The organism is Pseudomonas sp. M1 (assembly GCF_022760135.1).
GTDB lineage: Bacteria > Pseudomonadota > Gammaproteobacteria > Pseudomonadales > Pseudomonadaceae > Pseudomonas > Pseudomonas citronellolis.
Map to the genome: position 1 here is coordinate 1526957 of NZ_CP094343.1, position 57024 is coordinate 1583980.

Genomic DNA, 57024 nt, shown 5'->3' on the forward strand with positions numbered 1-57024 from the left:
TCGACGCCATCGTCAACGCCGCCAACAGCTCGCTGCTCGGCGGCGGCGGCGTGGACGGCGCCATCCACCGCGCCGCCGGCCCGGAACTGGCGAACCATTGCCGCAACCTGGGCGGCTGCAGGACCGGCGAGGCCAGGATCACCCCTGGCTTCCGCCTGCCCGCCGCCCACGTCATCCACACGGTAGGCCCGGTCTGGCGCGGCGGCGGCCACGGCGAGCCGGACCTGCTCGCCGCCTGCTACCGCAACAGCCTGGCGTTGGCGGAGGAGCATGAGCTGGAGGGCATCGCCTTCCCCGCCATCAGCTGCGGAATCTACGGTTATCCCCTGGAAGCGGCGGCCAGCATCGCCGTCGCCGAACTGCGCCGCCAGCGCCCCGCCGGCAGCAGCCTGCAACGTCTGTTGCTGGTGCCTTTCGCCGAAGACATGGCCGAACTCTACCGACGCCTGCTGCGGGGTGGCGCGTAGGCGCCGACTGCGCCGTGCTCGCCGGCAATGTAGGAGCGGGCCCTGCCCGCGAAATCGTCCTACATGGGAAGGGTGCGGGTGGGGCAGCGTAGGAGCGGATCTCATCCGCGAATCGCGCCGGTGGTTCCGGCTATCGCGGACAAGGTCCGCTCCTACGGTGGGATAGGTGTCGCACAGTAACCTGTAGGAGCGGGCCCTGCCCGCGAATCGCGCGCAGGGCGCGCTCCTACGATGGGAAAGGTGCGGGTGGGGCGGCGTAGGAGCAACTGTCTTGCGCCGAGGCGCTCTTCGTAGGATGGGTTGAGCTTGCGATACCCATGCTGCCGTGGTGATAGGTATCGCTTCGCTCAACGCCATCCTACGAAAACCCGTGCGTCCTGGAACCGTAGGATCTCATCCGCGAAGCGGGCCGGTGGTTCCGGCTATCGCGGACAAGGTCTGCTCCTACATGGATAGCCGCGTCAGTAATCGCTATTCACCGACGACCGCGGCACCACCGGCTTGGCGTCGTTGGAGATGGTCACTTCCACCCGGCGGTTCTGCGCGCGGCCGGAGGATGTGGCGTTGCTCGCCACCGGGTAGTCCTTGCCGTAGCCGCGGGTGGTCACCCGCGCCGGGTCCACGCCCTGGGCCAGCAGGGCCATGCGCACCGAGTCGGCGCGGCGTTCGGACAGGCCCTGGTTGTAGCCGGCCGAGCCGCTGCTGTCGGTGTAGCCCTCGACCAGCACCTTGCGCTCGGGGTTCTGCTGCAGGTAGCTGGCCAACTGCTGGATGTTGTGGCTGGCCTCGGGCTTGAGGTCGGCGCGGTCGAGGTCGAAGAGCACGTCGCCGAAGGTCACCAGGGTGCCGCGCTGGGTCTGCTTCGCCTGCAGCTCCTTGAGCTGCTGGGTGCGCACGTCCAGGCGGGCCTGGGTGCGCTGCGCCGAGGCGTTCTGCAGCTGCCCTTCGGCGCTCTTCAGGGCGATGGTCTGGTTGGCCAGGTTGATGCGCTGCTGCGTCAGGTAGGCCAACTGGTCCACGTCCTGCTGCTTCTCGCCGTCACGGTAGGCCTTGTCGGCCTTGGCCAGCCAGTCGCCGGCGTCCTTGGTTTCCAGGGCCGCGAGCTGGGTGGCCTGGGGTTGCGCCTGCAGGGCGGAGTAGTCGCTGCGGGCCTTCTCCAGGTTGGCGTTGGGCTCGTGGGCGCAGGCGGCCAGCAGCAGCGCCAGGCTGGAGAGGGCGGGGAGGGCGATGAGTTTACGCATGGCTGTCGTCCTTAATGATCCGGAGGGGGGAATGGGGAAGGGCGCCTACTGCTGTGGCTGCTGGAGCTTCTGCAGCCCTTCCTCGCGGATTTCCATCACGCCCTGCTGGGCGTCCTTGACGGCGTTCTGCGCCTTGACCGCCTGCGACTTGCGCTCGGCCACGCGGGCGTCCCATTCGGCCTGCTGGGCCAGGCGCCTGGCCTGCTCGTATTCCTTGTCGTTGAGGGTGATGCGCGCCTGGGCGAGCTTGTCCTGGGCGGTCTTCATCTCCAGCGGCGCGTATTGCGGGCCGCCGGCGCTGACCGCGGCGTTCACCGCCGATTCGGTGACTGCCATCTGTTCGCTCGGCGGGTTGCCGGCGCAGCCGGCCAGGGCCAGGGCGCCGAGGCCGGCCAGCAGGCCCGTGCGCAGGAAGGCGAGGCGGGGTTGGTGTGTTTTCAGTTCCATTGTTCGAGTCCTCTCGTCTGGGGAACGCGGATTCTCAGCGGGCGGTGCCCGGCCCGGCCGTTCGCAGCCCTGCGCTGCGGCGTTGTCCCGTGATGGCCAGGTACTACTGGGGACTTGAGGACTTGTCCGAGGGTTCAAAAAAATGGCCGCCCGGCGAGGCGGCCATGTCTGCGGCGCGGCTTTCAGAAGCGCAGGCGGAGCAGGCGCAGGCCGTTGAACACCACCAGCAGGCTGGCGCCCATGTCGGCGAACACCGCCATCCACAGCGTGCCCAGGCCGGCCAGGGTGAGGGCCAGGAACACGGCCTTGATGCCCAGCGCCAGGCTGATGTTCTGCACCAGCACGGCGTGGGTGCGGCGCGACAGGCGGATGAACTGCGGCAGCTTGCGCAGGTCGTCGTCCATCAGCGCCACGCCGGCGGTCTCGATGGCCGTGTCGGTGCCCGCCGCGCCCATGGCGAAGCCGATGTCGGCGCGGGCCAGGGCCGGAGCGTCGTTGATGCCGTCGCCGACCATGCCCACCCGCGCGCCGCCGGCCTGGTGCTGCTCGACCTCGCGCAGCTTGTCCTCGGGCAGCAGGTTGCCGCGGGCCTGGTCGATGCCCACCTGGGCGGCGATGGCGGCGGCGGTGTGCGGGTTGTCGCCGGTCAGCATCAGTGTCTTCACGCCCAGGCCGTGCAGCTCGACGAGGGCCTCGCGGCTGGTCTGCTTGACCGCGTCGGCCACGGCGAACAGGGCCAGCGGGCCTTCGTCGTCGAGCAGCACGATGACGGTCTTGCCCTGTTGCTCCAGGGCGTCGAGGCGTGCTTCCAGCGCCGCCGAGCACAGTCCCAGTTCCTCCACCAGGCGATGGTTGCCCAGGTGGTGCAGGCGGCCGTCGACCAGGCCCTTCACGCCGCGGCCGGGGATGGCCTCCAGCGCGTCGACGCCGTACAGCGCCAGGCCATCGGCCTCGGCGGCGCGGGCCACGGCCTGGGATACAGGGTGGTCGGAACGTGCCGCCAGGCTCGCGGCCAGGACCCGGGCGCGCGCCTCGTCGCCGCGCAGGCCGTGGAAATCGGTCTGCGTCGGGCGGCCCTCGGTGAGGGTGCCGGTCTTGTCCAGGGCCAGCCATTGCAGTTGGCGGCCCAGTTCGAGGAACACCCCGCCCTTGATCAGGATGCCGGCGCGCGCCGCCGCCGACAGGCCGCTGACGATGGTCACCGGGGTGGAGATCACCAGCGCGCAGGGGCAGGCGATCACCAGCAGCACCAGGGCGCGGTACACCCAGTCGAGCCAGGCGCCGCCGAAGGCCAGCGGCGGGATGAGCGCGGTGGCGATGGCGATGAGGATCACCACCGGCGTATAGATGCGCGCGAACTGGTCGACGAAGCGCTGCGTCGGCGCCCGCGAGCCCTGGGCTTCTTCCACGGCGTGGATGATCCGCGCCAGGGTGCTGTCGTCGGCGCCGCGGCTCACCGCATACTCCAGCGCGCCCTCGCCGTTGATGCTGCCGGCGAACAGGGGGTCACCGGCCTGCTTTTCCACCGGCAGGCTCTCGCCGGTGATGGGCGCCTGGTTGACGCTGGAGCGGCCCTCGACCACCTCTCCATCGAGGGCGATGCGCTCGCCGGGGCGCACGCGCACGCGCTCGCCCACGGCCACCGACTTGGCCGGCACGTCCTGCCACTGCCCGTCGCGCAGCACCGTGGCCTGTTCCGGGGCCAGTTGCAGCAGGCCGCGGATGGCGCTGCGCGCGCGTTCCAGGGAGCGCGCCTCGATCAGCTCGGCGATGGCGAACAGCACCGCGACCATGGCCGCTTCCGGCCACTGGCCGATGAGCATGGCGCCGGTCACGGCGATGCTCATCAGCGCGTTGATGTTCAGGTCGCGGTTCTTCAGGGCGATCCAGCCCTTGCGGTAGGTCGGCAGGCCGGCGCCGAGGATGGCCGCCAGCGCCAGGCCGGCCACCAGCCACTGCGGGCCGAGGGCGAACCATTCGCAGACTTCCGCGGCCAGCGCCAGCACCCCGGCCAGGGTCAGCGGCCACCAGGGCTTGTGCCTGGCCGGGGCGCTGGCGAGCGGCTGGCCGTCTTCCACGGCCTCGGCCTGCATGCCCAGGGAGGCGACCAGCTTCTGCAGCGGCTCCAGGCTGTCGAAGCGGTGCTGTACCTTGAGCAGGCGCTGCATCAGGTTGAATTCCAGCTGCTCCACCGCCGGCAGCTTGCCCAGGGCGTCGCGCAGCAAGCGCTCCTCGGTGGGGCAGTCCATGGCCTCGATGCGCAGGCTGCTCCAGCGCAGCTCACCGGTGGCGGCGGCCGCGGCGGCGCCCAGCGCCGGTTCGGCGTGGCGCGGGCGCTCGTGGTGGTGGTCATGCCCATGCTCGTGTTCATGGCGATGCACGGCGGCGGGGGCGTGGTCGTGGCAGCAGGGCCCGCATCCAGGCTGGCGGCTGTTGGCGTCGGTCATCAGGTCGTTTCCCATTTGACGGTATGCTTGCGATTGCACACCCTGTAGCAACTACAGAGTCAAGCGGTTCCGGGAGGAAAGGCTGATGAAGATCGGTGAACTGGCGAAACTGACCGGCTGCCCGGTGGAGACCATCCGCTACTACGAGCGCGAGGGCCTGCTGCCGGAGCCGGCGCGCACCGGCGGCAACTACCGGCAGTACGACAACGCCCACGTCGAGCGGCTGTCGTTCATCCGCCACTGCCGCTCGCTGGACATGACCCAGGAGGAAATCCGCATCCTCCTCGGCCTGCGCGACCGCCCCGAGTCCGACTGCGGCACCGCCAACCGGCTGATCGACGAGCACCTGCACCACGTGGAAGTGCGCATCGCCGAGCTGCAGTCGCTGCGCCAGCAACTGCAGGAGCTGCGCGCCCGCTGCAGCGGCAGCGGCAACAGCGAGGACTGCGGCATCCTCCGCGAACTGCAGCTGCCCGCCGAGCCCTCGGCGGTGCCGGAAGCCTGCGCCGAGGCCGGGCACCTGCACGTGCCCGGGGTGCATGGCCGGCATTGAGAGAAGGCGGTAGATGCTCTGCTCTTCGTAGGAGCGAGCTTGCTCGCGAACCAACTCCGCCGCGGAATCCGTTCGCGAGCAAGCTCGCTCCTACGAAAAGCCGGGCTCGCCGTAGGGCTCCGTCCGCGACAGCCGCGTCATATCCCTGTAGGAGCGCGCCCTGCGCGCGAAATCGCGGGCAGGGCCCGCTCCTACGGCAGTCAGGAATGGCTCGGCTCTTCCTTGTGCCCCGTCAGCTCATGCAGGTACTTGCGCGACAGCTGCAGGAAGCGCGGGGTAGGGCCGACGTCCTCGTAGAGCGGGTCGCCCTGTTCGTCCAGCGCCACCACCTTCTGCCCCTTCACGTAGGGGAAGCTCGCCTCCAGCTCCTCTAGGGCCGAGCCGACCAGTTCGCCGAGCAGTTCCTCGACGCTGCGCTTGGGGTACATGTCGTGCAGCGCGGCCAGGCGCGCGGCGGTTTCCACGTCCAGCGGGATGCTGTAGCTGTGGCTGGTCATGCGTCCCCTGGCGTTCTGTTCCCAATGGCGTACCAGATCACGGATCTTCATGTTCACCTCATGGGCCGGCTCGTGGCCGGCGGGGAAGACGGCCCTGTTGGAGCCGCCGGGAAGAATTTCCCGAATCCTTCGGGATCACATCTAGCCTAGACGCTGTCGGAGCAGGATCGCGGGCGTTCGTCGCACGCTTGTCAGCCGGTGTCGCCAGACGGCACTGTAAGAAGACCAGACACGGAGAATCCCCCATGGCGGATATCGACGCGCGCCTGCGCGAGGACGTGCACCTGCTGGGCGAACTGCTCGGGCAGACCATCCGCAACCAGTACGGCCAGGCCTTCCTCGACAAGGTCGAGCTGATCCGCCAGGGCGCCAAGGCGGCGCGGCGCGGTTCGGCCGAAGGCGCGCGGCAGCTGGCGGCGGCCCTCGACGGCCTGGGCGAGGACGAGCTGCTGCCGGTGGCGCGGGCCTTCAACCAGTTCCTCAACCTGGCCAACATCGCCGAGCAGTACCACCGCATCCGTCGCCGCGGGCCGAAGGAGCCGCAGCCCTTCGAGCAGCGCGTGCTCGGCGAGCTGCTGGGGCGCCTGCGCAAGGCCGGCGTGGAGCCGGCGGAGCTGGCGCGCCAGGTGGCGCAGCTGGACATCGAACTGGTGCTCACCGCGCACCCCACCGAAGTGGCGCGGCGCACCCTGATCCAGAAATACGACGCCATGGCCGCGCAACTGGCGGCCAAGGACCACACCGACCTGCTCCCCGAAGAGCGCGAGCAGGTGGACACGCGCCTGCGCCGGCTGGTGGCCGAAGCCTGGCACACCGACGAGATCCGCCGCACCCGGCCAACGCCGGTTGACGAGGCCAAGTGGGGCTTCGCGGTGATCGAGCATTCCCTCTGGCACGCCGTGCCCGACTTCCTCCGCCACGTCGACGAGACCCTGCAAAGCTGCACCGGCCAGCGCCTGCCGCTGCAGGCCGCGCCCATCCGCTTCGCCTCCTGGATGGGCGGCGACCGCGACGGCAACCCCAACGTCACCGCCACCGTCACCCGCGAGGTGCTGCTGCTGGCGCGCTGGATGGCCGCCGACCTCTACCTGCGCGACGTCGACAGCCTGGCCGCCGACCTCTCCATGCAGCAGGCCAGCGAGGAACTGCTGGCGGAAACCGGCGAGGTGGCCGAACCCTACCGCGCCCTGCTCAAGCAACTGCGCGAACGCCTGCGCGCCACGCGGGCCTGGGCCCAGCGCGCGCTGAGCGAAGACGAGGTTGCACCCGAGGCGGTGCTGCAGGACAACCGCGAGCTGCTGGCGCCGCTGGAGCTGTGCCACCGCTCGCTGCACGCCTGCGGCATGGGCGTGATCGCCGACGGCGCGCTGCTCGACAGCCTGCGCCGCGCCGCCACCTTCGGCCTGTTCCTGACGCGCCTGGACATCCGCCAGGACTCCAGCCGCCACGCCGCCGCCCTGAGCGAAATCACCGAGTACCTGGGCCTGGGCCGCTACCAGGAGTGGGACGAGGCGGTGCGCCAGGAATTCCTCCTGGAGGAGCTGGGCAACCATCGCCCGCTGCTGCCGGCGGACTACCAGGCCAGCGCCGACACCGCCGAAGTCCTGGCCACCTGCCGCGTGGCGGCTGCCGCGCCGGCGGCCTCGCTGGGTTCCTACGTCATCTCCATGGCCGGCCAGCCGTCCGACGTGCTGGCGGTGCAACTGCTGCTCAAGGAGTGCGGGTTGCGCCGGCCGCTACGCGTGGTGCCACTCTTCGAAACCCTCGACGACCTGGACAACGCCGGCCCCTGCATCGACCGCCTGCTCGGCCTGGACGCCTACCGCGAGGCCCTGGCCGGGCCGCAGGAAGTGATGATCGGCTACTCCGACTCGGCCAAGGACGCCGGCACCCTGGCCGCCGCCTGGGCACAGTACCGCGCCCAGGAAGCGCTGGTGGACATCTGCCGCGCCCATGGCGTCGAGCTGCTGCTGTTCCATGGCCGCGGCGGCACCGTCGGGCGCGGCGGCGGCCCGGCCCACGCGGCCATCCTCTCGCAGCCGCCGGGCTCGGTGGCCGGGCGCTTCCGCACCACCGAACAGGGCGAGATGATCCGCTTCAAGTTCGGCCTGCCCGGCATCGCCCGGCAGAACCTCGACCTCTACCTGGCCGCGGTGCTGGAGGCCACGCTGCTGCCGCCACCGGCGCCGGAGCCGGCCTGGCGCGAGGAAATGCAGCGCCTGGCCGCCGATTCCCTGGCCGCCTACCGCCAGGTGGTGCGCGAGACGCCGCAGTTCGTCGACTACTTCCGCGAGGCCACGCCGGAACAGGAACTCGGCCGCCTGCCCCTGGGCAGCCGCCCGGCCAAGCGCCGCCAGGGCGGCATCGAGAGCCTGCGGGCCATCCCGTGGATCTTCGCCTGGACGCAGACGCGGCTGATGCTGCCGGCCTGGCTGGGCTGGGAGAGCGCGCTGTTCAACGCCATCGACCGCGGCGAGGGCGCCCTGCTGCAGCGCATGCGCGAGCAGTGGCCGTTCTTCCGCGCGCGCATCGACATGCTGGAGATGGTCCTGGCCAAGGCCGACGGCGAAATCGCCCAGCTCTACGACGAACGTCTGGTGCAATCGGAACTGCGACCATTAGGTGCGCATTTACGCGACCTATTGTCGCAGGCGCTGCGCGTGGTGCTCGGCCTGACCGGCCAGCAGCGCCTGCTGGCGCAGGCCACCGAGACGCGCGAATCGATCGCCGTGCGCAACATCTACCTGGACCCGCTGCACCTGCTCCAGGCGGAGCTGCTGGCCCGTTCCAGACGCTGCGAAGGCGACGCCTGCGGCGGTCTGGAACAGGCCCTGCTGGTGACGGTGGCGGGCATCGCCGCGGGGCTGCGCAACACCGGTTGAGCGGCCCCGGCCACGACTTTCCGGTGGCTTGTGCGCTCAGGGTGCGCTGTGTATCTTGATCAGCCTTTCGGCGTATTCCTGCGCCATTTCAAGCATGTTCAGATAGGCCCCATAAGGCAGATCCGGGATTTCGCTTTCAACAAGACTAAGGAGCATATCGATGCGTGTGATTCTGCTCGGGGCGCCCGGTGCCGGCAAAGGTACTCAGGCTCGCTTCATCACCGAGAAGTTCAGCATTCCGCAGATCTCCACCGGGGACATGCTGCGCGCAGCGGTCAAGGCCGGCACCGAGCTGGGCCTGCAGGCCAAGAGCGTGATGGATGCCGGCGGCCTGGTTTCGGATGACCTGATCATCAACCTGGTCAAGGAGCGCATCGCCCAGCCCGACTGCGCCAACGGCTTCCTGTTCGACGGTTTCCCGCGCACCATTCCCCAGGCCGAGGCCATGAAGGAAGCCGGCGTGAGCATCGACCACGTGATCGAGATCGCCGTCGACGACGAAGAGATCGTCAGCCGCATGGCCGGCCGCCGCGTGCACCCGGCTTCCGGCCGCGTGTACCACGTCGAGCACAACCCGCCGAAAGTCGCCGGCAAGGACGACGTCACCGGCGAAGACCTGATCCAGCGCGAAGACGACCGCGAAGAGACCGTGCGCCACCGCCTGTCGGTCTACCACACCCAGACCAAGCCGCTGGTCGACTTCTACCAGAAGCTGGCCGCCGTCGAAGGCACCCCGAAGTACAGCCGCGTCGAAGGCGTCGGCTCGGTGGACCAGATTACCGCCAAGGTCCTGGCCGCGCTCAGCTGAGTCGCCGCCCGACCTGCACCAGAGGCCCGCTTGCGGGCCTTTGGCGTTTATAATGCCCGCCCTTTTTCAGCTTGCCGGAAGACCCCGATGCCCACCCTGCTGGCCCTGGACACCTCCACCGAAGCCTGCTCCGTCGCCCTGCTGCACGACGGCCGGCGTTTCAGCCGCCACGAGGTGATCCCGCGGCTGCACGCCAAGCGCCTGCTGCCCATGGTGCAGGAACTGCTCGACGAGGCCGGCATCGCCCTGGGCGCGGTGGACGCCATCGCCTTCGGCCGCGGCCCCGGCGCCTTCACCGGCGTGCGCATCGCCATCGGCGTGGTGCAGGGCCTGGCCTTCGCCCTGGACAAGCCGGTGCTGCCGATCTCCGACCTCGCCGTGCTGGCCCAGCGCGCCCACCGCGAGCACGGCGCCAGCCAGGTAGCGGCCGCCATCGACGCGCGCATGGACGAGGTCTACTGGGGTTGCTACCGCCTGGAGCAGGGCGAGATGCGCCTGGCCGGCGCCGAGGCGGTGCTGCCGCCGGAAAAGGTGGCGCTGCCGCGCGACGCCGAGGGCGACTGGTTCGGCGCCGGCACCGGCTGGGGCTACCGCGAGCGCCTGGCGGTTAAGGTCCGGGCCGAGGACGCCAGCCTGCTGCCCAACGCCGAAGACCTGCTGGACCTGGCGTTGTTCGCCTGGGAACGCGGCGATGCCGTGCCGGCGGACCAGGCGCAGCCGGTCTACCTGCGCGACAACGTCGCCACGCCCAAGGCCGGCTGACCGGCGATTGCCAAGCTCCTGGACGCTCGCTAGAGTGAAATCCTTACCCGCTGAGCCCTGAACATGCGCATCGACGGCCTGTCCAGCTACTCCATCACGCCCGACTCCGGCAGCCGCCCCGGCACCGCGGTCACGCCTTATCGCGAGGTCATGCGCGAGGCCGAGGCGCGTCGCGAGCAGCCGGCCTCGGTGGCCGCCAGCCAGGGCCTGGAACAGCAGGCGCAGACGCGCTACGTGGAGCCGGGCAACGCCGGCAGCGGCAGCCTGCCCATCGTCCTCAGCGACGTCCTGGCCTACCAGCGCCCGGTCAGCAACCGCGCCGCCCAGGCCCTGGCCAGCTACAGCAGCACCGCCAACCTGCCGCTGGGCGGCTACGACGCCCCGGAAGTGCTGGGCATCGACCTCTACGCCTGATGGGCCTGCCGTACTACCTGGGCTGCCCGTCGTGGAACGAGCCCGCCTGGCGCGGCAGCTTCTACCCCGCCGACCTGCGCCCGGCCGACACCCTGGGCTTCTACAGCCAGGTGTTCAACGCGGTGGAGGGCAACACCACCTTCTATGCCCGGCCCAGCGCCGACACGTTGCAGCGCTGGGCGCAGACCATGCCGGCGGACTTCCACTTCTGCGCCAAGCTGCCCCGCGACATCAGCCACGAAGGCGATTTGCGCGAGCAGTTCGGCGCCACACGCGACTTCCTCGACCTGCTGGTGCCGCTGGGCAACCGGGTGAGCCCGCTGTGGCTGCAGCTTTCCGCCGGCTTCGGCCCGCAGCGCCTGGGCGAGCTGGCCGCCTGGCTGGACGAGTTCGGCGCCCGGCGCATCGCCGTGGAAGTGCGCCACCCGGCGTTCTTCGACAAAGGCGAGGAGGAGCGGCTGCTCAACCGTCTGCTCCATGAACGCGGCGTGGAACGCATCTGCCTGGATTCGCGGGCGCTGTTCGCCTGCCAGTCCGACGACCCGGCGGTGCGCCATGCGCAGTCGAAGAAACCGAGGATTCCGGTGCGCCCGGCGGCCTTCAGCGATAGCCCGCAGGTGCGCTTCATCGGCGGGCCGGACCTGGACGCCAACCAGGCCTACCTGGCGCCCTGGGTGGACAAGGTGGCCGGCTGGATCGAGGACGGCCTGACGCCCCACGTGTTCCTCCACACCCCGGACAACCACCGCGCCGCCGAGCAGGCGCAGCGCTTCCACGCCCTGCTGGCCGAGCGCCTGCCGGGGCTGCCGGCGTTGCAACTGCCGCAGCCGGAAGTGGAGCAACTGGGCCTGCTATGAGGCCGCGGTTGCGCTAACCTGCAAGCTCCCATTCGCACGGAGAGCGCCCCCATGACCACCCAACACGAACGCGGCCTGGCCTTCCAGGCCCTGCACCGCCGCGACGGCCTGTTCGTCCTGCCCAACCCCTGGGACGCCGGCTCGGCGAAGATGCTCGCCGGGCTGGGCTTCGAGGCCCTGGCCACCACCAGCGCCGGCCTGGCCTTCGCTCTCGGCCGCTGCGACGCCGAAGGCGAGGTGAGCCGCGAGGAAGCCCTGGCCAATGCCCGCGCCATCGTCGAAGCGACGCCGCTGCCGGTGGCCGCCGACCTGGAGAACGGCTACGGCGACGCGCCCGAGGACTGCGTGGCGACTATCCGCCTGGCCGCCAGCATCGGTCTGGTGGGCGGCTCCATCGAGGACGCCACTGGCCGCCCGGACGATCCCATCTATCCCTTCGAACTGGCGGTGGAACGTGTGCGCGCGGCAGTGCAGGCCGCGCACTCGCTGGAATTCCCCTTCACCCTGGCGGCCCGCGCGGAGAACCTGCTGCACGGCCGCGACGACCTGGACGACACCATCCGCCGCCTGGTGGCCTTCGCCGAGGCCGGCGCCGACGTGCTCTACGCGCCTGGGCTGACCACCCGCGAGCAGATTGACGCGGTGGTACGCGCGGTGGCGCCGCGGCCGGTGAACGTGCTGGTCGGCTCGCCGGCTCTGCAACTGTCGCTGAGCGACCTGGCCGAGCTGGGCGTGAAGCGCATCAGCCTGGGTTCGTCGCTGGCGCGGGTGGCCTACGGCGCCTTCTTCCACGCCGCCAGCGAACTGGCCGGCGGGCGCCTGGAGGCGACCCAGGAAGGCATGCCCTTCGCCCGCCTCAACGCGCTGTTCCGGCGCTGAGCCGGGGCCTGCGGTAGAATCGGCGCTTTTGCACCGGATCGACCCGCATGAGCGCCAGCGCAGACACTCCCCGCATCATCGTCCAGGCCCTGGAGCCCCACTACCGCGAAGCCGCCGGCCAGTGGGCTCGGCGCCTGGGCCTGGAACTGGCGGAGGAGGGCGCGGCGGACTTCGCCCTGCAACTGGGCGAGCAGGGCCTGCAACTGCTGCAACTGGGCCCGGACTCGCCGGGCCCGGTGCGCGTGGACTTCCTCGAAGGCGCCGCCGCCCACCGCCGCCAGTTCGGCGGCGGCAGCGGGCAGATGATCGCCAAGGCGGTGGGCGTGCAGCCGGGTGTGCGGCCACATGTGCTCGATGCTACCGCCGGCCTGGGCCGCGACGCCTTCGTCCTCGCCACCCTGGGCTGCGAGATGCAGCTGATCGAGCGCCAACCGCTGATCGCCGCCCTGCTGGAAGATGGCCTGGCCCGCGCGGCGCGAGACCTGGAAGTGGCGCCGATAGTGGCGCGCATGCAACTGCGCCAGGGCAACGCCATCGACCTGATGGGCGCCTGGCAGGGCGAGGCGCCCCAGGTGATCTACCTCGACCCCATGTTCCCGCACCGCGACAAGAGCGCCCTGGTGAAAAAGGAAATGCGCCTGTTCCGCCCCCTGGTGGGCGACGACATGGACGCCCCGGCGCTGCTCCAGGCGGCCCTGGCCCTGGCCAGCCACCGCGTGGTGGTCAAGCGCCCGCGCAAGGCGCCGATCATCGAGGGCGCCAAGCCGAGCTACAGCCTGGAAGGGAAGTCGAGCCGGTATGACATCTATCCGTTGAAGTCGCTCAAGCTCTGAGCGGAGGGGCTTTTCGTAGGAGCGAGGGGGCGCCTAGCTCTTGCTCGCGAACAATGGTGTCAGGCCTTGCTCCAGAGCGAGGTCGAAGTCCGTCCCCTCTCCCCAGCCCTCGGCTGCGCGCCCCGCCCTGAAGGGAGAGGGGGCTTGTCCGTGCCGAGAGAAGGAGTGGTTTCAGCCGGAACCGCTGGAGTTGCCGGCGAACTCCAGAATATCCGTGTCTGCCCAACGGTCCCCTCTCCCTTCAGGGAGAGGGTTAGGGAGAGGGAGCGGAGTAAAGCACTGACATCGAGGTCCCGGGTGAGCACCGTTCGCGAGCAAGCTCGCTCCTACAGGAGAAGCGCCTACGGCATACGCCTCAAGGCCGATAAGCCCGCAAAAACAACTCCACCACCTCCTGCACATGCCTTTCGCTCTCCTCCACCGGCGGCAGCTCGGCGCAGCCGATCAGCAGGCGGAAGTGCACGCAGCCCTGTACCAGCATCAGAAAGTGCTCGGCGGCGTTGCGTGCGTCGCCCTCGCGCAGTTCGCCCTTGCGCTGGGCCTGGGCGATCAGCCGTTGCATCTGGTCCAGCACGCGCTGCGGGCCGGCGTCGAAGAACATCTGCGACAGCGCCGGGTTCTGCCCGCCCTGGGCGATCATCAGGCGGCTCAGGGCGATGGCCTCGGGGCTGTTGATCAGGCGGTTGAAGCCGCGCGCGATGTTCAGCAGCAGCTCGCGCGTGGGCGCGTCGGCCGGCGGTTCGTGGAACAGCTCCGGCACCTGCTCGGCGCACTTGGCCTGCACCGCCTCGCAGAACAGCGTCTCCTTGTCGGTGAAATGGCTGTACACGGTGAGCTTGGAAACCCCGGCCTCGGCGGCGATGGCTTCCATGCTGCTGCCGTCGTAGCCGTTGCGCACGAACAGTTCCTTGGCGGCTTCGAGGATCGCCTGGCGCTTGGCCGGGTCCTTGGGGCGGCCGGGGCCGTTGGGGATGGAAGGCTGGGACATTTTATTTTCGCTTCAAATACTGGACTGGTCGGTTTTGTATTCTTACTATACCGCCGAGTATAAGAATTCAACTGCGTTTTGCGAAAGGTCATACATCATGTTCCGCCATGCCTTGTCCGTCGCTGTCCCTCTCGCCTTCTCCCTGACCCTAGCTGCCTGCGGCAACGGCGAACCTGCCAAGCCGGCGCTGCGCCCGGCCATGGTCGTGCAGCCGCAGCTGGCGCGTTCGGTCACCGAGGCCTACCCGGGCGAGGTGCGCGCCCGCCACGAGCCGGAGCTGGCGTTCCGCATCGGCGGCAAGGTGGCCAAGCGCCTGGTGGAGACCGGCGAGCGCGTGCGCCGCGACCAGCCGCTGGCCGAACTGGACCCCGAGGACGTGCGCCTGCAGCTGGAGGCCAACCGCGCCCAGGTCGCCGCCGCCGAGGCCAACCTGCAGACCGTGCGTTCGGAATACCAGCGCTACAAGGTGCTGCTGGAGCGCAAGCTGGTCAGCCAGTCGCAGTTCGACAACATCGAGAACACCTACCGCGCCGGCGAGGCGCGCATGAAGCAGGTGCGCGCCGAGTACGACGTGGCGCGCAACCAGGCCGACTACGCCGTGTTGCGCGCTCCGCAGGACGGGGTGATCTCGGCGCGGCGCGTCGAAGTGGGGCAGGTGGTGGCCGCCGGGCAGACGGTCTTCACCCTGGCCGCCGATGGCGACCGCGAGGTGTTGATCAGCTTCCCCGAACACGCCATAGAACGCTTCCGCATAGGCGAAGGCGTCAGCGTCGAGCTGTGGTCGCAGCCGGACAAGCGCTTCAGCGGCCACATCCGCGAACTGTCGCCGGCCGCCGATCCGCAGTCGCGCACCTTCGCCGCGCGGGTGGCCTTCGACGATGCCAAGGTGCCGGCCGAGCTGGGCCAGAGCGCCCGCGTGTACATCCACAGCGAGGGCGCCGTGCCCCTGGCCGTGCCGCTGGCGGCGGTGAGCGCCGAGGGCGGCCAGCCGTTCGTCTGGGTGGTCGACCCGAAGGATGCCAGCCTGCACCGCCGGCCGGTGCGCATCGGGCCCTACACCGAGGACCGGGTGCCGGTGCTCGAAGGGCTGCAGCCCGACGACTGGGTGGTCGCCGCGGGCGTCCAGGTATTGCGCGAAGGCCAGCAGGTACGCCCGGTCGACCGCGAGAACCGTTCGGTCAAGCTGCTGGCGAAGGAGTGACGCAGGATGCGCTTCAACCTCTCCGCCTGGGCCCTGCAGAACCGACCGATCGTACTGTTCCTGATGCTGCTGCTGGGCATCGCCGGGGCGCTGTCCTACACCAAGCTCGGCCAGAGCGAGGACCCGCCCTTCACCTTCAAGGCCATGGTGGTCAAGACCAACTGGCCCGGCGCCACCGCCGAGGAAGTCTCGCGCCAAGTCACCGAGCGCATCGAGAAGAAGCTGATGGAGACCGGCGACTACGACCGCATCGTCTCCTTCTCGCGCCCGGGCGAGTCGCAGGTGACCTTCGTCGCCCGCGAGGACTTCAAGTCCAGGGACATCCCCGAGCTGTGGTACCAGATCCGCAAGAAGGTCAGCGACATCCGCTACACCCTGCCGCAGGGCATCCAGGGGCCGTTCTTCAACGATGAGTTCGGCACCACCTTCGGCAATATCTACGCGCTGTCCGGCAAGGGCTTCGACTACGCGGTGCTGAAGGACTACGCCGACCGCATCCAGCTGCAGCTGCAGCGCATCAAGGACGTCGGCAAGGTCGAGCTGGTCGGCCTGCAGGACGAGAAGATCTGGATCGACCTGTCGAACACCAAGCTGGCCACCCTCGGCTTGCCCCTGGCCGCGGTGCAGAAGGCCCTGGAGGAGCAGAACGCGGTGAGCGCCACCGGTTTCTTCGAGACCGCCAGCGACCGCGTGCAGTTGCGGGTGTCCGGGCGCTTCGATTCGGTGGAGGACATCCGCCAGTTCCCCATCCGCGTGGGCGACCGCACCTTCCGCATCGGCGACGTGGCCGAGGTGCACCGCGGCTTCAACGACCCGCCGGCGCCGCGCATGCGCTTCATGGGCGAGGACGCCATCGGCATCGCCGTGGCGATGAAGGACGGCGGCGACATCCTGGTGCTGGGCAAGGCGCTGGAAAACGAGTTCCACCGCCTGCAGCAGAACCTGCCGGCGGGCATGGAGCTGCGCAAGGTGTCCGACCAGCCGGCCGCCGTGCGCGAAGGCGTGGGCGAGTTCGTCCGGGTGCTGGCCGAGGCGCTGGTCATCGTGCTGCTGGTGAGCTTCTTCTCCCTGGGCCTGCGCACCGGCCTGGTGGTGGCGCTGTCGATCCCGCTGGTGCTGGCGATGACCTTCGTCTGCATGCGCTACTTCGACATCGGCCTGCACAAGATTTCCCTCGGCGCGCTGGTGCTGGCGCTGGGCTTGCTGGTGGACGACGCGATCATCGCCGTGGAGATGATGGCGGTGAAGATGGAGCAGGGCTACGACCGCCTCAAGGCGGCCAGCTTCGCCTGGACCAGCACCGCCTTCCCGATGCTCACCGGCACCCTGGTGACCGCCGCCGGCTTCCTGCCGATCGCCACCGCGCAGTCGGGCACCGGCGAATACACCCGCTCGCTGTTCCAGGTGGTGACCATCGCGCTGCTGGTGTCCTGGGTGGCCGCGGTGATGTTCGTGCCCTACCTGGGCGCCAAGCTGCTGCCGGACCTGGCCAAGCGCCATGCGGAAAAGCACGGCGGCAGCGACAAGGGCCACGACCCTTACTCGACGGGCTTCTACCAGCACTTCCGGCGCCTGGTGGAGTGGTGCGTGCGCCACAACAAGACGGTGATCGTCCTGACCCTGCTGGCCTTCGTCGGCTCCATCGCCGCCTTCCGCCTGATACCGCAGCAGTTCTTCCCGCCGTCGGTGCGCCTGGAGCTGCTGGTGGACCTGAAGCTGGCCGAGGGCGACTCGCTGGCCGCCACCGCCGAGCAGGTCAAGCGCCTGGAGAAGCTGCTCGCCGAGCATCCGGGCATCGAGAACTACGTGGCCTACGTCGGCACCGGCTCGCCGCGCTTCTACCTGCCGCTGGACCAGCAGCTGCCGGCGGCGAGCTTCGCCCAGTTCGTGGTGCTGGCCAAGGACCTGAAGGGCCGCGAGGAGGTGCGCCAGTGGCTGATCCAGCGCATGGCCGAGGACTTCCCCACGCTGCGCAGCCGCATCAGCCGCCTGGAGAACGGTCCGCCGGTGGGCTACCCGGTGCAGTTCCGGGTGTCCGGCGAGCACATCCAGCAAGTGCGTGAGCTGGCGCGCAAGGTCGCGGCGAAGATGCGCGAGAACCCCCACGTGGTGAACGTGCATCTGGACTGGGAGGAGCCGAGCAAGGTCATCCGCCTCAACCTCGACCAGGACCGCGCCCGCGCCTTGGGCGTGAGCACCCAGGACGTCTCGCAGTTCCTGCAGAGCTCGCTGACCGGCTCCACCGTCAGCTACTACCGCGAGGACAACGAGCTGATCGAGATCCTCCTGCGCGGCGACGCCCGCGAGCGCCAGGACCTGTCGCAGCTGCCGAGCCTGGCCATCCCCACCAACAACGGCCGCAGCGTGGCGCTGTCGCAGGTGGCGACCCTGGAGTACGGCTTCGAGGAAGGCATCATCTGGCGGCGCAACCGCCTGCCGACGGTGACCGTGCGCGCGGACATCTACGACGACTCGCTGCCGGCCACCCTGGTCAAGCAGATTTCCCCGACCCTCGATCCGATCCGCGCCGAGCTGCCGGACGGCTACCTGCTGGAAGTGGGCGGCACGGTGGAGGATTCGGCCAAGGGGCAGAACTCGGTGAACGCCGGCATCCCGCTGTTCCTGGTGGTTGTGATGACCCTGCTGATGATCCAGCTGCGCAGCTTCTCGCGCATGGCCATGGTGTTCCTCACCGCGCCCCTGGGGCTGATCGGCGTGACCCTGTTCCTGCTGGTGTTCCACAAGCCCTTCGGCTTCGTCGCCATGCTCGGCACCATCGCCCTGGCCGGGATGATCATGCGCAACTCGGTGATCCTGGTGGACCAGATCGAGCAGGACATCGCTCACGGCCTGGACCGCTGGCACGCCATCATCGAGGCCACGGTGCGGCGCTTCCGCCCCATAGTGCTGACCGCGCTGGCGGCGGTGCTGGCGATGATCCCGCTGTCGCGCAGCGCGTTCTTCGGGCCCATGGCGGTGGCCATCATGGGCGGGCTGATCGTCGCCACGGCGTTGACCCTGCTGTTCCTGCCGGCGCTGTATGCGGCCTGGTTCAGGGTGAAGAAGGAACCTGCGTAGGGCGTATGACCGTTCGCGGTCATACGCCCTAGGGTCCGGGACAACCCTGTAGGAGCGAGCTTGCTCGCGAACGGTACTTGCAGCCACAAACGACACCGCAGGATGGCGCCTACCTTCCAGGCTACTCAGGACAGCTCCCTCTCCCTTCAGGGAGAGGGTTGGGGAGAGGGAGCGGAGTCACCTGATACGACGATGTAACCGGAAAAACACCCTTCGCGAGCAAGCTCGCTCCTACGAGTTCCGCGGGCCTCAGAGCGCTCCAAAAACCTTCTTGGCCAAACTGGTAGCAGCCCCCGCCGGATTCTCCCGAATCCCCTTCTCCTGCTGGGCGATCACCTTGAACAGCCCATCCAGCGCCTGCTCGGTAACATAGCCCTCGACATTCGCATCCTTGGCATCGACCACGCCAAAAGCCGCGGCTTGGCTGGCGAAGGCGTTGTACTGCTTGGCCAGGCCGACCTTGTCGGTGGCCTGCTTGACGATCGGCAGGAAGCGCTGGCGCAACTGCTCGCGGCTGCTGCGTTCCAGGTACTGGGTGGCGGAATCGTCGCCGCCGGCGAGGATGCCCTTGGCGTCCTGCACGGTCATCTTCTTCACCGCATCCACCAGCAGCGTCTGGGCCTGCGGCACGGCGGCCTCGGCAGCCTGGTTCATACTGGCTTCCAACTGGTCGACCTGGGCGCCCATGCCGAATTGCTTCATCACCTTGGCGGCCTTGCCCAGCTTGCCCGGCAGCTCGATGCGCACGGCCGGATCGTTCGTGAAGCCACCGGGCTTGCCCAACTGCTTGACCGCGATCTGCGCGCCCTGGCTCAGGGCATCCTTGAGGCCGCCGCTGGCGTCGGTCTGGCTGAGGTTGGCGAGGGACAGGGCGAAGGCATTGGCGGACAACAGGGCGCCGGCCAGCAGGGCGGTGAAACGCAGCATCGGGATTCCTTGTGGGGCAGGGCGGAACCTTCGCCGAGCGTCTCGGCGAAGGAAGAAGGGGCAAGCTTAGCGAGGCCGCGCCGGCAACGGAACCCGGCCGCAGGAGGACGGATCAGCGCACCGCGTCGACGCGGATTCGCAGCGGCTGCGGATCGCTGCCGTCGAGCTTGACGCTGTGGCGTTCGGTGCTGATGAACAGCAGCTTGCCGGCATTCTCGATACGCGCGCTGACCGCATAGCTGTGGCCGGGCTGGACCCGCTGCGGGTCGTAATCGAGCTTGAAGGCCACCGGCACCTGCTGCCCGCCGGGCAGCGTCTGCGAAGCCAGCTCCACGGCCGGCGCATCGGCCAGGGAAACATCCTGCAGGCTCACCGAAACCTGTGCCCCCGGCGGCAACGCAATGCGCTGCAGATAGAACACCTCGCCACTGAGCGAGGCGCTCTGCGAAGGCGAATTCGAGGCGCAGGCGGCAAGCACGCCGGTCATGAACAGGAGGGGGAGGGCGGTGAGCTTCATCGACGGATTCCTTCCGGATAGAACGGGCGTCATCCGACACAGCTTAGGCGCAAAGGTTGCGAGAGGGGTTGTAAGCGGAGGTTTCGCTGATCTGCAGCAAGCAGCCCCGCCGTTGCGGCGGGGCTGGGGGCTTACTCGGTGATCTTGCTGAAGCTGCCGTCGAACATGTCGACGTTGCGTCCGTCGGTGAGGGTATACAGCGAGTAGCTGCGGCCCAGGCGGGCGCCACCGTCACGAGTCAGCGGGGCCCAGGCCAGGTTGGCGCGGCGCATGGTCGAGCTGCTCATGATCTCGTCGAAGGGGATGGACACGTAGATGCCCTTGTCGAAGCTACCTTCGCCGTACTCTTCCTTGGAGGCGGTGGTGAGCGTCACCCAGCCGCCGAAGCGCACGCCGTTGCTGAACTCGCGCGACAGGTCGATGGTGGTGCCCCAGTCGCGGGCCAGGTAGCGGCCCACGCTGACCGCGGCCAGTACGTCCTGGAAGTCGGTCTTCAGGTAGCCGGTGACATGGCCGGTGAGCACCTTGTAGTCGCGCAGGCCGAAGTCCTGCTCGAAATCGCGCTGGCGCACGTAGTTGAGGTCGCCACCGATGGCCCAGCGTTCGCCCTGCGGGCGATACAGCAACTCGCCGCCGACGCCGGCGAACATCGACTCCAGGTAGCCGCCGTAGACCATGCCGTACATGTCTTCGTCCAGGCGCTTGACCTTGTTCAACTGGAAGGTCGGCATGGTCACGTCGGAGGTGGTCCAGTACTCGCGCAGGTAGGTGCGCACGCGCGGCAGGTTGGACGGCGCGTCGTACTTGAACTTGTCGAAATTGTTCAGCAGGTTGGCGCTGAGCGAGCCGCTCCACCAGGTGTCCGGGGTGAAGCGGTACTCGCCGTTCAGGTCCGCGGTGAACTGGTAGAGCAGGAAGCCGTCGGGGCCGCCGACGTTCTGCTTGTAGCCCAGGCCGAGGCCGTAGCTGAACGGGTCCGGCTTCTGTGTGTAAAGCACCTTCTCCTGGTGCGGCAGCGGCCAGTTGCTCTCGGTGCCACGGCGCAGGTCGTCCAGCGGGCGGTCGTTGTTCACCACCTCGCGGAAGGTCTCGCGCGGCACGCTGGTCTCGATGACCGGCAGGTCGTAGCGCTTGTCCACCACGGTGAAGTACTTGATGTCGTCATCCACGCTGTTGTCGAGGATGCGCGCCGCGCGCCCTACCGCCTTGGGCGGGTAGAGGTAGCGGGTCTGCTCGCCGTAGACGACGATTTCCTTGTCGCGCTGGGTGATGCGCTCGACCTTGTAGCCGGCGTTGTTCTGCAGGCGCCTGGACACGTTTGCCCAGTCCACCTGGTCCGGATGCAGGTCCGGCGCCTTGGCCGGCAGCGGTTCGGCCGGTGGGTCGAAGGTCTTGGCCGGCGCCGAGCGGGAAGCGAAGTTGGTATGCAGGGTGATGCCGAACATGGCGGTGTTGCCACGTTCCCAGCCGGCGGTCAGGTCCACCGAGTCGCTGGCTTTGAAGACGAAGCCGAGGTTGATCGGGGAGCTTTGGTCCTGGTTGTTGCTTAGCGGTTCGCGCTTGTAGTCGTTGCCGTCGTATTCCAGCTTGAGCGCCAGGCGATCCCAAGGGGTTTGCCAGAGCACGCCGCCGAAGATGCCGGGAGAACCGCGGAAATAGTTACTGGCGTCGAAGGAACCAGCATTGGCTACATCGCTGGTGGGGATTGGACGGTCGTCGTACTTGTCGTCTACCCAGCCCAGCGGGTTGCTGAAATCACCACGGTTACCGAGGTAACCCCAGGCAATGCCCAGGCTGACGTCGAAGTTCCCGAATCGCTTGTTGCCGACGAAGTATTCGCTGGAGAACAGGCCGGTACCGCCGATGTCCAGTGCGCCTACCGCGAGTTCCGGTGTCCAGCGGCTTTCCTGGAGCAGGCGGAATTTGGCGTCTACCGCCTTGTCCTTGTAGCTCTGGTCGCCACTGAAGTCTTCGGCGCCGTAACGGCGGTTGCTGATGGACGTGTAGCGGAACGAGGTTTCCAGCCAGTCGAATGGCTGCAGGGCAAAGCTGTAGCGCGAATAGGGATCGACACGGTTGGCGGTGACTGCGACGTCCCCGGCAGGTGCCATGCGTGCCGTGGGCGTCTGCATCAATCCCATGATGCCGAAGTCGTTTCTTGTGTCGCGAGGTTCGGCATGGGCCATGGTCCATGGCAGCAGCAGGCAGAGGGAATAGCGGAGCTTCATTGCGCCACCTCGGACAACGGTTGGGTGGCGATGAATTGGGCCATTTCTTCATTCAGCTGCGGGACGGGGCTATCCGGCCCGGCCGACTTGATAGGTACCAGGATGGTCGCACCCGGCGCAGCGGGCTGGCCTTCCTGGAGGTTCCACAGGGCGATGCCGAGGCGAGTGACCTGGCCGTCCGGCTGGATCAGATAGACATAGTCGGGATCAGCTTCCGGCAGCGACGGGCACGCAGCGGAATAGTCGCGTGCCTGCTGCATCGGCACGTGGGTGAAGTAGCAGTCGGCCGCCACGGCACCCAGCACACGTACCGCACTCGGCCGGGCCGGGAAAATGAAAATGTCGCCAGGCGACACCAGGCTGTTCTGCGCCGGGGTGACTTCAACCTCGACAGGGTCCAGCAGGTGCAGGCGTCGGCCACTGACCGGCAGGCTGGCCACCTGGTCATAGAGGCGCTTGGTGAGGGTGGAAAGCGTGGGCTGATCGTCCAACAGGGCTTTCTGTTGCAGCATGGACAGATCGAACAGGATGCCGGCCTTCAGGCGTTTCTGCTCCGGCACAAGCTTCGATTGCAACCACGCGGCGCCCAGCCAATAACTCTCGGCATCGACCTGGGCGGTACGGAAGACGTCGCCAAGGCGAGTAGTCGCGGTAATGGCCACGGGGCCGGACCTGGCAGCGTCGCCGCGAACTTCGACGGAGTCGCCGGCCATGGCCGGGCCGGCCAGCAGCAGTGCGGCCAGGGCGAGAAGGCGAATGCTCATTTGCCTGCCCCCCGATACGGACGCAACTGGGTGATCGCAACCTGCAGGTCGGGCGTGACCTGTTGCAGGCTCTGCATCACGAAGCCGTCTTGGGGGTCCACCCAGTATTTGTTCGTGGCGCTGAAGCCCAGCAGGGGCGCGCGGATGTCTTCATCGACGCGCAGCAGGTCGTAGTCGCGCTCGAGGATGCTCACGCGCTCCAGGCCGACCTTGTGGAAACTGCTCTGCACCGGAATCCCCAGGCGATAGCCGCTCGCCAGATCGATCCAGCGCTCGCTGCGCTGCCCATCCGCCAGCTTGTGCAGGCCGACGTGGAACGGCGAGTCGGCCCCAACGCGCGTGCCGGCGAGGTTGTCACCGAAGCCGGTGGTGCGCACCACCAGGCCATCCCGCATCATCAGCACCTGGTGGGTAGAGGCGAGCCAGAACTGCAGATCGCCCTGCTGGCGCACCAGCGCCATCACGGCTTCGCCGCCCTGGGTCTGCAGCTTGATCTGGTAATAGGGCACCGCATCCACCTGGGCCTGGGTCAGCTCAAGCGGCTTCGGGCCCTGGGTGGCGGCGCGCAGGGTGTCCCACGACGCCTGCATCAGCGGGTTGCAGGCGGATAGCGACAAGGCCGCCCCGGCCAGGGCGGCGAATTGGAGGAGTTTCACGTCGGTTGACCTGAGCTCGGATTAGTTGTCGTCGTTCAGGTCGCTTTTGATATTGGCACCCGTACCAAGGATGGTGGTGGACGGCACCAACTGACTGATGAAGCGGTTCCAACGAGTCACGCCTGCAGGGCCGACATAGACCACGTCCTGCGGCTCAAGGTTGAAGCGCTGGGCGAGGATGAAGGCTGTGGGCGATTGTGCGTCCAGTTGGAATACCTTGGCAGGTTCGCGCTCCAGGTCTTCAACGCCGCGAATCACGTAGACGGCCTTGCCGTTGGAACTGGCCTGGTTCAAGCCGCCGACGCTGCCCAGTGCATCGGCCAGGTTCAGGTACTTGGTCTTGTAGGTGATGGCGCGTGGGCTGTTCACTTCACCCATCAGGTAGACCTTCTTGCGGTCGTTGTAGGGCAGGTAGATCTGGTCGCCATCCTTCAGGTAGACGCTGTAGAGCTGGCTCTGCTGCTGGTCGTTGAGTGCGTCCAGGTTGAGCTTGTACTCGCGGCCATCGCGCTTGAGGACCATGTTGGAGAGGTCGGCGGAGCCGGTGTTCACACCTGCGGTGCTGACCGCCTCCATCAGGCTGAGCGGGGTAGCGGTAATGGCCTGCGGGCCGGCTTTTCCGAAGGCGCCGCTGAGGATCACCTTCTGGCTGGAGAAACGCATGATCGCCAGGTCGACTTGTGGGCTTTCCACATACTGGGACAGGCGGCTGGAGATCTCCGAGCGCACCTCCTCGATGGTCCGACCTGCGACCTTGACGGTGCCGATGTAGGGATAGAACAGGGTGCCGTCAGGACGAACCAGACGGCCGTTGGCATCAATCTGTTGCTGCTGACCGGAAGGGGCAGTCAGTTCGGGGTGGTCCCAGACGGTGATGTAGAGAACGTCGGTGGGCCCGATGCGATAGTCCTGCGGATGATAGGCCAACAACTCGGCCGGCACCTGGCTCCCAGTCTCCGTCGCGGCGTTCACCGCCAGCAGCTTGGGGGTGATCTGTACCAGCTCGACGCGGCTGCTCTCGGCGGAGTCATCGCGAACGATGCGGCTGGTATCCATATTCTGGCCAGGGGCGAACATGCAGCCCTGGAGCGAAAGAGCGGCGACAACGACAACGGATAAAGAGCGGATCATGGGAAGGAACTACGCAGCAAGCCGATACGGCAACGCCCGGGAGACCGGAAGCCGTGAACGGAGTTGATAGGAAACGGAATGAAGTGAACCCTACCGCCGCGATGACGCGGCGGCAGGGTTCAGCGGCTACAGACTGATATCAGTTAGTGCCGGTGGTACCAGTGGTACCAGTGGTACCGGTAGTACCCGGAGTGCCGTCATGGCCACCGCCGCCACCGCTATTGGAAGCGGCAACGCCAGCTGCCACTACGGCAGCACCGATACCAATGGCGCCACCTACGGTGACACCGCCGGCAACCGGGGTGGACAGGGTCAGCGGTTCGGAAGAAGCCGGCGCGTCGGCCGGTGCTTCTGCCGCCAGCAGCGACGTGCTCAGGGTCGCCAGGGCGGCGAACGTCAGCAGTTTTTTCACGTTAAGACTCCTTGTGGGGTCGTTCCTTCAGAAAGAAGGAAGGTTAAGGCTGGCACGAGGCCAGTGCAAGCAGAAAAGGCCGGGGTCACAGAGTCATCCAATGAGTCGATTCAATCCAATGGGACTGCACGGTTCAACTGTGTGGTCCGATGACGAAGCCGGCACTTATCGGCTTTCTGCATTCTCAGTAGGCGTTCTTGTGGATGAATCCCTTAAACACTGTGAGAAAGACGATCTTCAGGTCCCACCAGAGGGACCAGTTGTGGATATAGGCGAGGTCGTGTTCGACACGTTTCTGCATTTTGTCCAAGGTGTCTGTCTCTCCGCGCCAACCATTGACCTGAGCCCAGCCGGTAATACCTGGCTTAACCTTATGGCGAAGCATGTAACTGCTGATCTGCCCCCTATATTGTTCATTGTGTGCAACCGCATGCGGGCGAGGACCAACAATGGACATATCACCTAGCAGTACATTTATGAATTGTGGAAGTTCATCTAGGGAGGTTCGCCGAAGAATAGCACCTACTTTAGTAATTCTATTGTCGTTGCGTGTCGCTTGCACTACATTAGTGTCGTTTTCCATAACGCACATGCTACGAAACTTCCAGACTTCTATGGGGCGACCGTCGATGCCATAGCGTTTTTGCCGAAAGAAAACGGGTCCTGGAGAGGATAGCTTTACCGCTATCGCGATCAACAACATAGGTATGGCGATTAGACTAAGAATCAGTAACGATAAGATAATGTCCTCTAGCCGCTTGATTACACTGTTTGCGCCAGTCATGGGGCTGTCGAATATGCTTATGGTTGGGACGCCATTTATATTCTGGCTACGGGAGTGTAGTAATTCAAAAATGAATACATCGGGGACTATATACACTGATGCCGTAGTATCGCTTAGTTGCTCCGCGAGCCATTTGATACGAGCCTCACTACGCATCGGAAGGGTGATATATACTCTATCTATCTGACCGGCTCGCGCTTGATTGACCAAATCCTCCAGACAACCAGAAATTGGAAGTCTTACCTTGCTACCAGGAAGTCGAACTGGATCTCGGTGTTTATCATCAAAGAATCCAAGAAGATCAAGGCCCATCCAAGGGGCTCTAGCGATATTCGTAGCTAGACGTTGGCCTAGAGGACCTGCACCGGCAATAGCCACAACCCTAGTATTGAATCCTCTACGCCGCAAGGCATTAAGTGTGGTACGTAAAAGCACTCGATATCCACAGAGAGTGGTCAGTGTCAAGCCAAACCATTGAAGTAGAGTGGAGTCTTCCAGATGCGGCAGGTGCAGTAGAAAGTAATCGAAAAGAAATACACCAAAAAAACTGATGGCCCAGGCACCACCAACTTTTCGCAATTCTTCTCTAATTCGCTCTCCACGCCATGAGGCATACAATTGCCCGAGGTCACCTAAAAAATAGAATATGACAAGAGCGAGCAACGCCGCGATGAAGTGCTCTTCATCGAACACGCCATTATGTAGCATTATGATGAAAGTCATGCTGACAAGAATGACCGTCAAGTCAAGCATTCTCTGGAGGACGGATATGCTAGCTTGATGAGGGCGCAGTATACCACGATCCGTGCTGTTCATTTATATATCCTTTATCGAGACTGCACAGAGTTTATAAAAGTTCTAGGGGGGCTACTTCTTGGGCTGCCAATCTGCTAGCAGGCTCTCATAAGCAAACAAAACTTTATCCCAAGTAAAAGTCTCAGAAAAGCGACTTCTGCTATTTTTTTGTAGTCGTTTTATCTCATTTGAGTCAGAGATTATTTCATTAAATAAGACTGCACAACTGTGTTCATCTTGAAAGTATCGAGCACCGGTGGCCGCAACCCAACGATTAAAGTGGTTGTCATGAGCTATGACTGCACAACCTGCTCCTAAGGCTTCGACTAGAGAAGGGTTGGTTCCCCCTACGCGATGCCCATGAAGATAGTAACTGCAATACAAGCGCAGTGCTTTTACTTTCGCTGAGTCGTAGATTGCACCAGGGAAAATAACTTCATCGCTAGCCGCATTAAATATACTGCTGTGATAGACGTTGACGTCGGGTGCGAAGCTCCCTAGGACTACCAGATAATGATTTCGACGCTTTTGACTGAATGCGCGAACTATTTCTAAGATTGAGTTTTCCGGCTCCGGTCTTGCAATAATTATAGAGTGGTTTTGAGGAGCGATTCCGTATTCTTTAAGAAGCTCTATATCTGCTTCATTAACTTCGTCTGCACCATATGGAATCATGGTGACTTTTTTCGAGTCTGTTCGAGTGCTCAGATGTTCTTTAATTTTGGGGTGGTCCGCAATTAGGTGGTTTCCAATCCAGCAACCTGCGCGTTCATTCAGCCAGAACCAAGCCTTTGCTAGAAAGCCCCACTTCTCCCTACGCCATTCAATACCATCCATATTGAATAGATTTATTTGCCCTTTTAAACGCTGCAAAATATTAAATATGGCAGTGTTATAGCCTAGTGTGAGGAACAGGCCATCTTGATTGCTGGCATGCCAAGTTGCCTTCCAATCAAAAACTATTGTGCTTAACGCTCCCGTGCCTTTCACTGGGATATGAACGCGGGAAATTCCTTGCCATTCACTGAGCCAAGGATCACCTTCACCCTCCTCTTGGCAGTAGACGGTTACATCCCAGTCTTTGCTGGATAGGTACACTGAAAGTTTTTCCGCAAAGGTCTCAAACCCCCCGTGCTGAGCGGGGATTCCTCTAATTCCTAGTATGCTGAGTTTCATAGTCAAACTACTGAATGGCGTCTGTAATTTTTTGATAAAGATCAGCCGCTACAAGGCTTTGATCAAATTTTTCCGCTGTTGAAATTGCTTCTGCTCGAAGGCTTTTACGCACCTCGGAGGTTAGGTTCGAGAACGAAATTATCTTCTCTGCAAGCTCACGGTGGTGCCCAGGCTGAAATAGATATCCATTTTCACCATCACGGATATACGAAGTTATCCCTCCAGTTGCAGAGCAAATAGCAGGAGTGCCACAGGCGAGGGCTTCGATCCCTACAAGGCCTAAAGATTCCTGCAGTATTGTGGGGAAAATAAATAGGTCTAGGGCAGAGTAAAAAACCGGCAGATTAGCCTGCGGAATCGGGCCAACGTAAGAGACTATTTCTTCAAGATCAAGAGATTTTATACAATCTGATAGCTCCGAGACTTGCGAACCATCTCCTGCAAGCTTAAGTTCTAATTTAAGGTCAGGTTTCTCTTTCCGAATAAGTGATACCGCATTAAGTAGAGTATCCCATCCTTTTCCAGGATCTATACGAGAAACATATCCCAGTTTTAGGCTATGATTGTCTCTATTGATAGCATGTGGCTTGAATATACTCAGGTCAACGCCGGCAGAAGGCGAGACTATTATATTGTTATTCGGGAATTTATCTTGTGCAATTCTCTGAAAAAAATCTGAAGGAACAACAATTAGGCGAGATTTTGCAATGGTACTTTTTACTAGTTGAAATATTAGCCTCTCGACAAATGACCTGGGAAGAAGATCTTCGCCGTGCGCATTACAGACTAGTTTTATTTTTTTGAAGTTCACCAAAGGAAGTAGTGGGAGTAATGAGTGGGCAATATAATGTACGTAAATTGCGTCGTATTTTTCGAAGAGTAATTTTTTTAATGTTTTAGTGAAGAATATAATGTACTTTCTTATCTTGTCTGTTTTTGATGTGGCTCTGCCATAAATAACAGAGGTCTCGAACTCTACACCAAATGATTCTATTGAGTTCTTAAAGTTTTTTACAAACGCACCGTATCCTGGGTTCTTATCGGATGGGTACATATTTGAGATCAGAAGTATTTTCATAAACAGTGTTGAGGTGCTTTAATTTTTATTTTTGCCACTGACAGATTCATCTGACGAATCGAGAATATTACAAGTAGCAAATTTATTGAGTTGACTTGGTAGGAAAATATAGGTTGGACAAAAACCATGAATCCTACCAAAGCTAGGAAAATGTACTTTTGTTCCGTATTTTCTTTCAGTAGGAAATTTAAGGTTTTTATAAGGAGATAGCTATATAGAATAATTCCGATGACACCGTATTCTCCTAATATCGAAGCTATGTTGCTATCATAGATTCCAATTGAATTTGCAAAAAAGTAGGAGTTTGCCACTCCGAGCTCATTATAGACAGGGCTATTGGCCGACATGACGGTTCCAAAGTTTCCTGCTCCTGTCCCTATTGGAAAATAAGAGAGGGAAAGCTTTGTTCCTAAGTAAAGCATTATGCCGCGTATGTACTGCGAGGATTGTATTGATGAGAATTCTTGGAGATTTTTGAGCGTTTCTGTAAAGGCGAACGAGTTCAATATTTTGTCGGATAGAAGTGTTCCAGTAAGCATTCCTATCGCTATGGTTGCCAATAGATAGGGTGAGTGCCCACGCCGGGAAAGAGTTGCGAGTAGTGCTATCGCTGGAAAAATCAAAGCTGTACGAGAGGCAGAAAAAATTATAAGAAATGTAAGTGCTGATATGTATATAAGTTTTCTGCTTGGTGGTTGTTTGCTATATAGGATAAATAAAGTAGAAAGTCCTAGTAGAATTGCTAAATCATTTGGTTTGAACTGGAATCCTGAGATTCTGTTTCGTTCGAGATGCCAAGAAGCATCAGAGAATACAAAGAACTCAGGCGAGAGAACGTTGAATATATAACCCAAGAGACTCGCGAAAAGACAGAATAGTAACGACGTAGAGTAGAGCTTGCTGTTGCCTGAGCTTTGAGTGAGTTTTAATGAGGTATAAAATAGAACGAAGTATAAAAAGAATTTAAAATTTATGAATGATTGAATCAGAGCTTGTTCAATTAACAGGCTAGGATGAGTTGCATAATTTATAATTATCGTGTAGGTAAAGGAGGCAAAAGGTAAGCATAGTATCAAATACAGCCAAGCCTCATTTTTTTTGTTTATTGCAAACGGTGCAAGAATATAGGGTAGAATTAAAATTGCCTCGTCAAAGTAGGAAAGCCAGGTCCAGCCTGTCTTGTTTATAATAATTTCTTGGATATTTATAATTAGGCATATTGCGGGGATTATAAGGCGCATATGGCTCTAGAGTGTCTTTACGTTGCGTCGGACTGGCTGTGAGAGGGATACTTACAGTTACATTTGTGTAAGTATCTCCCTCACGGGGAGGCGAGGTGACTCAGCGACATTTAGGGTTTCTGGAATGTTTCCGATGGCTAGTAACGTAATAATTACGTGGGATTTAGGAATTCCAGCCAAGGATCTAAATTTTTTGTCAATGTCGGCAGTTACCGACCAGTTTAAGAAACAAGAGCCGATGCCCAATGAATGAAGTGCATATACCAAACTCATTGCCATTAAGCCGCCGTCAATATATGCCTGATGGCGCTCACCAACGCCAGTGAAACATTGCAAGTCCGAAGTGACAACAATGATATGGCTAGCAAGGTGTCCGAAACCGCGATTACCGTTTTGCAGTAATAGAAGTTCATCCTTTAGCTTTCCTGACCGATAAGAGAATATCCTTGCTGTTTGTCTATTGCATACAGAAGGTGTTTTTCTCGCAATATCAACGGCTTCTTCTATGAGCTTCTCTGAAACAGGAGTGCTGGAAAATGACCGAATACTGAATCTGTTTTCAGTCATTTCCTTAAAGTTACCTTGAAGGCTTTTGAGGATCTGTTCGCGGGTGACGGCTAAGGTTCCTCCATTTGAAATCAAAGAATAAGATTCTAGGCTTTTATCAAAAGATGATATTTTTTCTGATAGAAAGCATAAGTGAATGCCTTGATTGGCATTGAATATTTCATAGCTCTTAAGTGAGTTTATTGCGAACTGAATTGTTTCGTCTGGTCCGAATTTTTCCAAATAAACTGTGATCTGCCATAGCAATTTCTTTACTACAGGCTGGCCAAATCCAGGCCTGGGCTCTTTTAGTGATAGCCCCTTTTCTATGATGTGAAAGTTCTTGGTAAGCATTGCCCTAAGCTTTTCTTTGTTTTGAGTACTTAGAGCTGTCGTGGAGTAGCGCGAGTATCTATAGGTGTCGTATATGCAATTAGGTATATAAAGAATTCTGTCCCTGAATCTCTTTAGACTCTCCAGCGTATTATCTGAAGCGCAGTTTTTTATGAGGTTCTTAGCTTTTTTGAAAAAGCTCATCTTGACGTTTTCCAAATTAGTCTGGACATTGAGCCGGCGGATGAAACTATATATCCTGCCAAATATGTGGTTTCAAGAAGAACCAGTATCCAAGCAAGAGAATATGGTGTTGATATATCTAATTTAAGTATAAGGATAGACATTAGTATTGTACAGAAGAGTTGTGTTATTGCCTTTTTTATAACTCTGCTATCAATGCTCAGGAATATCATTCCGATCCATGCGCTGAAGGGTCTTAGCATCAGTGCTAATGTCGAGATATACAGAAAATTTTCTATATCCGGATAGTTGGTCCAGATACGTGCGGAAAATAGATAAACTCCACTGAGCATACCTACACCAGTAGCAATAGAAATCAGGGTTGACGACAGAGCCGATTTCAAAATTAAACTTCTCGTTATCCCTCCGCTCTGATGCTCGCTACATGCTATGGGCCAGAAGTGGTTGTTTATGGTTGCTGTGATTAATATGTTGGAGCCGGACCAAAATATAAAGTAAATTCCTAGATATGCCGCTACGGTGAATCCATGTGCATACGATGTTAGCGGGACTACTCCAAGGCTATAAGAGACTCCTAGTATTGCAGAAAACCAGAAAGATAAAAGTTGCCATCGTTGTTTTTTTCCGATCTTTTCGAAAAAACTATAGTCGAACGCTCTTTTGTATCCGTTGCTTGTCGAGCCTATTTTCAGAAGCGTGGGGATGTTAGCAATACAGACAGCTATTAGGGCGTAGGCAATGAATCTCTCGTCTTGGATAATTTTTTTTGATGAAAAATAAAGTAAGAGCACTATGAGTGCGGTAAAGAATTTTATAAGAGATTGGTTTGATTGATAGATTGCTGCCGAGTAAGAATCCTTTTCTATCTGTGAGAATAGAATTCCTTGGATTGATAGACTCCCACTGATAGCCATGAAATTGAAGGCAATTGCAAGTTCTGTTGGGTAGATAAAATATGCAGGAAGTCCAAGGAGAAACACTACGGCTACTGGGAGAGTAGTTAATGAATTTTGGTACTGGTAGAAAGTCTCACGATTTGTCAGAAAATAAAAGTTTGTTCCTATCGGAGATATCACTATTAGAATGCTGGCTATTGAAAATAATGTTGTGATTTTTCCGTAAAGTTCTTGTGTTAGAATAATTGAGAACAGTGCGCTAGCAAGAAAGGCAGCAAGAGAAGATACTATTAATAGTATCCCGCCTTTGATTGGTGCTTTTTTTATGCCCTTCATTAGCTTAAGATTATTTCTTGGCCGAGAATTGAAATTGTACTCTTTATTTGATTTTGCAGGGTGATATTGCGTTCAGTAAGAGATTTTCTTATTTCGTTGTTTTTTTCTTTCAATAATTTTAGCTTTTCAGCGACATAATGGATTTCGGTAAGCTCAACTACATATTCTTCCATATGTACTAGCTTCATGTACTCTAGGATTTTGTGCTGGGTATTGATCATTAATGTCGGAGTTCCAGCGCTGGTCCCAAGTATTCCAACGTGCATTCTGGTGCTGATAAAGGCAAATAGATTTCTTTGCAAACCTTGATAGGTGTCGGGATGTATTACAGTATTTTCCAATATGCTCACTGAGTAGTTTTGATCTTCTAATAATCGCTTAGCCTCTTTGCATTTTAGGTAGTCTTTGCTCTCTTTGTTTTTTTTGTAGTTGGATGGCATGAGCAGAAATTGAAACTCATCTGCTGGAAATGCTTTGGTGATTTCAGTGATAAGGGGTATAAGATAGTCTTCCTTGAATCCCATCTCTTCGCGCGGGATGTCAGATACTGTTAGGCCAATAACTTTTTTGTTTTTGTCGCTTAAGGGAAGAGGCTCTGGGTAAGATTCTTGCGTAATTGCCACATCTGGACAAAAGACTAGCCTTACAGGTAGGTCATTCCAGAGATATTTACTTAGTTCGAAGGACGCATTGTCTCTTGAGATTATGGCATAAGAGTTTCCAAGCATCTTTCTTAACAAAAACTTGGTAAGTGGGCGAAATATCGGGCCAATACTCTGAGGGAATATTAGGAATTTTTTCTTTCTCAATATTACAAGATGATAGGTCAGGAGTCTCAGGTATAGATGAGGGCGATAATGATCGTTAATTGTTTCTCCAGACATTGAAATACAGATTTCATTATCTGCTAGGGAGTCTCTCAATGTCTTCAGGTTTCCTCGCCAAGGAAGGTGGAGCTTGCCAGAAAAAATTTTGATGTTCAGTGCTTCTAGAAGATAAAAGGCTACTAGTCTTGCTGTAAATAGAGCCTTTTGAGTTTTCTTGCCGCCGTATTCGGAGAAAATGTCTTCCTTTACTTTAGGGAAACGCTCGGAATTGGTTTCGGGGTCAATGCTGAGAATCTCGATATCGTTAGATATGTAGTGGCTACAAAGCTTGTATGTATTGTCGATCAGCGCCCCATTACCCACGTGCATAGTGCTGAAGGCATCAATAAGAAGAGTTTTTTGACTTTTCACGTTTGTTTACCAAGTTAGCTGGCGCGAAGCATTGCTTCGTGTCGTTGGCCTATGCGTAGTGTTTTAATTAGGAGGAGCTGGAGAATAGGTACGCTACCGCCCCAGGATTTGCTGTCGGGATTCCTGAGAACATTTGTGATAGTAATTTTGTGCCATGATCTGAATTGGTCTCTTGTATTTAGCCGGCACAGTCAGAGATCAATAGAAATAAGAATGAGTTGATCCGAAACTCTCTCTTCTTGGCTCTAGCTAAACGTACCCTGATTCATTCTGGGGCAAGTGTTTTCATCTTTAGATATCTGCTGGCTAACTCGTGACTTGCAAGCCTATCCATACTAGTCGTCACTCTTTCTTGGTCCTAAAGTGTGTTTTTTCAAGTTCTTTATTGGTGCTTTTATGATTACTTGCCGCTGAAGAATTGTAAGTAGCAGCAGTACTCGATTCTCGCCATCTTTTTCGAGATATATGGTTTCCAGCTGTTCCAGTCCTGGGATGTTGATAGTAATACGATCTCCCGAGAGGAGCGCGGGAGAGGGCAATGTGCCGATTGTGAGCAGGTGATCAATCACGGCTTGTGGAACAGGGGTGGGATGACCTCCGAAGCTGACGATTGTAGTCACGCCTCGGGTAGACCGAATGGGCAGCCAGCTATCACCCACTTTATCCAAATGGATGAATAGATAGCCAGGAAATAGAGGTGTGACGAACGGCTGTAACTGTCCTTTGTACAGGCGTTCGTCCTGATGCATAGGAAGTAGGCACCGATATCCTTGGCGCTCCAGATGCTCTAGCGCACGTGAGTCTTGGCGCGGTTTGCATTGGACCAGATACCAGCGTTTTCCGGTTGCGTCCGGCATGATTCCCTCGTTGCAGGACTGACTGCTCCTGCGGCGTTCCAAGGTCCGCTATGCGGACGGGTATATGGATAAGGCCTTCCCTGGCCTCTCCTCGATCAGGCTTTGTCCGATTTGTATTCGTAGTGGTAGTAGCCGTAGCCGCCATAGCCGTAGTAGGCCGAGGCGCGCTTTTCCACACCGTTGAAGATCGCGCCTTTCAGCTCGATGCCGTTCTGCGCAAAGCGGCGGATAGTCAATTCGATCTCCCGCGCCGGGTTCAGGCCGAAGCGGGTGACGATCAGGCTGGTGCCGGACTGGCGGCCAACGATGGCAGCGTCGGTCACTGCAAGCAGCGGCGGGGTATCCAGGATCACCAGGTCGAACTGCCGGCTGGCTTCTTCGAGGAAGGCCGTGAAGTTGGGGTGCATCAGCAGTTCGGACGGGTTCGGCGGGATCTGGCCGCGTGGGATGAAGTAGAAACCCTCGATTTCGGTGGTGCGTACGGCTGTGTTGAAGTCGCAGCGCTTGACCAGGACATCGGAGAGACCATTCTCTTCGCCGCTGTTGAGCACCTTGTGCAGGTAGCCCTTGCGCATATCCACGTCCACCAGTAGTACGCGCTGGCCGGTCTGGGCAATGACGGCTGCAAGGTTGGAGGAAACGAAGGTCTTGCCCACCGCCGGGCTGGGGCCGGAAATCATCAGGCGGTTGTTGCCGGCTTCCAGCATGGCGAAATGCAGGCTGGTGCGCAGGCTACGCAGGGATTCGATGGCGAGGTCGGTAGGGTGGCTCATGGCGAGCAGTGGAGCCGCTTTGGCGGCACGGCCACGGCCTTTATCCCGCTTGTCTTCCTCTGCCTTCTGCAGAACGCTGTAGGGAATCGAGGCATAAACCGGCAGCCCAAGCTGCTCGATGGCGTCTGGTGTTTCGATACCGCGGTTCAGTGCCTTGCGCAGCAGGACCAGGCCGACGGCAAAGAGTAGGCCCAGCAGCGTGGCTACCAGCACAATCATGGCTTTCTTGGGTTTGACTGGCTTGGTGATATCTACATCTGCGGAGTCAATGATGCGAACGTTGCCTACTGCCCCTGCACGCATGACATCCAGTTCCTGGGCTTTATTCAGCAACTGGGTATAGATGGCGGTGCTGACTTCTACATCGCGAGTCAGACGCAACAGTTCCTGCTGAGTTTCCGGCAGACCTTCTACCTTGTGAGTAAGTCCGTTCTGTTTCGAAGTCAACTCGCCGATCTGCGTCTGCAGGGCTTGATAGGCTGGGTGCTGGCGGGTGAATTTGCGGTCCATTTCTGCTTGCTGCAGTTTCAGCTCGGAGATGTTGGTGTCCAGCGCCACTATCTGGTCGAGCAGGGCCTTGGTTTCCAGGCTGATGTCCGCAGATTTGGATTTGGTCTGGTAGGCACTCAGCGCGTCTTCGGCCTTTTCCAGTTCGCGGCGAACATCGGGCAGTTGGCCGCGCAGGAATTCCAGGCTGGAAGCTGCTTCGGCAGAAGCGCGTTCAACGTTCTGGCGGACATAGAGCTTGCTGATCTCATCCAGAACTTGGAGGGCGCGCGCCGGCTCGTCGTTTTCCAGCGACAGGCTGATGATGCCGGACTCCTTGCCAGTCTCGGCGACGTTCAGGTTGTCCTGGTAGCGCAGGATGGTGGTCAGACGGCGCTCACGCACTACGTCGAAATGGGTGCCCGGATTGGCGTGCAGGGATTCGACCTGGATTTTCACGCCGTGCTGGTCATAGGCTTCACCCACCTTGCCTTCGACCAGAACATTGTCATCATCATCCAGCAGGGTGTAGGAACCATTCTCGCCTGCGATCAGCGTGAGGTCCTTTTCCAGCAAAGCAGTCGGTACATCGAGCTGGAAGACCTTCAGTTCCTCACCACCCCAGCCGAAACGGCTCAGGCCGAACATCGGCGCCGCGACTTCATCCGGGGTTTCCGGACTGAAGTGTCGAGCCAGGAAGCCACCAATCAGCGGAAATCGCGACGGTTCCACCACGATATTCAGCTTGAGGCTATCCACTGCCTTGCCAATAACAGCACGCGAAGTCAGCAGTTGAATCTCTGTGATGGCTTCGGATTGCGCCCCCAGCAAATCTCCCATATCCGACAACCCCGGAATGGTCGGCTTCTTCGGCTCCACCTGCACGATCGCATCCGATCGGTAGATCGGCGTCGCCAGCAGCGCATAAGCAACGCCCACGGCCATGAAGCCCGCGGTGATGCCGGCGATCAGCCATTTGTGGTCGATCAGGGTGCCGAACAGACCTAGCAGGTCGATCTCGTCATCGTCTTTGTCGTGGATGGCTACCGGGGCTTGCTGCTGCATGGGCGTGCTTCTTTTACTTCTTCGTCAGTGAGGCTTAGCGGGTTGGGCGAATACGTTTGGCCCAGGCGTCGACGCCTTGTTCGATCAGCGCGTAGGCGTGCTCGAACACGGCCGTGCTCTGGCGGTAGGGGTCGGGGATTTCTCGATCGTCCTGCCACTTGCCGAGCAGGAAGGTCTTGCCGCGGGATTCCGGGGCGATCTGACTGACGCCTTGCAGGTGGCGCTTTTCCATGACCAGGACGAGGTCGGATTCGCGCAGCAGGCTGGATGTCAGTTGGCGGGCACGATGTTCGTGCGGCTGCTCGCCGTGTTGCTGGAGGATGGCGAGAGCGTGGCTTTCGATGGGCTTGTCGACCAGGGCGCCGAGGCCGGCGGAGCTCACCTGGATATCGCTGCCGGCCAGGCGCTGGCGCAGCAGATGTTCTGCGGTAGGACTACGGCAAATGTTACCGACGCAGACGACCAATATCCTTTTGAACACGGGAACTTTCCTTGATCCTACAGATGCGCATGTATGAAAGCGGGGAAATGTAAGAGTCGCGGCACCCTGAGTCAAGGCTCACAACCCTTCTGTGACGGGCTTCAGACTTTTGAAAATGGCGAATTGCCATGAGTACGCGGGTTTGACGGGGGCCGACCGCTTGTCGTCTGGCGGCCCCGGGGATTGGAAGATCAGGGGGCGGGGGCTGGGGTTTCTTCCTGGGACGGGCGTTCGAGCGCCACCTGCCGAATCGACAACCGGATCTCCGCCGGCAACACGCGCTTGGCCGCGCCTTCGACCACTTCGCCCAGTTTCTCGTGGTAGCTCAGCTTGCCTTCTTCGTCCTTGCGCAGCACGCGCTGGTCGAGCAGGGCCTGGATGAAGTTGCGGAACAGTGTCTTGTCGAAGAATTCCGGGGCGTTCAGGCCGTGGAGGATGGACAGGCGCTGGGCCATGACGGTGCACAGGTTCTCCAGTTCCTCGGCGCTGAGCTGGCGTTGCCCGGCGTTGAGCAGCAGGGCGATGGCCATGTAGAAGCGCTGCAGGGTCTGGGTGATGGCGCGGGCGAGCAGGGTCAGCAGCACGTATTCGCGCGAGCTGGGCGCCGGGCGCACGTAGGCGTCGCCGTCCTGTTTCAGCAGGTTCTGCTCCACCAGCGCGGCCAGCCACTGGTCGACCACGGCGTCGAGCTGGTCCAGGTCCCAGCGGATGAACAGTTCCTGTTGCAGGAAGGGGTAGAGCGCGCGGGTGTAGTTGAGCAGCTGTTCGCGGCTGATCCGCGCGTTGCTCTGGAAGAAGCTGGCGAGCAGCGCCGGCAGGGCGAATACGTGCAGGACGTTGTTGCGGTAGTAGGTCATGAGGACGGCGTTCTGCTCGTCCAGGTAGAGGATGCGGCCCAGGGCGTCCTTCTGTTCGGCGAGCAGGTTCATGCTCTTCACGTATTCGATCAGCGCCTTGCCGTCGCCGTCGGGCAGGGTGGCGCTGGGCGAGTAGGGCACCTTGCGCAGCAGCGCCAGGTACAGGTCCAGCACGCGTTCCAGGGCGCGTTCGTCCAGGGCCAGGCGGCTGGTGGAGAGCAGCGCCAGGGCCACCAGGTTGACCGGGTTGATCGCCGCCGCGTCGTTGAGGTGACGGGCCACTTCGCGGGCCAGTTGGTTGGTGGCGTCCGGCAGCCAGGCCGGGCGGTATTCCGGGCCGAGTTCCTGCTTGCGCCAGCCGGGTTCGTGCTGTTCGAGGAAGCTGTCCAGGTGGATCGGCTCGCCGAAGTTCACCCACACCTGGCCGAAGCGCTGGCGCAGCGCGCCCACCACCTTGAACAGGTCGAAGATGGATTCTTTCTTCTTCGCCGCGCCGCGCAGCTCGCCCAGGTAGGTGCGGCCTTCCAGAACGCGTTCGTAGCCGATGTACACCGGCACGAAGACGATCGGCCGGCGCGAGTCGCGCAGGAAGCTGCGCAGGGTGATGGCGAGCATGCCGGTGCGCGGGTGGAGCATGCGCCCGGTGCGCGAGCGCCCGCCCTCGACGAAGTATTCGGTGGAGAAGCCGCGGCTGAACAGGGTGTGCAGGTATTCGTTGAATACCGCGGTGTACAGCTGGTTGCCCTTGAAGCTGCGGCGCATGAAGAAGGCCCCGCCGCGGCGCAGGATGGAGCCGACCACCGGCATGTTGAGGTTGATGCCGGCGGCGATGTGCGGCGGCGTCAGGCCGTTGCGGAACAGCAGGTAGGACAGCAGCAGGTAGTCGATGTGGCTGCGGTGGCAGGGCACGTAGACGATCTCGTGGCCCTGGGCGACGTCCTGTACGCGCTCGATGTGGTTGACCCGCACGCCTTCGTAGAGCTTGTTCCAGAACCAGGTGAGGGTGACTTCGAGGAAGCGGATCACCGGGTAGGACACGTCCGCGGCGATCTCGTTGGCGTAGCGCAGGGCCAGGGCCTCGGCCTTTTCCGTGGAGATGTGCTGTGTCTCGACTTCTTCCTGGATGGCCTGGCGCACCAGGGGCGCGCGCAGCAGGCCCTTGACCAGGGTGCGGCGGTGCGAGAGGTCCGGGCCGATGACCGCGGTCTTCTGGTTGCGGAAGTGCACCCGCAGGATGCGCTGGACCATGCGCTGGGTGCGCTCCTGGCCCTTGCCCTGGTCGACCAGCTCGCGCAGGTGGATGGGCGCGGAGAACTGCACGCGCGTCTTGCGCCCGAGGATGAGGATGCGCGCCAGCTTGCGCAGGCGCCCGGTCACCGCCCAGTTGTCGGCGAACAGCAGCTTCCAGGCGCTCTTCTCGCTGTCCGGCGACTGCCCCCAGAACACGCTGACCGGGACGATCTGCGCGTCGTCCACGCCGTTCTGGCCGATGGCCGCGAGCATGCGCATCAGCGCCGGCGGCGCGCCACGCTTGTCCTGGCGGCCGAGCCAGTCGGGCTCCGGCGTCAGGTAGAAGAAGGCCGCCGGCTCGACGCTGCTGCCCACCGCCACCGGCATCACCGGGCGCGGCAGGCCGGCCTTGCGGCACTCCGTGTCGACTACCGCCAGGTCGCTCACCGAAGGCTGCTGCAGCACGTAGAGCACCGGCTTGCTGCGGTCGATCTTCAGGCTCAGGGACGACTGGTTGATGGTTTCCGAGCGCACCCAGAGGTAGAGCAGGCGGCGCAGGACGCCAAAGCCGAAGCGGCGGAACGGGTAACGGGGCATACGGGCTCGCAGGCAGTTGAACGGGGCTCGGCGGCGACCAAGCGGACGCTAGTGTGCCGCAACGCTACGGCAGGCAAAAGGGTGGGACGGCAGCCTGGAAGCATGCTATGACCTCCGCTCGGCTGCTTTCGATGTAGGAATAGGACCGCATTCCTAAATAAATTTTCATGCACGGCAGTGTACTTTTTCGTCACAGTCTCCACCTTGCACTGCCGTCCGTCGGTTCATATATTCCCGGCGGCATTTTGTGGGAGCTCGTCTGCCCCGTGTGTTCCGAGTTCGCGGCGGGCTCTTGGCGCAACGGTGAGAGAAATGATCGAAATAAGCAGACTCACGAAGCGATTCGCGCAGCACACCGCGGTGGACGACCTGTCGTTCAGTGTGCAACCGGGGGAAGTCCTGGGCTTTCTCGGCCCCAACGGGGCCGGCAAGTCCACCACCATGAAGATGCTCACCGGGTTCCTCGCGCCCACCTCGGGCACCGCGAGCATCCACGGCTTCGACATCCAGACGCAGACCCTCCAGGCCCAGCGCCTGATCGGCTACCTGCCCGAGGGCGCGCCCTGCTACGGCGACATGCGCGTGCGCGGCTTCCTCGAATTCATCGCCGAGGTCCGCGGCTACCGCGGCGCGCAGAAGCGCGAGCGGGTGGCGCGGGTGGTCGAGCAACTGGAGCTGGAGCCCGTCCGCGAGCAGTCCATCGAGACCCTCTCCAAGGGCTTCAAGCGCCGCGTCGGCGTGGCCCAGGCGATCCTCCACGACCCGCGGGTGTTGATCCTCGACGAGCCCACCGACGGCTTGGACCCGAACCAGAAGCACCAGGTCCGCGAGCTGATCCGCAGCCTGGCCCGCGAGCGCATCGTCATCATTTCCACCCACATTCTCGAAGAGGTCACCGCGGTCTGCACCCGCGCGGTGGTGATCGCCAACGGCCGCCTGCTGGCCGACGGCACGCCCTTCGAGCTGGAAAGCCGCTCGCGCTACCACCAGGCGGTGACCCTGGTCGCCGACGGCGAGCTGGACCGCGCCGCCCTGGCCGCGTTGCCGGGCGTGGCGGCGCTGGAGGAGAACCCGCTGGAACACAGTCTGACGCTGCTGGCCAGGCCCGGCGAGGTGATCTTCCCGCAGGTGAATGCGTTGATCGCCGAGCGTGGCTGGCGCATCCGCGAACTGGACGTGGAGCGCGGCCGCCTCGACGAGGTGTTCCGCAGCCTGACCAGGGGGGAGGCGGCATGAAGCAGTTGCCGGTGGTCTTCAAGCGCGAGCTGGCGAGCTACTTCGCCACCCCGCTGGCCTACGTGTTCATCGTCATCTTCCTGGTGCTGTCCGGGGTCTTCACCTTCTACCTGGGCAATTTCTACGAGCGTAATCAGGCGGACCTGACAGCCTTCTTCAACTTCCACCCCTGGCTCTACCTGTTCCTCATCCCGGCGCTGGCCATGCGCCTGTGGGCCGAGGAGCGCAAGTCCGGCTCCATCGAGCTGCTGATGACCCTGCCGATCACCCGCTTCGAGGCGGTCACCGGCAAGTTCCTCGCCGCCTGGGTGTTCGCCGGCATCGCGCTGCTGCTGACTTTCCCCATGGTGCTCACGGTCAACTACCTGGGCGAGCCGGACAACGGCGCCATCCTCGCCGGCTACCTCGGCAGCTGGCTGCTGGCCGGCGGCTACCTGGCCATCGGCTCGTGCATGTCGGCGCTGGCGAAGAACCAGGTGATCGCCTTCATCCTCGCCGTGGTGATGTGCTTCGTGTTCATCGTCAGCGGCTTCCCCCTGGTGCTCGACGCCTTCAATGCCTGGGCGCCGCAGTGGCTGCTGGATGCGGTGGCCTCGATGAGCTTCCTGACGCGTTTCGATGCGATCAGCAAGGGCGTCATCGACCTGCGCGACCTGCTGTTCTTCGCCAGCCTGATCGTTGCCTGGCTCGCCGCCACGGCGGTGGTGGTCGACCTGAAGAAAGCCGATTGAGGAAGCCCGCATGAAGAAACTGATGTATTCCGCCGCCGGGCTGCTGGTCATCGCCTTGCTGTTCCTGGCTTTCAACCTGGTGTCCGGGCTGGCCTTCACCGGCGCGCGCCTGGACCTGACGCAGCAGAAGCTCTACACCATCTCCGACGGCACGAAGAAGGTGCTGGGCTCCATTGGCGAGCCGATCAACCTGTACTTCTTCTTCTCCGACAAGGGCAGCAAGGACCTGGTCCCGCTGCGCAACTACGCCAAGCGCGTGGAGGAACTGCTCAAGGCCTACGAGCGCGAGGCCGACGGCAAGATCCGCCTGCACGTCATCGACCCGCAGCCGTTCTCCGAGGAGGAGGACAAGGCCGCCGAGTTCGGCCTGCAGGCGGTGCCGCTGAACCAGGGCGGCGACACCCTGTACTTCGGCCTGGCCGGCACCGACGCGCTGGACAATATCCAGGTGATCCCGTTCTTCCAGCCGGACCACGAGGCGTTCCTGGAGTACGACCTCAGCCGCCTGGTCAACGCCCTGGCGCATCCCAAGCGGCCGGTGGTGGGTGTGCTCAGCACCCTGCAGATGACCGGCGGCTTCGACATGCAGACGCAGCAGCCCAGCTCGCCCTGGATGCTGCTCGACGAGGTGCGCCAGCAGTTCGACCTGAAGAGCCTCAAGCCCGACGTCGACGCCATCCCGGACGACGTCAGCGTGCTGCTGCTGGTGCATCCCAAGCACCTGCCGCAGCAGACGCTCTATGCCATCGACCAGTTCGTGCTGCGCGGCGGCAAGCTGCTGGCCTTCGTCGATCCCTTCAGCGAGGCCGACAAATCCTCGCCCATGGCCGCGCTGGATGGCCCCGGCGACCAGGCCTCCGACCTCGAACCGCTGTTCAAGGCCTGGGGCGTGCAACTGCTGCCGGGCAAGGTGCTCGGCGACGCCAGCTACGCCATGTCGGTGAGCATGGGCCAGGGCCAGCGCGCGGCGCACCACCCGGCCTGGCTGAACCTCGACGCCAAGGCGCTGGACGCCAACGACGTGGCCACCGCCGGGCTGGAGAACCTGACCCTGGCCACCGCCGGCATCCTCGAACCGCTCAAGGACGCGAAGACCCGCTTCACGCCGCTGATCCAGAGTTCGGCGCAGGCGATGCCCTTCGACGCCCAGCGCTTCGCCACCCTGCGCGACCCCGGTGAGCTGATGGCCCAGCTCAAGCCCACCGGCCAGCGCTACGTCATGGCCGCGCGCATCCAGGGCCCGGCGCAGAGCGCCTTCCCCAATGGCATCGAGGGCCGCAAGGACGGCCTGAAGAGCGCCGACAGCATCAACGTCATCGCCGTGGCCGACACCGACCTGCTCACCGACCGCATGTGGGTGCAGGTGCAGGACTTCTTCGGCCAGCGCGTGCCGCAGCCCTGGGCCGACAACGCCAGCTTCGTGATCAACGCGCTGGACAACCTGGCCGGCTCCGACGCGCTGATCAGCGTGCGCTCGCGTGGCCGCTTCAGCCGCCCGTTCACCGTGGTGGACGAGCTGCAGCGCCAGGCCGAGACGCGCTTCCGCGAGAAGGCCGACGCGCTCAAGCAGCGCCTGGCCGACACCGAGCAGAAGCTCGCCGCGCTGCAGAACCCCGACCCGGGCAAGGCCCTGGAGCTGACGCCGGAGCAGCAGAGCGCGATGCAGCAGTTCATCCAGGAGCGCGTGCGCATCCGCAAGGAGCTGCGCGATGTGCAGTTCCAGCTGAACGCGGATATCGAGTCCCTCGGCCGCACCCTGAAGATCGTCAACATCGCCGCCGTGCCGCTGCTGCTGACCCTGGGCGTGCTCGCCCTGTGGTGGTGGCGCCGCCGGCGCCAGGCCTGAGGAGGCGGCCATGCAACGCAAGAGTCTGATCCTGCTGGTGGCCTTGGTTGTGGCGCTCGGCGGCCTCTTCGCCTGGCTGCAGCGCGAGCCGGCCCGCCTGGCACCGCCGGCGGAGGTGCGCTATTTCCCGGGCCTGGATGTGCAGCAGGTGAGCGCGGTGACGGTGCGCCGCCCCGGCCAGCCGGACATCCGCGTGGCGCGCCAGGACGGGCGCTGGGTGATGCCGGCCAAGGCCGGCTACCCGGCGGCCGGGCGCCTGGTCGGCGACCTGCTGCACGACCTGGCGCAGGCGCGCAAGGTCGAGGCCAAGACCCGCGAGCCGGGCAACTTCGCCCAGCTCGGCGTCGCCGACCAGGGCGAGGGCGCCGGCGTGCGCCTGAGCCTGGAGCGCAGCGCCGGAGCGCCGCTGGAGCTGCTGGTGGGCAAGGCCGCGCAGCAGGGCGGGCGCCTGGTGCGCCAGCCCGGCGACGAGCAGGTCTGGCTGATCGACAAGGACCTGCGCCTGCCGCCCGACGAGCTGGACTGGCTGGACCGGCGCATCACCAGCATTCCCTTCGAGAAGGTCGCCGAGGTGTCGGTGAGCTACCCCGGCGGGGAGACCCTGACGGTGTTCCGCGACAAGGCCGGCGAGCCCAACCTGCGGGTACGCCAGTTGCCCAGGGACGCCAAGCTGGCCTACGAGTCCATCGTCAACGGCATGGCCACGCCCTTCGGCGCCCTGACCTTCAGCGAAACGGCGCCGCTGGACCAGGTGCAGTTCAAGGGGCCGGCGCGCCTGAGCCTGACGCTCAAGACCCTCGATGGCGCCAGCCTGAGCGGGCGCGTGCTGGAGCAGGGCGGGCAGAACTGGCTGCTGCTGGACCGCGTCGAGGGGTTCGCCGACGGGCAGATCCAGGCGCGCAAGGGCTGGGCCTACCGCATCGAAGCCAACCAGTACGAGGCGCTTGCCCGGCACCTGGCGGATTTCACCGCGAAGAAACCTTGAGGTATTTCAAAGGCCGGCCGGGCGAAGTTCCGGTCGGCAACTTTCACCATGGGCGTGCGGAAATGTGCGCTACAGCACGCCGACAATGACAAAACTTACAACTCCGTTACATCGTCCAAGTGCACCAGAATGGCCTTGGAAGCCCCGTAAAATGGCACTTTGGCCGCATCGGTCACGGTGCTGGCACTGAGGCGAAAAAGTGCTTTCCAGCTGTAACTTTTGATTTATATACTCGGGAGCGCGGTCGTCATTGGGGCGTTATTCGAATTGCCCATCCAGCGGCTAAGGCCCTGGATGGTCAATGCGGACAACCCTCCGCCTGTCGAGCCGTTGCAGTCCTCATTCCCGGGGGCCACCCAAAAATAATAGCGAGTTGGAGAGTGTGGTAATGGCTGATCGTGAGGTCGGAACCGTCAAGTGGTTCAATGACGCCAAGGGTTATGGATTCATTCAACGCGACAGCGGTCCGGACGTTTTCGTCCACTACCGCGCCATTCGTGGCGAAGGTCACCGCTCCCTGGTCGAAGGCCAGAAAGTGGAGTTCTCGGTGATCCAGGGTCAGAAAGGCCTACAGGCGGAAGACGTCTCCAAGGTCTGAGAACCCGTTTACGATCTGCTGCGCGTCGGCATAACTGCGTTGAAAACAGGCGAGTAATGCTCATTTAGCTAGCTAAACTGCGCTTCCTCGCCTGTTTGACTCGCTGCGCTCGCCCTTCGGGCCAGCCTTCGGCTGTTACTCCCGTTGGTCGTTGCGCCTTGTTCTGCTCTAGCTCGCGAGATCGTAAACAGGCTCTGAGCCCCCGAAGACAAAGGCCCGTCGCGAGACGGGCCTTCGTTTTCCAGCCGGCGCCTGGCGCCCGGCTCTTCAGCAACGACGCCGCGCATCGCGCCAGCGTCGTTTTCGTGCTTCAGCCGGTTCGCCAGGTGATCTCGGCGACGCCCTCGGCGGTCACCTTCAGCCAGCGGTCGGCGTCTTCCTCGCCCTGTTCTTCGCTCCAGCTGCCCGGTGCGCAGCGCACCTCCACGCCCAGCGCGGCGTTGGCCGCCCTGGCGCAGGCCAGGTCGTCGTCCCAGGGCGTGGCGTCGCTGTCGATGAACAGGCTGTGCCACTTGCCCACCGCCTGCGGCAGCCAGGTCAGCGGGATCATCCCGCTGGGGCTGTCGGCCAGGCACTTGAAGGTCTCGCCCTGGCGCCGCCATTCGCTGCAGGGGCCCAGCGCCTCGGCCAGCCAGGCGCCGACGGCGGCCTGGTCGGCGTCCTTCAGGTAGATCTCGATATCCGGTTGGCGCATGGGCGTCCTCGTCAGGGTTTTTGGCGTTCCAGCCAATCGTAGCGCACCGCCACCGTGACCTCGAAGGGCTCGGCGAGGATGCGCTCGCGGCGCTGCGGGCTGACCCGCCAGCCGTGGGGCGTCATCGCCAGCAGCGTTTCGCGGGCTTCGCGGCTGTCCAGGGCCAGGCGGAAATTCAGGCTTTCCGTATGGGCCAGGGCCAGGCTCGGCGGCAGGTCGGCCAGGTGCTTGTCGTCGACGTACTCGCGCACCTCGTCGTACAGGCGCTGGCGCAGTTCCAGCAGGTGGTCGCGGCCCGGGCCCAGGCGCAGCACGCCGCCGCCGGGGGCCAGCAGGCGCGCGGCCTCGTTCCAGTCGATGGGGCTGAACACGCTGGCCAGCAACTGGCAGTTGGCGCCGGCCAGCGGCACCCGGGCCATGCTGGCGACCATCCAGGTCAGCTGCGGGGCGCGGCGGCAGGCGGCTTTCACCGCCTCGCGGGAGATGTCCAGGGCGTAGCCGTCGCTGGCGGGCAGGGCCTCGGCGAGCTGGGCCGTGTAGTAGCCCTCGCCGCAGCCGATGTCGAGCCAGCGCGCCGGCGCGCGTTCGGCGGCAAGCTCGGCCAGGCGTCGGGCCAGCGGGGCGTAGTGGCCGGCGCCGAGGAACTGGCGGCGGGCCTCGACCATGGCGGCGTTGTCGCCCGGGTCGCGGCTTTTCTTGTGCTGCACGGGCAGCAGGTTCAGGTAGCCCTGGCGCGCGCGGTCGAAACTGTGTCCGGCGGGGCACTTCACGCTGTTGTCGAGGTGTTCCAGCGGCGCCTGGCAGATCGGGCAGGTGAGCATCTCAGTCCTTCCGCTCCGTGCGCAGCGGGCTCAGCACGGTGAGCAGCGGCAGGCTGCGCTGGCGCAGGTTGAGCTGGTAGCTGCGCAGGGCGTAGCGCCGCTCCGGGGCCGGCATCGGCGGTGGGATGTCGGGTTGGGTGGCGGCCAGGCAGAAGCCTTTCTTCACGTCGCTCATGCCAGCAGCCGCACCAGTGTCTGGTAGTAGATTTCGCTCAGCAGGTCGAGATCGCTGGCCAGCACCCGCTCGTTGACCTGGTGGATGGTGGCGTTGACCGGGCCCAGCTCGACCACCTGGGTGCCCAGGGTGGCGATGAAGCGCCCGTCCGAGGTGCCGCCGGAGGTCGAGGGGGTGGTCTGCCGGCCGGTGACCGCCTGGATGCTGGCGGCCACGGCGTCGAGCAGCTCGCCCGGCTCGGTGAGGAACGGCAGGCCGGACAGCGCCCAGTCGATGTGCCAGTCCAGGCCGTGCTTGTCGAGGATGGCGGCGACGCGCTGCTGCAGCCCCTCCGGGGTGGACTCGGTGGAGAAGCGGAAGTTGAACACCACCACCAGCTCGCCGGGGATGACGTTGGTGGCGCCGGTGCCGCCGTTGATGTTGGAGATCTGGAAGCTGGTCGGCGGGAAGAAGGCGTTGCCGTCGTCCCAGTGCTCGGCGGCCAGCTCGGCCAGGGCCGGGGCGGCCAGGTGGATGGGGTTCTTCGCCAGGTGCGGGTAGGCCACGTGGCCCTGTACGCCGCGCACCTTGAGGGTGGCGCCGAGGGAGCCGCGGCGGCCGTTCTTGACCACGTCGCCGACCAGGGTGGTGCTCGACGGCTCGCCGACGATGCACCAGTCCAGGCGCTCGTTGCGCGCGCGCAGGCGCTCGACCACGGCCTTGGTGCCGTGCTGCGCCGGGCCTTCCTCGTCGCTGGTTATCAGGTAGGCGATGCTGCCGCGGTGGTCCGGGTGCTCGGCGACGAAGCGCTCGGTGGCGATGATCATGGCCGCCAGGCTGCCCTTCATGTCCGCCGCGCCGCGCCCGCAGAGCATGCCGTCGGCGTCGATCAGGGCGTCGAACGGCTGGTGCTGCCAGGCCTGCTCGGGGCCGGTGGGGACCACGTCGGTGTGCCCGGCGAAGCACAGCACCGGGCCTGCGCCGCCATCACGGCCGGCGCGGCGGGCCCAGAAGTTGTCCACTTCTTCGATGCGCATCGGCTCCAGGTCGAAGCCGCAGGCGGCCAGGCGCTGCATCATCAGCTGCTGGCAGTCGGCATCGACGGGGGTGACGGAGGGCCGGCGGATCAGCTCGCAGGCGAGGGCCAGGGTCGGCGACAGGGACATGGGCAAGGCATCCAGGGTGAAACGGAAAAGGCGCACATCTTAAAGCAAAAGCGCGGGGACAGCGCGTCGTCTGGTCGCAGCGGTTTCCCTGGCAGGATGCGCCGAGGTGCGAAGAGTCCGTTCGCGAGCAAGCTCGCTCCTACGATGCCTCCGACTCCGAGCCCAACTGTAGGAGCGGGCCCTGCCCGCGATTTCGCGCGCAGGGCGCGCTCCTACAAGGAGCACGGTGCGTGGGATGGCGTTGAGCGAAGCGATACCCATCGCCATGACCGCATGGGTATCGCCAAGGCTCAACCCATCCTACGAAAAGCGCCTGGCCGTTCAGCCCACCTGCTCGGAACCGCTCAGTGCCTCTTCCTCGCGCGGGCGCGGCAGCGAGGAGAGCAGGGCCATTCCGAGCTCAACTGTAGGCGGGCCCTGCCCGCGATATCGCGCGCAGGGCGCGCTCCTACAAGGAGCGCGGTGCGTGGGATGGCGTAGGAGCGAGCATGGCTTTTCGTAGGATGGCGTTGAGCGAAGCGATACCCATCGCCATGACCGCATGGGTATCGCCAAGGCTCAACCCATCCTACGAAAAGCGCCCGGCCGTTCAGCCCACCTGCTCGGAACCGCTCAGCGCCTCTTCCTCACGCGGGCGCGGCAGCGAGGAGAGCAGGGCCATTCCGAGCTCAACTGTAGGAGCGGGCCCTGCCCGCGATTTCGCGCGCAGGGCGCGCTCCTACAAGGAGCAGGGTGCAGGGGATGGCGTAGGAGTGAGCATGGCTTTTCGTAGGATGGCGTTGAGCGAAGCGATACCCATCGCCATGACCGCATGGGTATCGCCAAGGCTCAATCCATCCTACGAAAAGCGCCTGGCCGTTCAGCCCACCTGCTCGGAACTGCTCAGCGCCTCTTCCTCGCGCGGGCGCGGCAGCGAGGAGAGCAGGGCCATGATCAGCGCCGCCAGGTACGGCAGCGACTGCACCAGCAGCATCACCACCCAGAACATCAGGTCCGGGCTGGGCACGCCCTGCACCAGCACGATGCCCAGGGCGACGCCCCACAGCAGGAGCATGATGAAGACTTCCTCGCGGGCCTCCGCCAGGGCCACCAGCAGGCCGTGGCTGGAGCGCATCTTCGGCGTGCGGAAGAACGGGATGGAGCGGGTGACGAAGCCGTACAGCACCGCCTTGGCGATGGTGTGCGACAGCGACAGCCCGGCCAGCGCGGCGAACAGCGCGTCGCGCAGGTTCACGCCCACGGTGCGGCGGTAGAGGAAGAGGATCTTGCCGACCTTGAAGGCGAACAGCGTCAGCGGCAGGATCGCGAAGATCAGCAGCGGCGGGTCGACGCGCTTGGGCACGATGATCATCGCCGCCGACCAGAGCAGCGCGCCGAGGGTGAAGAAGATGTTCATGCCGTCGGCGATCCACGGCAGCCAGCCGGCGACGAAGTGGTAGCGCTGGCCGCCGGTCAGCTTGCTGCCGTCCGGGCCGCGGCCGCGCAGCAGGGCGTCGGTGTGGCGCTTCATGATCTGGATGGCGCCGTAGGCCCAGCGGAAGCGCTGCTTCTTGAAGTCGATGAAGGTGTCGGGCATCAGGCCCTTGCCGTAGCTGCGCTCGAAGTAGGCCGCCGAGAGGCCGCGCTCGAACACCCGCAGGCCCAGCTCGGCGTCCTCGGTGATGCACCATTCGGCCCACTTCAGCTCGTCCAGCACCTGGCGCCGGACCATGGTCATGGTGCCGTGCTCGATGATCGCGTCGCGGTCGTTGCGGGTGACCATGCCGATGTGGAAGAAGCCCTTGTACTCGGCGTAGCACAGGCGCTTGAAGGCGCTTTCGTGCTGGTCGCGGTAGTCCTGCGGCGACTGCACCACGGCGATCTGCGGGTCGGCGAAGTGCGGCACCATGTGCTTGAGCCAGTCCGGCTCGACGCAGTAGTCGGAGTCGATCACCGCGATGACTTCGGCGTCGGGCGCGACGAACTGCAGCGCATAGTTCAGCGCGCCGCCCTTGAAGCCGGCCAGGGGCGCCACGTGGAAGAAGCGGAAGCGCGGGCCGAGCAGTTCGCAGTGGGCCTGCACCGGCTCCCACACGGCCGGGTCCTTGGTGTTGTTGTCGATCACCAGGACCTCGAAGTCCGGGTAGTCGAGCCTGGCCAGGGCGTTCAGCGTCTCCTTGAGCATCTCCGGCGGCTCGTTGTAGCAGGGCACGTGGATGGAGACCTTGGGCCGGTAGGCGTCGGCGTCGGTGACCGGCAGGAACAGGCGGCGGCGCTTGCGCGTCCACACCGCCTCGGCCAGCTCGTGGGCCTCGGTGAACAGCACTATCACCACGCCCAGCGCGCCTATGCCCAGCAATACGCCGACGGTGATGCTGAACCAGGTGCTGTACTGCTGGCTGTAGTCGTAGCCGATCCACACCAGGATGGACGCGCAGACGAACGAGACCACGGCGAGGAAGGTCCGCCCGCGCTGGCGCAGGGCGCTGCTGTCGATCAGCAGCAGGGTGAAGGTGAGCAGCGCCAGCACCACCGAGGCGATGGCCAGCACGCGCCACTTGGGAATGGCCACCACCGGGCCCTGGAAGTTGAACTTGGGCTGGCGCGCGGCGTTGAACACGCCCCAGTAGGCGCCCACCGAACCTTCGTCGGTGTACTTCCACGGCTGGTCGAAGGCCTCGACCACGAAGTAGTTGTAGCCCTTCTTGTTCAGCGCGTTGGTCAGTTCGCGCAGGTAGATGGCCTGGTCCGCCTGGGTGGCGGTGGCGCCGCCGCGCATGCGGCCGTTGCTGGGCCAGCCGACCTCGGCCAGCAACAGCGGCTTTTTCGGAAACTTCAGGCGCAGGTCGCGGGCGCGGTCGAGGACGAACTGCACCGAGTCCTGCATGGGCACGAACTCCCAGTAGGGCAGCACGTGGGCGGCGATCAGGTCGACGTGCTTGGCCAGCTCCGGGTATTTCTCGTAGATGTGCCACTGCTCGGCGGTGGTCACCGGTACCTTCACCGCGGCGCGGACGCGGTCGAGGTAGCCGATCAGCTGATCCTTGGTGACCTCGCGGCGGAACAGCGCCTCGTTGCCGACTATCACCCGCACCACGCTGCGCGAGCGGTTGGCGATCTCGATGCCGCGGGCGATCTCCGCCTCGTTCTCGGCCTCGTCGGCGCTGATCCAGATGCCCAGGCTGACGCGCATCCCGTACTCCTCGGCGAGGAAGGGGATGTCGGAAAGGCTGCCCTTGGTCGAGTAGGTGCGGATGTTCTCGGTCATCCGCGAGACCAGTTCCAGGTCCGCGCGGATCTGCTCGTCGCTGGGGAAGCGGCCGCTCTGCGGGCTCTGGTCCAGGCGGAAGGGCGAGAAGGAGAAGCCGGAGATGCTTTCCGGCCAGTCCGGCGCGCTCACCGGGCGGTTGTACAGGGCCCAGACGCCGGTGAGCAGGGCGGCCAGGGCGACCAGCACGACCAGGTTGAGGCCGAATTTGCGTGATGGCATGGAGCGATCGGGTTCCTGTCGGTGTTTCGGGGCCGGGAACGGGTCGGCGCGCATCCTACCCCGCACCCCCCTGGGTGTATAGCTCCCGTCCGGCGCCGCGGGGGCGGCATAGAATGTCCCTGGTGGCCGGTTATGGCCTTGCCGGGCGTCAATTCGGCCGGCCCTGGCGCCCGCCTTCCTATAGAATGCCGGGCGTTTTTTGCGGAGACACTGTGATGGTAGTGGACGATCAGCGTTTCGGTGGCATCGCCCGCCTGTACGGCACCCAGGGCCTGGAGCGCCTGGCCGCGGCCCACGTGGCGGTGGTCGGCATCGGCGGCGTCGGCTCCTGGGCGGCCGAGGCGCTGGCGCGCAGCGGCGTCGGCGAGATTTCCCTGTTCGACCTGGACGACGTCTGCGTGACCAACACCAACCGCCAGGTCCACGCCCTGGAAGGCGCTGTGGGCAAGCCCAAGGTGGAGGTGATGGCCGAGCGCATCCGCGCCATCAACCCGGCGTGCAAGGTCCACGCGGTGGCGGACTTCGTCACCCGCGAGAGCATGGCCGACTGCATCACCACGGAGATGGACTTCGTCATCGACTGCATCGACAGCGTGCCGGCCAAGGCGGCGCTGATCGCCTGGTGCAAGCGGCGCAAGATCCAGATCGTCACCACCGGCGGCGCCGGTGGCCAGGTCGACCCGACGCAGGTGCAGGTGGCCGACCTGAACAAGACCTTCAACGACCCGCTGGCGGCCAAGGTGCGCTCGCTGCTGCGCCGCGACTACAACTTCTCGCGCACGCCGGGGCGGCATTACAGCGTGCCCTGCGTGTTCTCCACCGAGCAACTGCGCTACCCAAAGCCGGATGGCAGCGTGTGCCAGGCCAAGGGGTTCGTTGGGGAAGGGGTGAAGCTGGATTGCGCGGGTGGTTTCGGGGCGGTGATGATGGTTACGGCCACCTTCGGCATGGCTGCGGCGGCCAGGGCTGTGGATAAGCTGGTGGCGGGGGCGCGGCGGCCTTCGGAGCGTAGCGCGGCTGGAAATCCCCCTTAACGCGAACGGTGCTCACCTGTTATCGAGGTGTTTGCTGTTACTCCGCTCCCTCTCCCTAACCCTCTCCCTGAAGGGAGAGGGGACCGTTGGGCAGCGCTGGGTGTTCTGGAGTTAGCCGGCAACATCGAAGGTTTCCAGCTGAAACCATTCTTTCTATCGGCACGGACTAGCCCCCTCTCCCTTCAGGGAGAGGGCTGGGGAGAGGGGGCGGACTTCGATATCGCTCCGGAATTGAGCTTGACTCGGTTGTTCGCGAGCAAGCTCGCTCCTACGAAACGAGTTCGCGCATGCGTTGGAGCACCGCATTCAGGCCATTGCTGCGCGAGGGCGACAATTGTCGACCCAGGCCCAGTTCGTTGAACCACTGCCCCAGGTCCAGTTGCGCCAGTTCCTCCCCCGGCAACCCCTGCACTCGCACCAGCAGCAGCGCGATCAGCCCGCGCAGCAGGCGTGCGTCGCTGGTGGCGCGGAAGTGCCAGGCGCCATCGCGCTGTTCGGCCACCAGCCAGACCAGGCTTTCGCAGCCATGGATGCGGTTGGCCTCGCTGCGTTCCGACTCGTCCAGCGGCTCCAGCCTGTCGCCCCATTGCATCAGCAGGCGCGCGCGCTGTTCCCAGGAGGCTTGCCCGGCGAAGGCTTCCAGCGCCTGGCGGACGGCTTCGGGCAGGCTCATCGCAGCAGTTCCAGGGCGCCGTCGAGGGCGCGGAAGAAGCGCTCCAGGTCGGCGCCGTCGTTGTACAGGGCCAGGGACACGCGGATGGCGCCGGGCAGGCCCAGGCGCTTGAGCAGCGGCATGGCGCAGTGGTGTCCGGCGCGCACCGCCACGCCCTGTTCGGTGAGCAGGTGGGCGAGGTCGGCGCTGTGCACGTCCCGCACCACGAAGCTGGCCAGCGCCGCCTGGGGTTCGCCCAGCAGGCGCACGCCGTCGCGGGCGCGCAGCCCGGCCAGCAGTTGGGCATGCAGCAGGGCTTCGTGGGCGGCCATTTCCGCGGCGTCCTGGCGGGTCAGCCAGTCGAGGCTGGCGCCCAGGCCGATCACCGCGCCTATGGCCGGGGTGCCGGCTTCGAAGCCCAGCGGCGCCGGGCGGAAGTGCGCGCTTTGGTAATCGGCGTTCTGCACCATCTCGCCGCCGAACTGCCAGTGGCGCAGGCGCGCCAGCGCTTCCGCGCGGCCCCAGAGCAGGCCCAGGCCCTCGGGGCCGTAGAGCTTGTGGCTGGAGAACACGTAGAAGTCGCAGCCCAGGGCGGACAGGCTGTGCCGGCCATGGACCACGCCCTGGGCGCCGTCCACCACGCTCAGCGCGCCTTGCGCGCGGGCCAGGGCCAGCAGCTCCGGCAGTGGCTGCCAGGTGCCGAGCACGTTGGACAACTGGCTCACGGCGAGCAGGCGGGTGCGCGGGCCGATCAGTTGCGTGGCGGCCTCCAGGTCGATGACCCCGCGGTCGTCCAGCGGCAGCACCACCAGCTTCGCTCCGCGGCGCAGCGCCAGTTGCTGCCAGGGCAATAGGTTGGCGTGGTGCTCCAGGGCGCTGATGGCGATCTCGTCGCCTTCGCCGAACAGCGGCTCCAGGCCGTAGGCCAGCAGGTTCAGGGCCTCGGTGGCGCCGTGGGTGAACACGAGCTGTTCCGGGCTGCCGGCGTCCAGCCATTGTGCCAGGCGTGTGCGTGTCGCCTCGAAGGCGCGGGTGGCGCGCTCGCCGGGCAGGTGCTGGGCACGATGGACGTTGGCCGCGCCGCTGGCGTAGTAGCCGGCCAGGGCGTCGAGCATGGCCTGGGGCTTCTGCGCGGTGGCGGCGCTGTCGAGGTAGGTCTGCTCCTCGGCTGCCAGCGCGGCGAGGGCAGGGAAGGCGGAGCGCCAGGGGGAAAGAAGCATGGCTGTAAGCCTGAAGCTGGAAGCTGGAAGCTGGAAGCTGGAAGTGCCTTGTGCAGCTCGCTTCCGGCTTTTGGCTTCCAGCTTCCAGCTCTGACTTAGTTGTGCGCGTGCAGCGCTTCGTTCAGCTCGATGGCGGTCTTGTTGGTCTTGCACTCCACCGCGCCGGTCTGCGAGTTGCGGCGGAACAGCAGGTCCGGCTGGCCGGCCAGGTCGCGGCCCTTGACCACCTTGACCAGGTTGTTCTGGTCGTCCAGTAGCGCCACCTTGGTGCCGGCGGTGACGTACAGGCCGGCTTCGACGATGTTGCGGTCGCCCAGCGGGATGCCGATGCCGGCGTTGGCGCCGATCAGGCAGCCTTCGCCGACGCTGATGACGATGTTGCCGCCGCCGGACAGGGTGCCCATGGTCGAGCAGCCGCCGCCCAGGTCCGAACCCTTGCCGACGAACACGCCGGCGGAGACGCGGCCTTCGATCATGCCCGGGCCGGCGGTGCCGGCGTTGAAGTTGACGAAGCCTTCGTGCATCACGGTGGTGCCTTCGCCGATGTAGGCGCCCAGGCGCACGCGGGCGGTGTCGGCGATGCGCACGCCGGCCGGGACCACGTAGTCGGTCATTTTCGGGAACTTGTCCACCGAGAAGACTTCCAGCAGCTTGCCCTTCAGGCGCGCTTCGAGTTGCAGCTCGGCCAGCTCGGCCAGGTCGACGGCGCCGATGTTGGTCCAGGCCACGTTCGGCAGCAGCGGGAAGATGCCCGACAGGTTGACGCCATGGGGCTTGACCAGGCGGTGCGAGAGCAGGTGCAGCTTCAGGTAGGCCTCGGGAGTGGAGGCGGGGGCGGCGTCTTCGGCCAGCAGGGTGGCGACCAGCGGTTTCTGGCTTTCGGCCAGGCGGTTGAGCAGGGCGGCCTGGGCCGGGGCGATGGTCTTCAGCGCGTCGGCCAACTGGTAGGCCTGCTGGTTGCTGAAGGCGATGGCCTGGTTGCCGTTCTCGTAGCCGAGGATCGGCGCGACGGCGGCGACCAGCTCGGCGGTCGGGTTCAGCAGCGGTTGCGCGTAGAAGACTTCCAGCCAGGCGTCCTGGCGGTTCTGGGTGCCGACGCCGAAGGCCAGGCTGAACAGGGATTGGGACATGTGCGGTTCCTCGAAAAAACGGTGAAAAAGTGTCAGGCCAGCGCGGCGGCGTAGGCGTCGGGCTTGAAGCCGACCAGGGTGCGGTCGCCAAGGTCCAGCACCGGACGCTTGATCATCGACGGCTGGGCGAGCATCAGCTCGATCGCGCGGGACTCGTCGAGGTCGGCTTTCTGCGCCTCGTCGAGCTTGCGGAAGGTGGTGCCGGCGCGGTTCAGGACCGTCTGCCAGCCGTGCTCGGCGCACCATTGCTCAAGGTGCGCGCGGTCTATTCCGCTAGTCTTGTAGTCGTGGAAGGCATAGTCGACGCCGTGTTCCTCAAGCCAGGTGCGGGCTTTCTTCATGGTGTCGCAGGCCTTGATTCCGTAGATGGTCCGCTGGGTCATGGGCGGCGCTCCTCGTCGTTCCTTTGGCAAGCGTGGGATTATGCCATTTTCCCGTGAACTTGCGGGGGTGGGGAGGGCGGGACGATTCTTTTGCGATTGCAATAGTCTATTGCTCGCCCGGGGGCTGATGGAGAGCGTCTCTGGATGTTCCAATGGGGCGCCGCGAACTGGCGACTGGGAGATCGTCGATGCAAACCGTGTATACCGTGCTCATCCTGCTGCTGGTGGTCGGGGGCACGCGCCTGCTGGCGCAACTGCTGCCCTTGCCGCTGCCGCTGATCCAGATCGCCTCGGGGGCGGTCCTGGCCTGGCCCAGCCTGGGGTTGCACGTGGCGCTGGACCCGGAGCTGTTCATGTTCCTGTTCATTCCGCCGCTGTTGTTCGCCGATGGCTGGCGCATGCCCAAGGGCGAGTTCTGGCAGATGCGCTGGCCGATCCTGACCATGGCCTTCGCCCTGGTGCTGTTCACCGTGGCTGGCGGTGGCGCCTTCATCCACCTGCTGATTCCCGAGATTCCCTGGGCCGCCGCCTTCGCCCTGGCCGCGGTGTTGTCGCCCACCGACGCCCTGGCGGTATCGGCGATCGCCCAGAACCGCCTGCCGCGGCGGCTGATGCACGTGCTGCAGGGCGAGGCGCTGATGAACGACGCCTCGGGCCTGGTGGCCTTCAAGTTCGCCGTGGCCGCGGCCATGACCGGCGCCTTCTCGCTGCTCGACGCCAGCCTGAGCTTCCTCCTGGTGGCGATTGGCGGCCTGGCCTGCGGCGTGGTGCTGAGCTGGCTGCTGGGGCGCATCCGCGCCTGGATGATCCGCCGCGGCTGGGACGACCCGGCCACCCACGTGGTGCTCATGCTGTTGCTGCCCTTCGCGGTGTACATGGTTGCCGAGGAGTTCGGCGTCTCCGGCATCCTCGCGGCGGTGGCGGCGGGCATGATGCAGAGCTG

Annotated in this window: 50 protein-coding genes (2 of these 50 only partly in view); 18 read left to right on the forward strand and 32 right to left on the reverse strand. The window is 63.2% G+C overall.

Features of this window, described 5'->3' with window-relative positions; translation table 11 throughout:
• On the forward strand, nt 1-467 hold the 3' portion of the coding sequence (locus tag PM1_RS06820; RefSeq protein ID WP_009616538.1) for an O-acetyl-ADP-ribose deacetylase. The gene continues 52 nt to the left of window position 1, outside the view; only the last 467 of its 519 coding nucleotides appear in the window; its start codon lies off the left edge, out of view; the stop codon is at nt 465-467.
• A 461-nt stretch (nt 468-928) separates the two neighbouring features.
• On the opposite strand, the gene PM1_RS06825 is transcribed toward PM1_RS06820, so the two are convergent.
• From PM1_RS06825 to PM1_RS06835, 3 genes are all read right to left on the reverse strand, one after another.
• Complete coding sequence (locus PM1_RS06825; protein ID WP_009616539.1) at nt 929-1708, reverse strand: OmpA family protein; 780 nt, start codon at nt 1706-1708, stop codon at nt 929-931.
• Nucleotides 1709-1753: 45 nt separating this feature from the next.
• Nucleotides 1754-2155 carry a DUF4398 domain-containing protein gene (locus tag PM1_RS06830; RefSeq protein WP_009616540.1) on the reverse strand — a complete coding sequence of 134 codons (402 nt, stop codon included), beginning with the start codon at nt 2153-2155 and terminating at the stop codon, nt 1754-1756.
• A 182-nt stretch (nt 2156-2337) separates the two neighbouring features.
• Nucleotides 2338-4602 carry a heavy metal translocating P-type ATPase gene (locus PM1_RS06835; RefSeq protein WP_009616542.1) on the reverse strand — a complete coding sequence of 755 codons (2265 nt, stop codon included), beginning with the start codon at nt 4600-4602 and terminating at the stop codon, nt 2338-2340.
• Between the two features lie 85 nt (nt 4603-4687).
• On the opposite strand from PM1_RS06835, the gene cadR reads away from it, so the two are divergent.
• Complete coding sequence (gene cadR / locus PM1_RS06840; RefSeq protein ID WP_009616544.1) at nt 4688-5155, forward strand: Cd(II)/Pb(II)-responsive transcriptional regulator; 468 nt, start codon at nt 4688-4690, stop codon at nt 5153-5155.
• A 200-nt stretch (nt 5156-5355) separates the two neighbouring features.
• Here cadR and PM1_RS06845 read toward each other — a convergent pair whose 3' ends face one another.
• On the reverse strand, nt 5356-5703 hold the full coding sequence (locus PM1_RS06845; protein ID WP_009616546.1) for a hypothetical protein: 348 nt from the start codon (nt 5701-5703) through the stop codon (nt 5356-5358).
• 194 nt (nt 5704-5897) lie between these two features.
• Here PM1_RS06845 and ppc point away from each other — a divergent pair, with 194 nt between their 5' ends.
• From ppc to PM1_RS06880, 7 genes are all read left to right on the forward strand, one after another.
• The gene (gene ppc / locus PM1_RS06850; RefSeq protein WP_009616547.1) at nt 5898-8534 is read left to right on the forward strand and encodes a phosphoenolpyruvate carboxylase; all 2637 of its coding nucleotides are present in this window, start codon (nt 5898-5900) and stop codon (nt 8532-8534) included.
• A gap of 160 nt (nt 8535-8694) precedes the next feature.
• Nucleotides 8695-9342, forward strand: a complete 648-nt coding sequence (gene adk, locus PM1_RS06855) for an adenylate kinase (protein ID WP_009616548.1) — start codon at nt 8695-8697, stop codon at nt 9340-9342.
• An 87-nt stretch (nt 9343-9429) separates the two neighbouring features.
• Nucleotides 9430-10104 (forward strand): tRNA (adenosine(37)-N6)-threonylcarbamoyltransferase complex dimerization subunit type 1 TsaB, encoded by a 675-nt coding sequence (tsaB, locus tag PM1_RS06860; RefSeq protein ID WP_009616549.1) that lies wholly within the window; start codon nt 9430-9432, stop codon nt 10102-10104.
• Between the two features lie 63 nt (nt 10105-10167).
• Complete coding sequence (locus PM1_RS06865; RefSeq protein WP_009616550.1) at nt 10168-10518, forward strand: hypothetical protein; 351 nt, start codon at nt 10168-10170, stop codon at nt 10516-10518.
• Entirely contained in the window at nt 10515-11375 is an 861-nt protein-coding gene (locus PM1_RS06870; RefSeq protein WP_152604465.1) for a DUF72 domain-containing protein, read from the forward strand. The genes PM1_RS06865 and PM1_RS06870 overlap by 4 nt, the downstream gene beginning before the upstream one ends.
• A 51-nt stretch (nt 11376-11426) precedes the next feature.
• Entirely contained in the window at nt 11427-12254 is an 828-nt protein-coding gene (locus PM1_RS06875; protein WP_009616552.1) for an isocitrate lyase/PEP mutase family protein, read from the forward strand.
• A gap of 47 nt (nt 12255-12301) precedes the next feature.
• A complete protein-coding gene (locus PM1_RS06880) occupies nt 12302-13087 on the forward strand; it encodes a class I SAM-dependent methyltransferase (protein WP_009616553.1) in 786 nt (261 codons plus the stop codon).
• 355 nt (nt 13088-13442) lie between these two features.
• Here the strand turns inward: PM1_RS06880 and PM1_RS06885 are convergent, their stop codons facing one another.
• Entirely contained in the window at nt 13443-14075 is a 633-nt protein-coding gene (locus PM1_RS06885) for a TetR/AcrR family transcriptional regulator (RefSeq protein WP_009616554.1), read from the reverse strand.
• Nucleotides 14076-14172: 97 nt separating this feature from the next.
• On the opposite strand from PM1_RS06885, the gene PM1_RS06890 reads away from it, so the two are divergent.
• Both PM1_RS06890 and PM1_RS06895 read left to right on the forward strand, forming a co-directional pair.
• Entirely contained in the window at nt 14173-15276 is a 1104-nt protein-coding gene (locus tag PM1_RS06890; RefSeq protein WP_009616555.1) for an efflux RND transporter periplasmic adaptor subunit, read from the forward strand.
• Between the two features lie 6 nt (nt 15277-15282).
• Entirely contained in the window at nt 15283-18354 is a 3072-nt protein-coding gene (locus PM1_RS06895; RefSeq protein WP_009616556.1) for an efflux RND transporter permease subunit, read from the forward strand.
• A 249-nt stretch (nt 18355-18603) separates the two neighbouring features.
• Here PM1_RS06895 and PM1_RS06900 read toward each other — a convergent pair whose 3' ends face one another.
• The 18 genes from PM1_RS06900 to plsB form a co-directional block, all read right to left on the reverse strand.
• A complete protein-coding gene (locus tag PM1_RS06900) occupies nt 18604-19281 on the reverse strand; it encodes a DUF4197 domain-containing protein (RefSeq protein WP_009616557.1) in 678 nt (225 codons plus the stop codon).
• Between the two features lie 112 nt (nt 19282-19393).
• Nucleotides 19394-19798 carry a YbaY family lipoprotein gene (locus PM1_RS06905; protein WP_009616558.1) on the reverse strand — a complete coding sequence of 135 codons (405 nt, stop codon included), beginning with the start codon at nt 19796-19798 and terminating at the stop codon, nt 19394-19396.
• A gap of 131 nt (nt 19799-19929) precedes the next feature.
• The gene (locus PM1_RS06910) at nt 19930-22026 is read right to left on the reverse strand and encodes a YjbH domain-containing protein (protein WP_009616559.1); all 2097 of its coding nucleotides are present in this window, start codon (nt 22024-22026) and stop codon (nt 19930-19932) included.
• Complete coding sequence (locus PM1_RS06915) at nt 22023-22790, reverse strand: capsule biosynthesis GfcC family protein (protein ID WP_009616560.1); 768 nt, start codon at nt 22788-22790, stop codon at nt 22023-22025. Before PM1_RS06915 ends, PM1_RS06910 begins: the two co-directional genes overlap by 4 nt.
• Complete coding sequence (locus PM1_RS06920) at nt 22787-23446, reverse strand: YjbF family lipoprotein (protein ID WP_009616561.1); 660 nt, start codon at nt 23444-23446, stop codon at nt 22787-22789. The genes PM1_RS06915 and PM1_RS06920 overlap by 4 nt, the downstream gene beginning before the upstream one ends.
• 21 nt (nt 23447-23467) lie before the next feature.
• Nucleotides 23468-24577, reverse strand: a complete 1110-nt coding sequence (locus tag PM1_RS06925) for a polysaccharide biosynthesis/export family protein (RefSeq protein WP_024128511.1) — start codon at nt 24575-24577, stop codon at nt 23468-23470.
• A 139-nt stretch (nt 24578-24716) separates the two neighbouring features.
• Nucleotides 24717-24989, reverse strand: coding sequence for a hypothetical protein (locus PM1_RS06930; RefSeq protein WP_074985241.1), 273 nt, complete (start codon nt 24987-24989; stop codon nt 24717-24719).
• 184 nt (nt 24990-25173) lie between these two features.
• Nucleotides 25174-26589 carry an undecaprenyl-phosphate glucose phosphotransferase gene (locus PM1_RS06935; protein ID WP_009616564.1) on the reverse strand — a complete coding sequence of 472 codons (1416 nt, stop codon included), beginning with the start codon at nt 26587-26589 and terminating at the stop codon, nt 25174-25176.
• Nucleotides 26590-26640: 51 nt separating this feature from the next.
• Nucleotides 26641-27744, reverse strand: coding sequence for a DUF1972 domain-containing protein (locus PM1_RS06940; protein WP_009616566.1), 1104 nt, complete (start codon nt 27742-27744; stop codon nt 26641-26643).
• A 7-nt stretch (nt 27745-27751) separates the two neighbouring features.
• The gene (locus PM1_RS06945; RefSeq protein ID WP_009616568.1) at nt 27752-28822 is read right to left on the reverse strand and encodes a glycosyltransferase; all 1071 of its coding nucleotides are present in this window, start codon (nt 28820-28822) and stop codon (nt 27752-27754) included.
• On the reverse strand, nt 28819-30063 hold the full coding sequence (locus tag PM1_RS06950; protein ID WP_009616571.1) for a hypothetical protein: 1245 nt from the start codon (nt 30061-30063) through the stop codon (nt 28819-28821). Before PM1_RS06950 ends, PM1_RS06945 begins: the two co-directional genes overlap by 4 nt.
• Nucleotides 30064-30120: 57 nt before the next feature.
• A complete protein-coding gene (locus PM1_RS06955; RefSeq protein ID WP_242935543.1) occupies nt 30121-30963 on the reverse strand; it encodes a nitroreductase family protein in 843 nt (280 codons plus the stop codon).
• Between the two features lie 179 nt (nt 30964-31142).
• Nucleotides 31143-32378 carry a hypothetical protein gene (locus PM1_RS06960; protein ID WP_009616575.1) on the reverse strand — a complete coding sequence of 412 codons (1236 nt, stop codon included), beginning with the start codon at nt 32376-32378 and terminating at the stop codon, nt 31143-31145.
• Nucleotides 32378-33616, reverse strand: a complete 1239-nt coding sequence (locus PM1_RS06965; RefSeq protein WP_043300121.1) for a polysaccharide pyruvyl transferase family protein — start codon at nt 33614-33616, stop codon at nt 32378-32380. The genes PM1_RS06960 and PM1_RS06965 overlap by 1 nt, the downstream gene beginning before the upstream one ends.
• A gap of 335 nt (nt 33617-33951) precedes the next feature.
• The gene (gene rfaH / locus PM1_RS06970; protein WP_084229662.1) at nt 33952-34473 is read right to left on the reverse strand and encodes a transcription/translation regulatory transformer protein RfaH; all 522 of its coding nucleotides are present in this window, start codon (nt 34471-34473) and stop codon (nt 33952-33954) included.
• Between the two features lie 95 nt (nt 34474-34568).
• Nucleotides 34569-36797, reverse strand: a complete 2229-nt coding sequence (locus tag PM1_RS06975) for a polysaccharide biosynthesis tyrosine autokinase (protein WP_009616579.1) — start codon at nt 36795-36797, stop codon at nt 34569-34571.
• 34 nt (nt 36798-36831) lie between these two features.
• A complete protein-coding gene (locus PM1_RS06980; protein WP_009616581.1) occupies nt 36832-37278 on the reverse strand; it encodes a low molecular weight protein-tyrosine-phosphatase in 447 nt (148 codons plus the stop codon).
• A 191-nt stretch (nt 37279-37469) separates the two neighbouring features.
• The gene (gene plsB / locus PM1_RS06985; RefSeq protein WP_009616582.1) at nt 37470-39962 is read right to left on the reverse strand and encodes a glycerol-3-phosphate 1-O-acyltransferase PlsB; all 2493 of its coding nucleotides are present in this window, start codon (nt 39960-39962) and stop codon (nt 37470-37472) included.
• Between the two features lie 312 nt (nt 39963-40274).
• Here plsB and PM1_RS06990 point away from each other — a divergent pair, with 312 nt between their 5' ends.
• The 5 genes from PM1_RS06990 (at nt 40275) to PM1_RS07010 (ending at nt 45358) form a co-directional block, all read left to right on the forward strand.
• Nucleotides 40275-41198, forward strand: coding sequence for an ABC transporter ATP-binding protein (locus PM1_RS06990; protein WP_009616583.1), 924 nt, complete (start codon nt 40275-40277; stop codon nt 41196-41198).
• Nucleotides 41195-41929, forward strand: coding sequence for an ABC transporter permease subunit (locus PM1_RS06995; RefSeq protein ID WP_009616584.1), 735 nt, complete (start codon nt 41195-41197; stop codon nt 41927-41929). Before PM1_RS06990 ends, PM1_RS06995 begins: the two co-directional genes overlap by 4 nt.
• Nucleotides 41930-41939: 10 nt before the next feature.
• Nucleotides 41940-43775, forward strand: coding sequence for a GldG family protein (locus PM1_RS07000; RefSeq protein WP_009616585.1), 1836 nt, complete (start codon nt 41940-41942; stop codon nt 43773-43775).
• 10 nt (nt 43776-43785) lie between these two features.
• Nucleotides 43786-44760, forward strand: a complete 975-nt coding sequence (locus PM1_RS07005) for a DUF4340 domain-containing protein (protein WP_009616586.1) — start codon at nt 43786-43788, stop codon at nt 44758-44760.
• Nucleotides 44761-45148: 388 nt separating this feature from the next.
• Entirely contained in the window at nt 45149-45358 is a 210-nt protein-coding gene (locus PM1_RS07010) for a cold-shock protein (RefSeq protein WP_003082372.1), read from the forward strand.
• Nucleotides 45359-45668: 310 nt separating this feature from the next.
• Here PM1_RS07010 and PM1_RS07015 read toward each other — a convergent pair whose 3' ends face one another.
• From PM1_RS07015 to PM1_RS07035, 5 genes are all read right to left on the reverse strand, one after another.
• Nucleotides 45669-46052 (reverse strand): hypothetical protein, encoded by a 384-nt coding sequence (locus tag PM1_RS07015; protein WP_009616607.1) that lies wholly within the window; start codon nt 46050-46052, stop codon nt 45669-45671.
• An 11-nt stretch (nt 46053-46063) separates the two neighbouring features.
• A complete protein-coding gene (locus PM1_RS07020) occupies nt 46064-46873 on the reverse strand; it encodes a putative RNA methyltransferase (RefSeq protein ID WP_009616608.1) in 810 nt (269 codons plus the stop codon).
• Nucleotide 46874: 1 nt separating this feature from the next.
• Nucleotides 46875-47048, reverse strand: a complete 174-nt coding sequence (locus PM1_RS07025) for a hypothetical protein (RefSeq protein ID WP_009616609.1) — start codon at nt 47046-47048, stop codon at nt 46875-46877.
• Nucleotides 47045-48193 (reverse strand): succinyl-diaminopimelate desuccinylase, encoded by a 1149-nt coding sequence (gene dapE / locus PM1_RS07030; RefSeq protein WP_009616610.1) that lies wholly within the window; start codon nt 48191-48193, stop codon nt 47045-47047. Before dapE ends, PM1_RS07025 begins: the two co-directional genes overlap by 4 nt.
• Nucleotides 48194-49052: 859 nt before the next feature.
• Nucleotides 49053-51662: a glycosyltransferase gene (locus PM1_RS07035; protein WP_024128514.1), complete on the reverse strand. Its 2610-nt coding sequence runs from the start codon at nt 51660-51662 to the stop codon at nt 49053-49055.
• Between the two features lie 215 nt (nt 51663-51877).
• On the opposite strand from PM1_RS07035, the gene tcdA reads away from it, so the two are divergent.
• Complete coding sequence (gene tcdA / locus PM1_RS07040) at nt 51878-52696, forward strand: tRNA cyclic N6-threonylcarbamoyladenosine(37) synthase TcdA (RefSeq protein WP_009616613.1); 819 nt, start codon at nt 51878-51880, stop codon at nt 52694-52696.
• A 268-nt stretch (nt 52697-52964) separates the two neighbouring features.
• On the opposite strand, the gene PM1_RS07045 is transcribed toward tcdA, so the two are convergent.
• The 4 genes from PM1_RS07045 to PM1_RS07060 all read right to left on the reverse strand — a co-directional run bounded on the left by PM1_RS07045 (nt 52965) and on the right by PM1_RS07060 (nt 56081).
• On the reverse strand, nt 52965-53369 hold the full coding sequence (locus PM1_RS07045; RefSeq protein ID WP_009616615.1) for a SufE family protein: 405 nt from the start codon (nt 53367-53369) through the stop codon (nt 52965-52967).
• Nucleotides 53366-54568, reverse strand: coding sequence for an aminotransferase class V-fold PLP-dependent enzyme (locus PM1_RS07050; RefSeq protein WP_009616617.1), 1203 nt, complete (start codon nt 54566-54568; stop codon nt 53366-53368). The genes PM1_RS07045 and PM1_RS07050 overlap by 4 nt, the downstream gene beginning before the upstream one ends.
• A 95-nt stretch (nt 54569-54663) precedes the next feature.
• Nucleotides 54664-55698, reverse strand: a complete 1035-nt coding sequence (gene dapD / locus PM1_RS07055) for a 2,3,4,5-tetrahydropyridine-2,6-dicarboxylate N-succinyltransferase (protein ID WP_009616620.1) — start codon at nt 55696-55698, stop codon at nt 54664-54666.
• 32 nt (nt 55699-55730) lie between these two features.
• The gene (locus PM1_RS07060) at nt 55731-56081 is read right to left on the reverse strand and encodes an ArsC family reductase (protein WP_009616622.1); all 351 of its coding nucleotides are present in this window, start codon (nt 56079-56081) and stop codon (nt 55731-55733) included.
• Between the two features lie 188 nt (nt 56082-56269).
• Between PM1_RS07060 and PM1_RS07065 the strand changes: the two genes are divergently transcribed.
• Nucleotides 56270-57024: the start of a Na+/H+ antiporter gene (locus PM1_RS07065; protein WP_009616624.1), read on the forward strand. 907 nt of this gene lie beyond the right edge of the window; only the first 755 of its 1662 coding nucleotides appear in the window; it begins with the start codon at nt 56270-56272; the stop codon falls past the right edge of the window.

Excerpts from the sequence above, each read along its gene's own strand:
- PM1_RS06885 (WP_009616554.1), bottom strand. The coding sequence starts at position 14,075 with ATGTCCCAGCCTTCCATCCCCAACGGCCCCGGCCGCCCCAAGGACCCG.
- PM1_RS07025 (WP_009616609.1), bottom strand. The coding sequence starts at position 47,048 with ATGAGCGACGTGAAGAAAGGCTTCTGCCTGGCCGCCACCCAACCCGAC.
- tsaB (WP_009616549.1), top strand. The coding sequence starts at position 9,430 with ATGCCCACCCTGCTGGCCCTGGACACCTCCACCGAAGCCTGCTCCGTC.
- PM1_RS06990 (WP_009616583.1), top strand. The coding sequence starts at position 40,275 with ATGATCGAAATAAGCAGACTCACGAAGCGATTCGCGCAGCACACCGCG.
- PM1_RS07005 (WP_009616586.1), top strand. The coding sequence starts at position 43,786 with ATGCAACGCAAGAGTCTGATCCTGCTGGTGGCCTTGGTTGTGGCGCTC.
- PM1_RS06845 (WP_009616546.1), bottom strand. The coding sequence starts at position 5,703 with ATGAAGATCCGTGATCTGGTACGCCATTGGGAACAGAACGCCAGGGGA.
- PM1_RS06925 (WP_024128511.1), bottom strand. The coding sequence starts at position 24,577 with ATGATCCGCTCTTTATCCGTTGTCGTTGTCGCCGCTCTTTCGCTCCAG.
- PM1_RS07000 (WP_009616585.1), top strand. The coding sequence starts at position 41,940 with ATGAAGAAACTGATGTATTCCGCCGCCGGGCTGCTGGTCATCGCCTTG.
- tcdA (WP_009616613.1), top strand. The coding sequence starts at position 51,878 with ATGGTAGTGGACGATCAGCGTTTCGGTGGCATCGCCCGCCTGTACGGC.
- PM1_RS06975 (WP_009616579.1), bottom strand. The coding sequence starts at position 36,797 with ATGCAGCAGCAAGCCCCGGTAGCCATCCACGACAAAGACGATGACGAG.
- PM1_RS06945 (WP_009616568.1), bottom strand. The coding sequence starts at position 28,822 with ATGAAAATACTTCTGATCTCAAATATGTACCCATCCGATAAGAACCCA.
- adk (WP_009616548.1), top strand. The coding sequence starts at position 8,695 with ATGCGTGTGATTCTGCTCGGGGCGCCCGGTGCCGGCAAAGGTACTCAG.
- PM1_RS06995 (WP_009616584.1), top strand. The coding sequence starts at position 41,195 with ATGAAGCAGTTGCCGGTGGTCTTCAAGCGCGAGCTGGCGAGCTACTTC.
- dapE (WP_009616610.1), bottom strand. The coding sequence starts at position 48,193 with ATGTCCCTGTCGCCGACCCTGGCCCTCGCCTGCGAGCTGATCCGCCGG.
- PM1_RS07050 (WP_009616617.1), bottom strand. The coding sequence starts at position 54,568 with ATGCTTCTTTCCCCCTGGCGCTCCGCCTTCCCTGCCCTCGCCGCGCTG.
- PM1_RS07045 (WP_009616615.1), bottom strand. The coding sequence starts at position 53,369 with ATGAGCCTGCCCGAAGCCGTCCGCCAGGCGCTGGAAGCCTTCGCCGGG.
- PM1_RS07060 (WP_009616622.1), bottom strand. The coding sequence starts at position 56,081 with ATGACCCAGCGGACCATCTACGGAATCAAGGCCTGCGACACCATGAAG.
- PM1_RS06915 (WP_009616560.1), bottom strand. The coding sequence starts at position 22,790 with ATGAGCATTCGCCTTCTCGCCCTGGCCGCACTGCTGCTGGCCGGCCCG.
- PM1_RS07020 (WP_009616608.1), bottom strand. The coding sequence starts at position 46,873 with ATGCTCACCTGCCCGATCTGCCAGGCGCCGCTGGAACACCTCGACAAC.
- PM1_RS06895 (WP_009616556.1), top strand. The coding sequence starts at position 15,283 with ATGCGCTTCAACCTCTCCGCCTGGGCCCTGCAGAACCGACCGATCGTA.
- PM1_RS06960 (WP_009616575.1), bottom strand. The coding sequence starts at position 32,378 with ATGAAGGGCATAAAAAAAGCACCAATCAAAGGCGGGATACTATTAATA.
- PM1_RS06825 (WP_009616539.1), bottom strand. The coding sequence starts at position 1,708 with ATGCGTAAACTCATCGCCCTCCCCGCCCTCTCCAGCCTGGCGCTGCTG.
- PM1_RS06900 (WP_009616557.1), bottom strand. The coding sequence starts at position 19,281 with ATGCTGCGTTTCACCGCCCTGCTGGCCGGCGCCCTGTTGTCCGCCAAT.
- PM1_RS06955 (WP_242935543.1), bottom strand. The coding sequence starts at position 30,963 with ATGCTTACCAAGAACTTTCACATCATAGAAAAGGGGCTATCACTAAAA.
- PM1_RS06830 (WP_009616540.1), bottom strand. The coding sequence starts at position 2,155 with ATGGAACTGAAAACACACCAACCCCGCCTCGCCTTCCTGCGCACGGGC.
- PM1_RS06890 (WP_009616555.1), top strand. The coding sequence starts at position 14,173 with ATGTTCCGCCATGCCTTGTCCGTCGCTGTCCCTCTCGCCTTCTCCCTG.
- PM1_RS06880 (WP_009616553.1), top strand. The coding sequence starts at position 12,302 with ATGAGCGCCAGCGCAGACACTCCCCGCATCATCGTCCAGGCCCTGGAG.
- cadR (WP_009616544.1), top strand. The coding sequence starts at position 4,688 with ATGAAGATCGGTGAACTGGCGAAACTGACCGGCTGCCCGGTGGAGACC.
- plsB (WP_009616582.1), bottom strand. The coding sequence starts at position 39,962 with ATGCCCCGTTACCCGTTCCGCCGCTTCGGCTTTGGCGTCCTGCGCCGC.
- PM1_RS06910 (WP_009616559.1), bottom strand. The coding sequence starts at position 22,026 with ATGAAGCTCCGCTATTCCCTCTGCCTGCTGCTGCCATGGACCATGGCC.
- PM1_RS06940 (WP_009616566.1), bottom strand. The coding sequence starts at position 27,744 with ATGAAACTCAGCATACTAGGAATTAGAGGAATCCCCGCTCAGCACGGG.
- PM1_RS06950 (WP_009616571.1), bottom strand. The coding sequence starts at position 30,063 with ATGCGCCTTATAATCCCCGCAATATGCCTAATTATAAATATCCAAGAA.
- PM1_RS07010 (WP_003082372.1), top strand. The coding sequence starts at position 45,149 with ATGGCTGATCGTGAGGTCGGAACCGTCAAGTGGTTCAATGACGCCAAG.
- PM1_RS07035 (WP_024128514.1), bottom strand. The coding sequence starts at position 51,662 with ATGCCATCACGCAAATTCGGCCTCAACCTGGTCGTGCTGGTCGCCCTG.
- PM1_RS06935 (WP_009616564.1), bottom strand. The coding sequence starts at position 26,589 with ATGAACAGCACGGATCGTGGTATACTGCGCCCTCATCAAGCTAGCATA.
- PM1_RS06835 (WP_009616542.1), bottom strand. The coding sequence starts at position 4,602 with ATGACCGACGCCAACAGCCGCCAGCCTGGATGCGGGCCCTGCTGCCAC.
- PM1_RS06875 (WP_009616552.1), top strand. The coding sequence starts at position 11,427 with ATGACCACCCAACACGAACGCGGCCTGGCCTTCCAGGCCCTGCACCGC.
- ppc (WP_009616547.1), top strand. The coding sequence starts at position 5,898 with ATGGCGGATATCGACGCGCGCCTGCGCGAGGACGTGCACCTGCTGGGC.
- PM1_RS07015 (WP_009616607.1), bottom strand. The coding sequence starts at position 46,052 with ATGCGCCAACCGGATATCGAGATCTACCTGAAGGACGCCGACCAGGCC.
- dapD (WP_009616620.1), bottom strand. The coding sequence starts at position 55,698 with ATGTCCCAATCCCTGTTCAGCCTGGCCTTCGGCGTCGGCACCCAGAAC.
- rfaH (WP_084229662.1), bottom strand. The coding sequence starts at position 34,473 with ATGCCGGACGCAACCGGAAAACGCTGGTATCTGGTCCAATGCAAACCG.
- PM1_RS06865 (WP_009616550.1), top strand. The coding sequence starts at position 10,168 with ATGCGCATCGACGGCCTGTCCAGCTACTCCATCACGCCCGACTCCGGC.
- PM1_RS06905 (WP_009616558.1), bottom strand. The coding sequence starts at position 19,798 with ATGAAGCTCACCGCCCTCCCCCTCCTGTTCATGACCGGCGTGCTTGCC.